The 57671-nt window shown below is 36.0% G+C and carries 62 protein-coding genes and 1 riboswitch (1 of these 63 only partly in view); of the genes, 17 read left to right on the top strand and 45 right to left on the bottom strand.

What is annotated here, in order from left to right; translation table 11 throughout:
• Positions 1-40: 40 nt before the first annotated feature.
• The 8 genes from BCR22_RS10615 to BCR22_RS10580 form a co-directional block, all read right to left on the bottom strand.
• Complete coding sequence (locus BCR22_RS10615; protein ID WP_069654872.1) at positions 41-649, bottom strand: ECF transporter S component; 609 nt, start codon at positions 647-649, stop codon at positions 41-43.
• A 501-nt stretch (positions 650-1150) separates the two neighbouring features.
• Positions 1151-1275: riboswitch (FMN riboswitch) on the bottom strand.
• Between the two features lie 147 nt (positions 1276-1422).
• Positions 1423-2139, bottom strand: a complete 717-nt coding sequence (locus BCR22_RS10610; protein ID WP_069654871.1) for a pseudouridine synthase — start codon at positions 2137-2139, stop codon at positions 1423-1425.
• A complete protein-coding gene (gene scpB, locus BCR22_RS10605) occupies positions 2140-2757 on the bottom strand; it encodes an SMC-Scp complex subunit ScpB (protein ID WP_069654870.1) in 618 nt (205 codons plus the stop codon). It abuts the gene before it with no gap.
• Positions 2754-3533 (bottom strand): segregation/condensation protein A, encoded by a 780-nt coding sequence (locus BCR22_RS10600; protein ID WP_069654869.1) that lies wholly within the window; start codon positions 3531-3533, stop codon positions 2754-2756. Before BCR22_RS10600 ends, scpB begins: the two co-directional genes overlap by 4 nt.
• A 44-nt stretch (positions 3534-3577) precedes the next feature.
• Entirely contained in the window at positions 3578-3940 is a 363-nt protein-coding gene (locus BCR22_RS10595) for a GNAT family N-acetyltransferase (RefSeq protein WP_069654868.1), read from the bottom strand.
• Between the two features lie 24 nt (positions 3941-3964).
• The gene (gene xerD / locus BCR22_RS10590; protein WP_069654867.1) at positions 3965-4855 is read right to left on the bottom strand and encodes a site-specific tyrosine recombinase XerD; all 891 of its coding nucleotides are present in this window, start codon (positions 4853-4855) and stop codon (positions 3965-3967) included.
• A gap of 160 nt (positions 4856-5015) precedes the next feature.
• A complete protein-coding gene (locus BCR22_RS10585; RefSeq protein WP_069654866.1) occupies positions 5016-5948 on the bottom strand; it encodes an alpha/beta hydrolase in 933 nt (310 codons plus the stop codon).
• A 261-nt stretch (positions 5949-6209) separates the two neighbouring features.
• Entirely contained in the window at positions 6210-7301 is a 1092-nt protein-coding gene (locus BCR22_RS10580) for a DUF871 domain-containing protein (RefSeq protein ID WP_069654865.1), read from the bottom strand.
• 177 nt (positions 7302-7478) lie between these two features.
• On the opposite strand from BCR22_RS10580, the gene BCR22_RS10575 reads away from it, so the two are divergent.
• Together BCR22_RS10575 and BCR22_RS10570 are read left to right on the top strand one after the other, a co-directional pair.
• The gene (locus BCR22_RS10575) at positions 7479-8237 is read left to right on the top strand and encodes a peptidylprolyl isomerase (protein WP_069654864.1); all 759 of its coding nucleotides are present in this window, start codon (positions 7479-7481) and stop codon (positions 8235-8237) included.
• A gap of 207 nt (positions 8238-8444) precedes the next feature.
• The gene (locus tag BCR22_RS10570; protein ID WP_069654863.1) at positions 8445-8660 is read left to right on the top strand and encodes a hypothetical protein; all 216 of its coding nucleotides are present in this window, start codon (positions 8445-8447) and stop codon (positions 8658-8660) included.
• A 95-nt stretch (positions 8661-8755) separates the two neighbouring features.
• Here the strand turns inward: BCR22_RS10570 and BCR22_RS10565 are convergent, their stop codons facing one another.
• The gene (locus BCR22_RS10565; RefSeq protein ID WP_069654862.1) at positions 8756-9130 is read right to left on the bottom strand and encodes a YxeA family protein; all 375 of its coding nucleotides are present in this window, start codon (positions 9128-9130) and stop codon (positions 8756-8758) included.
• 124 nt (positions 9131-9254) lie between these two features.
• Complete coding sequence (locus BCR22_RS10560; protein ID WP_069654861.1) at positions 9255-9803, bottom strand: TetR/AcrR family transcriptional regulator; 549 nt, start codon at positions 9801-9803, stop codon at positions 9255-9257.
• 296 nt (positions 9804-10099) lie between these two features.
• Between BCR22_RS10560 and BCR22_RS10555 the strand changes: the two genes are divergently transcribed.
• Both BCR22_RS10555 and BCR22_RS10550 read left to right on the top strand, forming a co-directional pair.
• A complete protein-coding gene (locus BCR22_RS10555) occupies positions 10100-11428 on the top strand; it encodes a DUF1576 domain-containing protein (RefSeq protein WP_069654860.1) in 1329 nt (442 codons plus the stop codon).
• Positions 11406-11744 (top strand): hypothetical protein, encoded by a 339-nt coding sequence (locus BCR22_RS10550; protein ID WP_069654859.1) that lies wholly within the window; start codon positions 11406-11408, stop codon positions 11742-11744. The genes BCR22_RS10555 and BCR22_RS10550 overlap by 23 nt, the downstream gene beginning before the upstream one ends.
• Before the next feature lie 46 nt (positions 11745-11790).
• Here the strand turns inward: BCR22_RS10550 and BCR22_RS10545 are convergent, their stop codons facing one another.
• Entirely contained in the window at positions 11791-12036 is a 246-nt protein-coding gene (locus BCR22_RS10545; protein ID WP_069654858.1) for a KH domain-containing protein, read from the bottom strand.
• 11 nt (positions 12037-12047) lie between these two features.
• Entirely contained in the window at positions 12048-12323 is a 276-nt protein-coding gene (gene rpsP, locus BCR22_RS10540) for a 30S ribosomal protein S16 (protein ID WP_010761445.1), read from the bottom strand.
• Positions 12324-12573: 250 nt separating this feature from the next.
• Between rpsP and BCR22_RS10535 the strand changes: the two genes are divergently transcribed.
• Entirely contained in the window at positions 12574-13125 is a 552-nt protein-coding gene (locus tag BCR22_RS10535; protein WP_069654857.1) for an NADPH-dependent FMN reductase, read from the top strand.
• A gap of 57 nt (positions 13126-13182) precedes the next feature.
• Here the strand turns inward: BCR22_RS10535 and ffh are convergent, their stop codons facing one another.
• The 3 genes from ffh to BCR22_RS10520 all read right to left on the bottom strand — a co-directional run bounded on the left by ffh (position 13183) and on the right by BCR22_RS10520 (position 15636).
• Entirely contained in the window at positions 13183-14601 is a 1419-nt protein-coding gene (gene ffh, locus BCR22_RS10530; protein ID WP_069654856.1) for a signal recognition particle protein, read from the bottom strand.
• A gap of 4 nt (positions 14602-14605) precedes the next feature.
• On the bottom strand, positions 14606-14944 hold the full coding sequence (locus BCR22_RS10525) for a putative DNA-binding protein (RefSeq protein ID WP_069654855.1): 339 nt from the start codon (positions 14942-14944) through the stop codon (positions 14606-14608).
• A 224-nt stretch (positions 14945-15168) separates the two neighbouring features.
• Positions 15169-15636, bottom strand: a complete 468-nt coding sequence (locus BCR22_RS10520) for a 2-thiouracil desulfurase family protein (RefSeq protein ID WP_069654854.1) — start codon at positions 15634-15636, stop codon at positions 15169-15171.
• A gap of 145 nt (positions 15637-15781) precedes the next feature.
• Between BCR22_RS10520 and BCR22_RS10515 the strand changes: the two genes are divergently transcribed.
• On the top strand, positions 15782-16495 hold the full coding sequence (locus tag BCR22_RS10515) for a response regulator transcription factor (RefSeq protein WP_069654853.1): 714 nt from the start codon (positions 15782-15784) through the stop codon (positions 16493-16495).
• Positions 16492-18249 (top strand): sensor histidine kinase, encoded by a 1758-nt coding sequence (locus BCR22_RS10510; protein WP_069654852.1) that lies wholly within the window; start codon positions 16492-16494, stop codon positions 18247-18249. Before BCR22_RS10515 ends, BCR22_RS10510 begins: the two co-directional genes overlap by 4 nt.
• Before the next feature lie 64 nt (positions 18250-18313).
• Here BCR22_RS10510 and BCR22_RS10505 read toward each other — a convergent pair whose 3' ends face one another.
• Both BCR22_RS10505 and BCR22_RS10500 read right to left on the bottom strand, forming a co-directional pair.
• Complete coding sequence (locus BCR22_RS10505; RefSeq protein WP_069654851.1) at positions 18314-19222, bottom strand: phosphate ABC transporter substrate-binding protein PstS family protein; 909 nt, start codon at positions 19220-19222, stop codon at positions 18314-18316.
• A gap of 169 nt (positions 19223-19391) precedes the next feature.
• Positions 19392-20558, bottom strand: a complete 1167-nt coding sequence (locus BCR22_RS10500; protein ID WP_069654850.1) for a pyridoxal phosphate-dependent aminotransferase — start codon at positions 20556-20558, stop codon at positions 19392-19394.
• A 227-nt stretch (positions 20559-20785) separates the two neighbouring features.
• On the opposite strand from BCR22_RS10500, the gene hisC reads away from it, so the two are divergent.
• On the top strand, positions 20786-21844 hold the full coding sequence (gene hisC / locus BCR22_RS10495; RefSeq protein ID WP_069654849.1) for a histidinol-phosphate transaminase: 1059 nt from the start codon (positions 20786-20788) through the stop codon (positions 21842-21844).
• A 115-nt stretch (positions 21845-21959) separates the two neighbouring features.
• Here the strand turns inward: hisC and BCR22_RS10490 are convergent, their stop codons facing one another.
• The 16 genes from BCR22_RS10490 to BCR22_RS10415 all read right to left on the bottom strand — a co-directional run bounded on the left by BCR22_RS10490 (position 21960) and on the right by BCR22_RS10415 (position 38175).
• Complete coding sequence (locus BCR22_RS10490; RefSeq protein ID WP_069654848.1) at positions 21960-22850, bottom strand: LysR family transcriptional regulator; 891 nt, start codon at positions 22848-22850, stop codon at positions 21960-21962.
• A gap of 14 nt (positions 22851-22864) precedes the next feature.
• Positions 22865-23566, bottom strand: coding sequence for a carbonic anhydrase family protein (locus BCR22_RS10485; RefSeq protein WP_069654847.1), 702 nt, complete (start codon positions 23564-23566; stop codon positions 22865-22867).
• A 182-nt stretch (positions 23567-23748) separates the two neighbouring features.
• A complete protein-coding gene (gene pyrE / locus BCR22_RS10480) occupies positions 23749-24384 on the bottom strand; it encodes an orotate phosphoribosyltransferase (RefSeq protein WP_069654846.1) in 636 nt (211 codons plus the stop codon).
• Positions 24384-25100, bottom strand: a complete 717-nt coding sequence (gene pyrF / locus BCR22_RS10475) for an orotidine-5'-phosphate decarboxylase (protein ID WP_069654845.1) — start codon at positions 25098-25100, stop codon at positions 24384-24386. The genes pyrE and pyrF overlap by 1 nt, the downstream gene beginning before the upstream one ends.
• Positions 25097-26026, bottom strand: coding sequence for a dihydroorotate dehydrogenase (locus BCR22_RS10470; RefSeq protein WP_069654844.1), 930 nt, complete (start codon positions 26024-26026; stop codon positions 25097-25099). Before BCR22_RS10470 ends, pyrF begins: the two co-directional genes overlap by 4 nt.
• Positions 26023-26805, bottom strand: coding sequence for a dihydroorotate dehydrogenase electron transfer subunit (locus BCR22_RS10465; protein ID WP_069654843.1), 783 nt, complete (start codon positions 26803-26805; stop codon positions 26023-26025). Before BCR22_RS10465 ends, BCR22_RS10470 begins: the two co-directional genes overlap by 4 nt.
• 82 nt (positions 26806-26887) lie before the next feature.
• Positions 26888-30067 carry a carbamoyl-phosphate synthase large subunit gene (carB, locus tag BCR22_RS10460; RefSeq protein ID WP_069654842.1) on the bottom strand — a complete coding sequence of 1060 codons (3180 nt, stop codon included), beginning with the start codon at positions 30065-30067 and terminating at the stop codon, positions 26888-26890.
• Positions 30067-31146: a carbamoyl phosphate synthase small subunit gene (locus BCR22_RS10455; RefSeq protein WP_069654841.1), complete on the bottom strand. Its 1080-nt coding sequence runs from the start codon at positions 31144-31146 to the stop codon at positions 30067-30069. Before BCR22_RS10455 ends, carB begins: the two co-directional genes overlap by 1 nt.
• A 2-nt stretch (positions 31147-31148) precedes the next feature.
• Positions 31149-32432 (bottom strand): dihydroorotase, encoded by a 1284-nt coding sequence (locus tag BCR22_RS10450; protein WP_069654840.1) that lies wholly within the window; start codon positions 32430-32432, stop codon positions 31149-31151.
• 9 nt (positions 32433-32441) lie between these two features.
• Positions 32442-33368: an aspartate carbamoyltransferase catalytic subunit gene (locus BCR22_RS10445; RefSeq protein WP_069654839.1), complete on the bottom strand. Its 927-nt coding sequence runs from the start codon at positions 33366-33368 to the stop codon at positions 32442-32444.
• 38 nt (positions 33369-33406) lie between these two features.
• The gene (locus BCR22_RS10440) at positions 33407-34693 is read right to left on the bottom strand and encodes a solute carrier family 23 protein (RefSeq protein ID WP_069654838.1); all 1287 of its coding nucleotides are present in this window, start codon (positions 34691-34693) and stop codon (positions 33407-33409) included.
• 33 nt (positions 34694-34726) lie between these two features.
• The gene (gene pyrR / locus BCR22_RS10435; RefSeq protein WP_069654837.1) at positions 34727-35284 is read right to left on the bottom strand and encodes a bifunctional pyr operon transcriptional regulator/uracil phosphoribosyltransferase PyrR; all 558 of its coding nucleotides are present in this window, start codon (positions 35282-35284) and stop codon (positions 34727-34729) included.
• A 431-nt stretch (positions 35285-35715) separates the two neighbouring features.
• Positions 35716-36621, bottom strand: coding sequence for an RluA family pseudouridine synthase (locus BCR22_RS10430; RefSeq protein WP_069654836.1), 906 nt, complete (start codon positions 36619-36621; stop codon positions 35716-35718).
• Entirely contained in the window at positions 36608-37084 is a 477-nt protein-coding gene (gene lspA / locus BCR22_RS10425; protein ID WP_069654835.1) for a signal peptidase II, read from the bottom strand. The genes BCR22_RS10430 and lspA overlap by 14 nt, the downstream gene beginning before the upstream one ends.
• 6 nt (positions 37085-37090) lie before the next feature.
• Positions 37091-37792 (bottom strand): CBS domain-containing protein, encoded by a 702-nt coding sequence (locus BCR22_RS10420; protein WP_069654834.1) that lies wholly within the window; start codon positions 37790-37792, stop codon positions 37091-37093.
• On the bottom strand, positions 37792-38175 hold the full coding sequence (locus BCR22_RS10415) for a hypothetical protein (RefSeq protein WP_069654833.1): 384 nt from the start codon (positions 38173-38175) through the stop codon (positions 37792-37794). Before BCR22_RS10415 ends, BCR22_RS10420 begins: the two co-directional genes overlap by 1 nt.
• 361 nt (positions 38176-38536) lie before the next feature.
• On the opposite strand from BCR22_RS10415, the gene BCR22_RS10410 reads away from it, so the two are divergent.
• Positions 38537-38737, top strand: a complete 201-nt coding sequence (locus tag BCR22_RS10410) for a cold-shock protein (RefSeq protein WP_025869040.1) — start codon at positions 38537-38539, stop codon at positions 38735-38737.
• Positions 38738-38772: 35 nt separating this feature from the next.
• Here BCR22_RS10410 and BCR22_RS10405 read toward each other — a convergent pair whose 3' ends face one another.
• A complete protein-coding gene (locus tag BCR22_RS10405; RefSeq protein ID WP_069654832.1) occupies positions 38773-39216 on the bottom strand; it encodes an EbsA family protein in 444 nt (147 codons plus the stop codon).
• Positions 39217-39299: 83 nt separating this feature from the next.
• On the opposite strand from BCR22_RS10405, the gene BCR22_RS10400 reads away from it, so the two are divergent.
• The gene (locus tag BCR22_RS10400; RefSeq protein WP_069654831.1) at positions 39300-39695 is read left to right on the top strand and encodes a ribonuclease HI family protein; all 396 of its coding nucleotides are present in this window, start codon (positions 39300-39302) and stop codon (positions 39693-39695) included.
• 22 nt (positions 39696-39717) lie between these two features.
• On the opposite strand, the gene ybaK is transcribed toward BCR22_RS10400, so the two are convergent.
• The 5 genes from ybaK to BCR22_RS10375 all read right to left on the bottom strand — a co-directional run bounded on the left by ybaK (position 39718) and on the right by BCR22_RS10375 (position 45249).
• Positions 39718-40206 (bottom strand): Cys-tRNA(Pro) deacylase, encoded by a 489-nt coding sequence (gene ybaK / locus BCR22_RS10395; RefSeq protein WP_069654830.1) that lies wholly within the window; start codon positions 40204-40206, stop codon positions 39718-39720.
• A gap of 100 nt (positions 40207-40306) precedes the next feature.
• Complete coding sequence (aroD, locus tag BCR22_RS10390) at positions 40307-41062, bottom strand: type I 3-dehydroquinate dehydratase (protein ID WP_069654829.1); 756 nt, start codon at positions 41060-41062, stop codon at positions 40307-40309.
• 14 nt (positions 41063-41076) lie between these two features.
• Positions 41077-42279 (bottom strand): MFS transporter, encoded by a 1203-nt coding sequence (locus BCR22_RS10385; RefSeq protein WP_069654828.1) that lies wholly within the window; start codon positions 42277-42279, stop codon positions 41077-41079.
• Between the two features lie 16 nt (positions 42280-42295).
• A complete protein-coding gene (locus tag BCR22_RS10380; RefSeq protein ID WP_069654827.1) occupies positions 42296-43174 on the bottom strand; it encodes a shikimate dehydrogenase in 879 nt (292 codons plus the stop codon).
• 17 nt (positions 43175-43191) lie between these two features.
• A complete protein-coding gene (locus BCR22_RS10375; protein WP_069654826.1) occupies positions 43192-45249 on the bottom strand; it encodes an oxidoreductase in 2058 nt (685 codons plus the stop codon).
• A gap of 312 nt (positions 45250-45561) precedes the next feature.
• On the opposite strand from BCR22_RS10375, the gene BCR22_RS10370 reads away from it, so the two are divergent.
• Positions 45562-46458: a LysR family transcriptional regulator gene (locus BCR22_RS10370; protein ID WP_069654825.1), complete on the top strand. Its 897-nt coding sequence runs from the start codon at positions 45562-45564 to the stop codon at positions 46456-46458.
• Positions 46459-46539: 81 nt separating this feature from the next.
• On the opposite strand, the gene BCR22_RS10365 is transcribed toward BCR22_RS10370, so the two are convergent.
• A complete protein-coding gene (locus BCR22_RS10365) occupies positions 46540-47712 on the bottom strand; it encodes a class I SAM-dependent rRNA methyltransferase (RefSeq protein WP_069654824.1) in 1173 nt (390 codons plus the stop codon).
• A 306-nt stretch (positions 47713-48018) separates the two neighbouring features.
• On the opposite strand from BCR22_RS10365, the gene BCR22_RS10360 reads away from it, so the two are divergent.
• The 3 genes from BCR22_RS10360 (at position 48019) to BCR22_RS10350 (ending at position 51491) form a co-directional block, all read left to right on the top strand.
• Positions 48019-50127, top strand: coding sequence for an LTA synthase family protein (locus BCR22_RS10360; protein ID WP_069654921.1), 2109 nt, complete (start codon positions 48019-48021; stop codon positions 50125-50127).
• 97 nt (positions 50128-50224) lie between these two features.
• Positions 50225-50935, top strand: coding sequence for a hypothetical protein (locus tag BCR22_RS10355; RefSeq protein WP_069654823.1), 711 nt, complete (start codon positions 50225-50227; stop codon positions 50933-50935).
• A gap of 4 nt (positions 50936-50939) precedes the next feature.
• On the top strand, positions 50940-51491 hold the full coding sequence (locus tag BCR22_RS10350) for a P-loop NTPase family protein (RefSeq protein ID WP_069654822.1): 552 nt from the start codon (positions 50940-50942) through the stop codon (positions 51489-51491).
• A 39-nt stretch (positions 51492-51530) separates the two neighbouring features.
• Here BCR22_RS10350 and BCR22_RS10345 read toward each other — a convergent pair whose 3' ends face one another.
• Positions 51531-53000, bottom strand: coding sequence for a sensor histidine kinase (locus BCR22_RS10345; RefSeq protein WP_069654821.1), 1470 nt, complete (start codon positions 52998-53000; stop codon positions 51531-51533).
• Positions 53001-53720, bottom strand: a complete 720-nt coding sequence (locus BCR22_RS10340; RefSeq protein WP_069654820.1) for a response regulator transcription factor — start codon at positions 53718-53720, stop codon at positions 53001-53003.
• A gap of 150 nt (positions 53721-53870) precedes the next feature.
• On the opposite strand from BCR22_RS10340, the gene BCR22_RS10335 reads away from it, so the two are divergent.
• Positions 53871-54644, top strand: a complete 774-nt coding sequence (locus BCR22_RS10335; protein ID WP_069654819.1) for a Cof-type HAD-IIB family hydrolase — start codon at positions 53871-53873, stop codon at positions 54642-54644.
• 39 nt (positions 54645-54683) lie between these two features.
• Here BCR22_RS10335 and BCR22_RS10330 read toward each other — a convergent pair whose 3' ends face one another.
• Positions 54684-54872: a hypothetical protein gene (locus BCR22_RS10330; protein WP_069654818.1), complete on the bottom strand. Its 189-nt coding sequence runs from the start codon at positions 54870-54872 to the stop codon at positions 54684-54686.
• 240 nt (positions 54873-55112) lie between these two features.
• On the opposite strand from BCR22_RS10330, the gene BCR22_RS10325 reads away from it, so the two are divergent.
• Positions 55113-55874: a threonine/serine exporter family protein gene (locus BCR22_RS10325; protein ID WP_069654817.1), complete on the top strand. Its 762-nt coding sequence runs from the start codon at positions 55113-55115 to the stop codon at positions 55872-55874.
• A 12-nt stretch (positions 55875-55886) separates the two neighbouring features.
• Complete coding sequence (locus BCR22_RS10320) at positions 55887-56354, top strand: threonine/serine exporter family protein (RefSeq protein WP_069654816.1); 468 nt, start codon at positions 55887-55889, stop codon at positions 56352-56354.
• A 10-nt stretch (positions 56355-56364) separates the two neighbouring features.
• Here BCR22_RS10320 and BCR22_RS10315 read toward each other — a convergent pair whose 3' ends face one another.
• Positions 56365-57150 carry an ABC transporter ATP-binding protein gene (locus BCR22_RS10315; protein WP_069654815.1) on the bottom strand — a complete coding sequence of 262 codons (786 nt, stop codon included), beginning with the start codon at positions 57148-57150 and terminating at the stop codon, positions 56365-56367.
• On the bottom strand, positions 57147-57671 hold the 3' portion of the coding sequence (locus tag BCR22_RS10310) for an ABC transporter permease (protein WP_069654814.1). Its footprint extends 363 nt past the window's final position; 525 of the gene's 888 nt are visible here — the last part of the coding sequence; its start codon lies off the right edge, out of view; it ends in the stop codon at positions 57147-57149. Before BCR22_RS10310 ends, BCR22_RS10315 begins: the two co-directional genes overlap by 4 nt.

Genomic DNA, 57671 nt, shown 5'->3' with positions numbered 1-57671 from the left:
CACGTCGTCCCACTCTATGTTTAGAGATTCTATCAATCGTTTATTTCGTTAATGTTTTTTTATCACTCAACTGATATTGTTTTCTAGACAGCCATGGCAAAAGTTTTGCATGAAGGACCAAGAAAACGGCACTCACGATTGCACCTTTTATCAAATTGAATGGAATAATGCCAATCGTAACATATTTTGCTAAAGACATTCCTAAGAATTGCCCAGCTGATACGCCAAATAATTGTAAATAAATTGGTGTGATGACAAAGTAATTCGCAACACCCATAAAAACAGTGAGCGCAATAATTCCTGTAGAAACACCTAAAATTTTGTTTGAACGTTTGTCGCTTCCTCGCTTGAAAAAATAATACATCGGCAAAGTGAAGACAGTGGTTGCAAAAAAGCTGGCGGCATCTCCCACTAAGTTTTGTGGCGATGCTCCTGTCGTAAATAGATGCAATACTGATCTTATGAAAGCAGTACTTATTCCAGCTAGTGGGCCGAACAAAAACATACTGATCATAACGGGAATATCGCTAAAGTCAATCTTTAAAAAAACTAATGACGGTATAATTGGAAACGCCACATATTGTAAAACCACACCGATTGCTGCTAACATTGCTACACTTACCATTTTTTGTACCTTGTTGTTTCGCATATGAAATCCTCCTGTTTAAGGACCCATCTTCAAACGAACTTTTCTAAACTGACTTTTTCATCGATTACTCTTGATTTGTTGTGTGGTGGTGCTTGGCTGAACAACAGAGTTTGCATCACTATATACTGCTAGGTTATTTCCTAATTTATTGAAAATTTCTTAGCAGTTGTTGAGTGTACAGCAGTATTTCGTTTTAAAAGAGACTCACTCATATTTCATTTTGGTTAAATATAGTGTTTTACAATGAAGGTGACTTCTCTTATTTCACTCGAAAAACACTATTCACCCTCTACTCTGTTGTCCCACGATTCTTCATGGTTTACAACAATAAAACTGAATCGAAGTGTCGTGTTTCAGCATGAAGGAAACGTATCTCACCAAGTACTATTTACATCTACGTCTGGCAAAGCCAGTCGCAGTGTTTTACAGCAAAAAACTCTATTTTCCAACAGGGAAAATAGAGTAGAGTTATCTTATCTGAAAAATGCCAATTCAAATAAGCCCTATCTTCTTTATCCAGACTTTACTGTCGGTATTGGAATTTCACCAATTCAGCCACCTCAAATGAAGTAGGTCGTGGACTATAACCACCGGTCGGGAATTTCACCCTGCCCCTGAAGACGAACCTTTATTAATTTTTTTGTACAAGTACAGTATACAACCTTTTAAAAAAAAAGCAATATATTTGTTCACAAGGTCACATATACAGCAATTGACCCATTATAAATATGAGTTAAAACTAAATTTAGTTTCAACTCATATTCCTAATAAGATTACTTTGATTGATTCATTAAGATACTGATTTCTTTTTTATTTAAGTTACGGTATTCACCTGGACGTAGTCCTTTTAAGGTCAAGTCACCGTATTTTTCTCTTTTTAATTTTTGAACTGGGTAACCAACTGCTTGCAGCATTTTTTTCACTTGGTGATTACGACCTTCATGAATCGTCAATTCAACAATACTTGTGTTCGTTTTAAGATCAACAGATATGATCTCAAAAGCAGCAGGTGCAGTCTTATAGCCTTCGATTTTCATTCCCTTAGTCAACGGAAGCAAATCATGTTTTTTAGCTAATCCTTTTACTTTTGCTACATACACCTTATCGATTTCATGCCTTGGGTGAGTCAATCTTTGAGAAAATTCACCGTCATTTGTTAAAAGCAGCAATCCAGATGTATCATAATCCAATCTTCCAACAGGATAAATTCGTTCTTTGATGTGAGCAAAAAAGTCCGTCACAACTTTTCTGCCTTTGTCATCAGAAACAGCTGAAATAACACCTTTTGGTTTATAAAAAAGATAATAACCATATTCTTCTTTGTAAATCGGTACATCATCTACTTCGACTTTGTCATTTTTCCCTACTTGTGTTCCTAATTCTCGAATAATTTTTCCATTTACTTTTACTCGTCCATTGACGATATATTCTTCTGCTTTTCTGCGTGATGCAATGCCTGCATGCGCAATAACCTTTTGAAGTCTTTCCATTTAGTTTTCTTCCTCCGATTCATTTGTGTCCGTTGGTAATTCTTCTTCATTTAACTCTTTGTAACGGTCGAAAAAGAGGTCTAAAGGTAACTCTTCAGCGATTTCTTCTTCCATTTGATGAATGTCTGGCAGCTCTTCTAAGGATCTTAAACCAAAATAATCCATAAAATAAGCCGTAGTTCCATACAAAATAGCGCGACCGGGCCCGTCTACCCGTCCTTTTTCTTCGATCAATTGACGGGCAACTAGTTTTTGCATTGAACCTGCCGACTGAACACCTCTAATTTCATCTATTTCAACTCTTGAAATTGGTTGTTTATAAGCAACGATCGATAATGTTTCGAGCGCTGCTTGAGACAACGAGTTGGAGATAGGGGATTGCGCATATTTTTTTAATAATGGTGCAAAGACTTTTTTAGTTGAAAGTATGAAGTGATTGCCAACTTCTAAAATATTTAGAGCTGCTTGTTTATCTGATTCATAGCGTTCTTTTAAAGTGGTCAAGGCTTCGTATGTTTTGGCGGTAGATAATTCCAATAAATAAGATAATTCTTCTAATCCAATACCTTCTTCACCAACAACAAATAGAATCGCTTCGATTTGACTTACTGTTGTCACGCCGTTTCCTCCGTATTTGTTTCAATCTCTTCGGATGTATTATAAAGTAAAATAGTACTATAATTATCCTCTTGTTCTACATGAACAATTCCTTTTTTCATTAATTCCAACAAAGCCATAAAAGTCGTAACGACTTCTTGTTTAGAATATGAAGTGAAAAAAGAGTCAAACTGTATCGGTGTTTTCCGATCGATCTGACGCATTTTTTGAGTGATTGTTGCAATCTTTTCCTCAATCGAAACATCATCCCCTGCAACCGTCGTTTCAACTGGCTGACGACTTTTTTTCTTTTCTAGCATTGCATGAAAAGCTAGAAAAAGATCGATCGTATTCAATTGATTCGGTTCTAATAAAGGATTGTCTTCTTTGTATTCATCGATATCCATTGGTTCTTTTGTATAATAAAGGCTTCTTTCGGATTCTTTTTCATGCAAAAGACCTGCGGCATATTTAAATTTCCGATATTCAAGTAATTGCGCAACCAACGCGTCTCGAGGATCTTCCCCATCAAGAATCTCATCGTCTTCTGCCATTTCCAACTCTTGTTTAGGTAAAAGCATCTTACTTTTGATTGCCATCAATGTCGCTGCCATCACTAAATATTCGCCAGCAATCTCTAATTCCAAAGTTTTCATTGTATGGATATAGTTCATATACTGTTCTGTTACAGCAGCGATTGGAATATCGTAAATATCAATTTCTAATTTTTGAATCAGATGCAGTAGAAGATCGAGCGGACCTTCAAATACATCTAATTTAACATTAATTTCCTGCAAGGTTATCCAACTTTCTTTTTCAACGCTTTAGTTTACCATAAAATTCAGGCGTTGTGTTCTTTCCACTTAGATAAATATGAAGATGTAGCTAATGTTCCGTAAATTTTTGTATCAGGATACAGCTCAGTTAGTTCATTTAACAAAATGAAGCCAAGATTTTCACCTCTAAAAGAAGGATTGATCGATATATCATGTAAAATCATCCCATCAGCTGTTTCTAACTCTATCCCAATAATTCCTTGAATATTTTGTTCTCCGACTGGTGTCCAAAAAAGTAAATAAAAGTGATCGTCAGTTTCATATGTATCTATTTCTTTTAGTAACGAGTGATACTCTGTTAATTTTTGATGGAAACTTAAAAGACCCATTGCAATTTTTCTTTGCTCTTTTCGATAATACGTTAACATGATCTCACCTTCTTTTTTTATTCGTTAAGCCCTTGGGAAGTGCTGCTTATAAACATCCGCCATTCGCTGTTTCGTGATATGAGTATAGATTTGAGTCGTAGAAATATCTGCATGACCTAAGAGTTCTTGTACAATTCTTAAATCAGCCCCGTTTTCTAATAAGTGTGTCGCAAAACTATGACGAAGCGTATGTGGCGTAATCGTTTTATTAATTCCAGCTTCCTGTACAATTTGTTTCAAGTTTTTCCAAACTCCTTGTCTTGACAAGGAGTTCCCGTGATGATTTACAAATAGATGTGTTTCATTTTGATTTTTTTTTATTAAGATTGGCCTAGCTTCTTCTAAATATTTTTCGATCCATTGAATCGCATAATCTCCTAAAGGTATAATCCGTTCTTTATCTCCTTTACCAATCGTCTGTAGTAAGCCGATCGACAAATGTAAATCGCCTATTTTCAAATCAACTAATTCACTTACTCGTAACCCAGTTGCGTACATGACTTCTAAGATCGTTCGGTTTCTTATCCCTAGAGGCTTGGTTGTATCAGGCGTTTCGATTAAAGTCGTCACTTCTTCAATCGACAGTGTGCTCGGAAGCTTTTGCGCTTTTTTAGGCGAATCGATATGCTGCATTGGATCATGATCTGTATAGCGTTCTTGTCTTAAAAATTGATGAAACCCTCTCAGAGTTGAAATCATTCGAATAATGGTAGCAGACGCATTATTTTCATTATGTAAGGTTTGTAAATATTCCATAATTATGTAACGATCAATTACTTGCCAAGTCTCTACCTTTTGCTCTTTTAGAAAAGCAAAATATTTATGTAAGTCACGTTCATAGCTTTTTCTTGTGTTAAGAGATAGCCCACGTTCGATTTGTAAGTTATGCAGATAGTCAATAATTTGTTCTTCCATCTATTTTACCTCATTTCTTTTTATTATCATATCAAAGAATTCTAGTAGATGTATAGTTAAAGTAGCAAGAATCACAATTAATAAGCAGTCATTCTAAATAATGACTACTTTTTGCTTTAAAAAATCGTCACCAGCTGTTCATACTGGATGACGATTTTCATTAATCTACATATTTTTTTAAAAAGCGTTCAACGTTTTCTTTGTAAGCTTTAGGGTCAGCAGAATAGGATTTAGCGTGTTCTGCACCTTTGACAACAAATTTTTCCTTTGGTGCATCTGTGGCTTTGTATACTTCATCTAGCATTTCAAAAGGCACAAATTTGTCTGCATCGCCGTGTATAAACAACATCGGTACTTTATTTTTCTTCAGTTGTGCAATCGAGCTTGCTTCACCAAAGAAATAACCAGCACGAATTTTCGTGATCAAACTTGTAACAGGTACCAACGGAAATGATGGTAAATGAAACATATCTTTTAATTGATACGCTAATTCTTCATTTACTGTGGAATAACCACAGTCTTCAACGATTGCTTTAACATTTTCTGGTAACTTTTCACCACTGGTCATCATGACTGTAGCGCCACCCATACTAATCCCGTATAAGGTGATTTGAGCATCTTTACCATTTTCAGCTAATAATTTATCAATCCATTGTAAATAATCTTTTCGCTCTGGCCAACCAAAACCTATATAGTCGCCTTCACTTTCACCATGTCCTCTAGCATCTGGCACCAAAACATTATAGCCCCAATCATGGTACATTTTAGCAAAATTAGCCATCGTCTCTGCACTGCCCATGTAGCCGTGTGCCATAATAACATTTTTATCTGTTTTTCCTTCAGCCGGCAAATAGATTGCCTTTAACTTTAAACCATCTTTGGATGTTACATCCCAATAAGAACGATTACGTTTGTCTTTAAACCATTTTTCTTGAGGTGTTTTCACCTCGGTATCGGTTCCTGGTGTATCTCCAGCTAGAAAATCTTTTTTTGATGGAACAACGGCATAATTATAGAAATACATCCCTGCTCCTGTTAATACGATTACCAACAAAATTACTACAGCTATCAAAAATTTTACAATTCGATTCATCCTAATACTCCCCGTTTAAACGTATCACTCACAAAAACATGTGATTCTTAGACAAAGAATAAATAATACGATTTTTTAAATTCTTAAATAGTATAATGTTTTATTCCAATTTTCGCAATATTAATCATATACAAAAATATATTTTTCAGTTGAAAAAACTTTCAATATTATCCTGACTGGTAGAGTTTAACGAAAAAAGCTCTTTTAAGAAAAAATAAGATCAAATGAAAGTATTTTACTTCCAGTTTGATCTTATTACTATTAGTTATGTTCAATCAGTTTAAAACTAGACCACGGTTTCAAGAAGTCTAATAGGAATAATTCGTCGTCTGAAATGCGCCCAACGACATTCACTCGTCCATCGTTCTTCATTTCTTTCAGAGCAATCTGTGTTTCTCCTTTGTATTGATCATACCCCTCATTGTCGATCAACACGTCACCTTTCGTCATATTTCTTGTGTTGTGAGCTGGAAATTCACGGTCTTTAAAGTGAATACGCGTCATTGTTGAACGTAAAATATATTCTGAACGATCTCCACGATAACTGTGAAGGCTTGTGAATAAGACTTCTCTTTCATCATCAGTGATATCTTTTTCTACGTCTACTTTTATAGAAGGATATTCTGCATTAAATGCATCCGCCATTGCCTTTAGTTCCGCTTCTGAAGCATAAGCATTCCCCACTAAGATATCATCGATCAACCCCGTCAATACGAGATGTTTCACTTGGGTAGCAATTTCTAAATCACGATGGTCTTCTAACGAACACAATCCATCTTGTGTAGGCCAAGGACCAAAAGTAGCGTCATGTGAATTTACAAAAGCCATTGTATTTAAATTATATTTTCTAAATTTTTCTGAACAAAAAACAAAATGATCATAGCCTAAACCAGAGTAACGATGCGGATAAAAATTGTGAGATCCTAATAAGTTGTCTGTGTTTGGTGAATAACTCATAATATTATCTACGTAGTTTGTTCCTGAACTCATATTGATTTCTATTTTGATTCCATATGGATTTCTTGTCATACGTGCTTCTTCCGCTCCAGTAAATCCAACATCTAAACGCACACCATAAGCACCCATCTCATCAAAAAATGATAAGTCATCATACGAAATTTCTAATTGTTCAAATAAGGCAGGATTAATGTCGACCATAACTTCCATCCCAAGACTATTTGCATAATCAACCACTTTTTTAAACTCTGCTAGTACTTTTTCTTTGTCTTCTGTGATTTGAAGTAAACTTGTAAAAACACGTTTGAATCCGTATTTATTTGCTAGGTCTAGATACGCTTTATCCTTTTCAAAAGTTGATCGTTCTGGATAAATAGAAATACCTAATTTTCCCATTATCACTACCTCCTATGATTTGTATTGATTATAATGTATCCATTTTCATTATAGCAGAATAAGAAAAAGTGGTCTACACCTTTTAAGAATCTTAAAAATATTCCATTTTGACTAGCGGTTCTATAACGGATTTGTTATTATGAGATATAACGATTTTTGAAAGGAAGACTTAACTTTATGAAAACAAAAAAAATCATTGCTGCTACAGCTTTATTAACTGCTTTAGCATTGTTTGTAGCATGTGGTCCTAAAAATGAGAAAAAAACAGCAGATTCTTCTGCTACATCTTCAACAGAGACGAAATCATCTGAATCAGTAGATTTAAATTCACTAGAGCTACCTCAGTTATCTGATAAAGTCAGTGAAGATGAAGATTTAGTCGAAATGGTCACAACAGAAGGAACAATTGAAATCAAACTATTTCCTAAACAAGCACCAAAAACAGTCGAAAACTTTATGACACATGCAAAAGATGGGTATTATAATAATGTTACATTCCATCGCGTTATCAAAGATTTCATGATCCAAGGCGGAGATCCTAAGGGTGATGGTACTGGCGGTGAAAGTATCTGGGGTAAGTCGTTTGATGATGAAATCTCTAACCAATTATACAATCTGCGTGGCGCCTTATCGATGGCAAATGCTGGTACAGATGAAAAAGGCAATGGCACAAACGGTAGCCAATTCTTTATTGTTCAGAATGCTGAGGATAAGTCAGATGGCTTGCTAAAAGATGATTACCCAGAAAAAATTATCGATGCTTACAAAAAAGGTGGTACACCTTACCTAGATGGCAAACATACTGTTTTTGGTCAAGTGACTAAAGGAATGGATGTTGTTGATAAAATCGCTTCTGCTGAAACTGGAGAACAAGATAAACCTAAAAAAGACATTCGAATCGAAAAGATCAATATCTTGCAAGAAGCAAAAAAATAAATAGTTGAAGGAATGGTGATTCATCGCCATTCTTTTTTCTTTCAGATGCAAACAAATTAGTTATGTATGATGTAAAGATTTTTTACCTTTCTCGCTCTATTACACTAATATTTGATGAAAATATTTCTTTCTATATCCTCATGTATCAACGAATTACTATCTAATTTAGAAATAAAGTGGTATTGTTAACAAAAGAGGTGAAAACGAATGACGTTTAATCCACAAATCGAAACGCTCATACTTGAGGCTTCCTATCGGAAATCTCCTCATTTTGTAGCAAACGTGATCAATTTCCAGCAATATAACCAAGAAGACGTAAAAGACACTGCACAAAAATTAATTGAGGATGGACAAATTCATGCAACAATCCATTTCTATCATAATGATTTATGTACAATTGACTTTATACCTCAGGCTATTTGAATAACTTGATCAAAGAAACTGCCAGAAATCATCTGACCAAAAAGAGAACCTTACTGTTCCTCTTTTTGGTCAGATGATAATACTCTGGTAGTTTTTTATTTGTGCAGTTGCTTTAGTGCTTTTTCTGGAATATCCTGCTCTGAAACTTCTTCATAAGTCTCTATGTGTGCGCCTTTATTATAAATTTTCAAATAGCGATCTGTTTGTAATTCATGATCTGCTGTAAATATTATCTCTTTTGATTTTCCTTCTTTATCAAAAGATTGTTGTTTATATGTCGTAATGCCGTAACTATTAATACTGTCAGCCTTTTTTGTTTTCACATAAACTTCCCCTTCTGGAACTAACGGGTTTAATTGGTCAATCGTGCCAGAAAGTTCATCTGAATGATTTTGCGTATATAGTTTAGCTCCAAAAAGAGCTACTCCTCCAAGTATTGCTATTACAATGATTGTTTTGATTATTTTCACGATACTTCCTCCAACTTTCACTTGATAAAGTTAGTTTAGCATCAGAATAACAAAAAACAATCAGTCGAATAGACGAAATCAATCTAGTCCTTTTGACTGAGATAGTTCTCGGTCTCTGAATGGTTTAGCTTATTCCACTATTTTTTTCGATAGTTGTAAACAATGCAATCAATTGTCCTTCTGTTTGATTTACTATTCCAGAACCACTTAAAGAAGCGATGCCAGCTGCAACGATCCATATATTCTTATGTAACGTTTCAAGCTGTTCATTTGAAACTGTACGATAGTTGTCATCATTAAGAAGATATTTTTGAAATGAACTGAAAAATAATTTCTGTAATTCTTTCCCATATGAATGAGGTTCCACAAATAAAGAGATATATAATTTTTTGTTTGTTTTTGCTAGATCAATATAATTTAAGGCAAAATTCGCACAATTATTTGACGTTTTTATTTTAGAAAAGAATTCATTTTCTAAAAATACATGGATTGTTTTTAGTAATGTTAATTTTAACTCTTCCATATTTTTAAATTCAAGATAAATAGGTTGTGTTGAAATCTCCATGTGTTTTGCAACATTTCTCGCTGTGATAAATGAAAATCCTTTTTCTAGTAATAAATCTTGTGCAGCAGCTAAGATATGTTCTTTTTTATAAATTTTTTTCCTAACCAACAATAGTCCCTCCTTAATTTTTAAAGCAAAATAAACATGTGAAACGACTTAACCTGTGACAGAAAAGAGTGTAATATCTCACTTTTAAGCTTGATGATAATTTTTAAATTATCTAACTATTTATCTTATTAATATTACAATTTTATTTTACACTCTTTTGGCGGCTGATTTTATCAATATTTATGAATATGTCAGAAAAACATGATAATTTACTCGACTTTACTGAAATGGTATTGACCGATGAAGCTTTTACAAGCTATAGTTATGTTATTAAATAGATAATGGAGGTATTTTTTATGGCTAACAATAATGGCCAGACACTTTTTTTACACACTGATAAAAATCGTTCAGAAATGATCGATAAGAATAGAAACTATTATTTTCTGATTGGCTATTGCTTGATTTTAATTTTGATTGGCGTATTTAGTGAACCTCTTTCGTTTTTGTGGTCTGGTATGCTTCGAATCTTAACTTCACCTAGCAACTTATTAACTGATTATATTGAACTTGGAACATTTGGCAGCGCGTTTGTTAATAGTGGTTTGCTTACACTAATTAGTGTTTTACTTGCTAAAAAAGAAAATATTCCCATCAATGGTCCTATGATCGCTGCTTTGTTTACAGTATCTGGATGCTCATTTTTCGGAAAAAATATGTATAATTCGATTCCGATCATCGTTGGCGGGCTTTTTTATGCAAACATTGTAAAGAAACCTTTTTCACAGTTTATCGTTGTCAGCTTATTTGGGAGTGCCCTATCTCCTATTATTAGTTACCTCACTTTTGGGATCTCGTTACCTTTGATGTTTTCCATTCCGTTAGGATGTTCAGTGGGTATATTTATTGGGTTGATTTTACCACCTCTAGCCTCGCATATTCTGACCTTCCATAAAGGATTTTCGTTATATAATGTTGGTTTTACTTCTGGACTTATTGCTATGTTATTTACTGGTATTTTAAGGATGTTCGGCTGGAAGATTGAAGGGAAAAACTTAGTTTCAACTGATTATCATACTAAACTTCTTTTTTTTCTGCTGTTTTTATTTTTCATCATGTTTTTGCTTGGGTTTATTGTCAATCATTTTTCGCTGAAGGGATTAAAAGATATCAGCAAAACATCCGGGAAATTGATCACTGATTTTATTTCTATCTCAGGTGTAGGTGCTACTATGATGAATATGGCCCTGATGGGTTTGTTGCTTGTTGGTTATACTCAAATCAGTCATTCAACACTTAATGGACCGATTGTTGGCGCTATTTTATCTGCAGTTGGTTTTAGTGCGTTCGGTAATCATCTTCTCAATAGTCTCCCTTTGTTAGTTAGCGTCTTTTTGACCGCTCAAGTGTCTTCTGTTTTCGAGGTAAACCAAACAACAGTCGTGCTTGCGGGTATTTTCGGTACTGGGTTAGCACCAATTGCTGGATATTATGGCATCACGTTTGGCTTGATCGCCGGATTTTTACATATGTCGTTGGTCACAAATGTCAGTTATCTTCACGGTGGACTAAATCTTTATAATAATGGATTTTCTACTGGTTTTGTGGCAGCGGTCATGGTACCATTACTTGATAATATTTTACAGATCAGAAAGGTGAAACAACATGCAAGAAAGAGACAAAGCTAAGAGAATCATAGATGAATTATTGACTTACTTCTTTTCGAATGACATTGAAGAAATCCGTATTAGTGTTAACTTTACGTCTGAAGGTTTTTCTATTGCTATACAAGGAAATACTGAAGAAGAACCAGAAAATGTCCTGCATTTATTGGATTTATTAAACACACCAAGAGATCTAAGCATTGAGAGTTATTATGATGAATTACTTGGTATCACTCACCATGAAGAAGAAGATTATCACCTACTGGGTCTGATGATTGATGAAGCTGAAATCATTTTTGATGCACCAATTTTTGAGATTAAAGTATTTAGAAAAAAATAATTATTCAACAAAAAAAGCACCCAAAAATTTGGGTGCTTTTTTTGTGCTATTTGCCATCTACGATATTTAAACGAACTTTTTTAGGTCCTTCTACACGTACACTGTAAACAATTGTACGAATTGCTTTAGCAACACGTCCTTGCTTGCCAATGATACGCCCAATATCTTCAGGCGATACAGTCAAATTGTACTCTATAAAATCATCTGATTCTGCTATTTCCAAGTTGACCAGCTCAGGTTGACTGACTAATGGGCGAACGATAGTTAAGACTAACTCTTTCACATCTGTCATCATCTGTCACCTTATTTCTTTTCAAGTTTAGCTTCGTGGTGTTTTTTCATAACGCCTTCTTTTGAAAGGATGTTACGAACTGTATCTGAAGGCTGAGCGCCTTTAGACAACCAGTCTAAAACTAAATCTTCTTTTAAAACTACTTCTGCAGGATCTTTTAAAGGATTGTATGTTCCAACAGTTTCGATGAAACGTCCATCACGTGGAGAACGAGAATCTGCAACTACAATACGGTAAAAAGGACTCTTCTTAGAACCCATGCGTTTTAAGCGAATTTTAACTGACATTTTATATATTACACCTCCATTAACTTAATCACAAATGTTAGTTTACCAGATTTTCAGCAAGCTGTAAAGAGTTTTTTCTTGACACCTTTAAAAAAGCTTTAAACCGCTTATTATTGACACTCTTAGTAGCTAGTAATGAATAATGATTGCATACAACGTGTTGATGATTAAATAGTGATTTCTTGCAAAACTACCTTTTTCGAATTAAAATAAAATAAACAATGTTATTCAATGAATGGAGGACTATTTTATGAAGAAAAAAATTGGTTTTTTTGTCGGAAGTTTGAGAAAAGATTCTTATAGTAAAATAATTGCACATGCACTTTCAAGTTTGTTCCCAAAAGAATATGAACCTGTTTTTGTCGATTTGCATGAATTAGAAATGTATAATCAAGATTTTGATGATGAACGTACGCCTCCTGCTGCTTGGACGAAATTTAGAGAAGAAGTAAAGTCATTGTCTGGTCTTGTTTTCATCATACCCGAATACAATCGCTCTGTTCCAGGCGTTTTAAAAAATGCTTTAGATGTTGGTTCACGTCCTTACGGCCAAAGTGTTTGGGATGGTAAACCTGGTTTAGTTGTTAGTGTTTCCCCAGGTGCATTAAGTGCTTTCGGTGCAAATCATCATTTACGTCAATCACTTGTTTTCCTAAATGTCCCTACATTGCAACAGCCAGAAGCTTATATCGGCAATGTGGTAAATCTAATTAATGAAGATGGAACTATTGCTGAAAATACTATGAGTTTTTTCAAAACGATTGTTGATGCTTATCTTGTTTTTTTAGAGAAGAATAGTTAAACTAGCGATTTAGCTAAAAGAACTGACTCAGGTCGTCAACCTGAGTCAGCTCTTTTTTTATTTTTTCTTCTTTTTCTTCTTCTTGTTTTTTTTCACCATGCGATTCATGGCCATTTTACCTAGTTTGCCCTTGATACCACCACCAAGCATTTGATCCATGCCTGGAATATCCATATTTCCTTTGGACATTTGTTGCATCATTTTTTTGGATTCTTTGAATTGTTTGATCATCCGATTGACTTCAACGACATTATTTCCTGAACCAGCTGCAATTCTGCGACGACGGCTCGGATTCAATAGGTCTGGATTCTCACGTTCGGCTGGCGTCATAGAAAGCACCATTGCTTTTTTACGAGCCACATCTTTGGGATCGACTTTGACATTTTCTAACCCAGGCATATTATTCATACCTGGAATCATTTTTAGTAAGTCCTCGATTGGACCCATACCCATTACTTGATCGAGCTGTTCGATAAAATCATTAAAGTCAAAGCTGTTTTCTTTCATTTTTGTGGCTAATTCTTCAGCTTTTTTCTCATCATAATCTTGTTGGGCTTTTTCAATCAGTGTCAGCATATCTCCCATACCTAAAATACGGCTAGACATACGATCTGGATGGAAAATTTCTAAATCAGTTAGTTTTTCACCAGAACCGATAAATTTGATCGGTGCGCCAGTGACAGAACGAATAGAAAGTGCCGCACCTCCGCGTGTGTCTCCATCAAGTTTGGTGATTACTACACCCGTTATTCCCAATTGTTGATTAAAGCTATCCGCAACATTCACTGCATCTTGCCCGGTCATTGCATCAACAACAAGCAAAATGTCATCTGGTTGCGCTACTTCTTTGATTTGTTTTAGCTCATCCATCAATGCTTCATCGACGTGCAGACGACCTGCCGTATCAATCAAAACATAATCATTTTTCTTTTCTTTAGCTAATGCCATCCCTTGACGAACGATTTCAACAGGACTTGTCTCAGTCCCCATATCGAAAACTGGTACGTCTAATTGTTGACCTAATACTTTTAATTGGTCGATCGCCGCTGGACGATAAACGTCAGCTGCAATCATTAATGGCCGTGCATTTTCAGTCTTAATCAAATGATTCGCTAATTTACCGCCAAAAGTGGTTTTACCAGCCCCTTGTAACCCAACCATCATGATAACAGTCGGAATACGCTCTGACTTATTTAAGCCAACTGTCTCAGTTCCTAATGTCGCGGTTAATTCTTCATCGACGATTTTAACGATTTGTTGGGCTGGCGACAAACTTTCAAGAACTTCCACACCAACTGCTCGGTCACGAACTCTTTTTGTAAAGTCTTTGACAACTTGTAAATTGACATCGGCTTCTAAGAGAGCCAAACGAATCTCTCTCATCATTTCTTTTACGTCAGCTTCAGATACTTTTCCTTTACGACGTAATTTGCTCATTGCCTGTTGCAGGCGGTCTGTTAAACTTTCAAAAGCCATAATCTCATTCCTCTACTTCTTGTATTTGTTCTATATACTGTATGATTGCTGTGTCTTTCGGATAGGTTTCGTTCACGTAACGTTTAAGTGTCTCAAGTAATTCCCCACGTACGATATAGTCAGAAAATAAATGAAGCTTTTTTTCATATTCTTCTAAAATCTTTTCTGTCCGTTTTATATTGTCGTAAACGGCTTGACGGCTAATATCATATTCTTCAGCAATCTCGCCTAATGAGAAATCATCCGCATAATACATCTCCATATAATTCATTTGTTTTTCTGTCAACAAAGTGGAGTAAAATTCAAACAACGCATTCATTCGATTGGTCTTTTCAATTTCCATAGTTGTTGCTCCTATCTTCAATCCCTTTTAGATTACCGATTTAAGGGTGATTAGTCAATAGTTCTTCTTTGATTTTCGAGTTTTTTTTAAGAATCGCTCAATCGTCCCAAATAACGGTGATAATTGCACAAAGGTCTTTTAATAAAAATGCGTTCTTCCATTATTTTTTACTACTAAACAGTTAAAATAATTTTAGAACATTATTTTTAGGTAGTCACAGGAACTTATTTGACACGATCAATCGCGGTTTCCCATTCGTTTTCTGAAACAACAATCAGCCCTCTATCAATAAAATAGGCGGTTGCAACGCCAGAACCATTACGATGATTGCCAGAAAATGTCCCATCATAAATGCTTTTACTTCCACAAGACGGACTATTTTCTTTTAAAATAATCGTGGTGATTTTCTGTTCAACTAACTTTTGATAGGCTGTGATGGCTCCTTGTTTGAATAGAGCAGTCACATCTTCCCCAGTATTCGTAAGGACTTTCGCATCACCATTCCATACTTCAAATCCGTCCCCACCTCTGATTTCAGCAGGTTCTCGAGGAATTGGTAAACCACCTAATACTTCTGGACAAACAAGTACGGCTTGACCGTTCTCTACTAATTTTTTCAAGGCAGTAATTTCTTTGGCTTGACCATCATAGCGACAGCAAACCCCTCCAAGACATGCGCTAATTCCTATCATTTGCTTCCCTCATTTCAATCTTTACTATTATACCATTTCTTTAGCTTTGAAAGTAGTTTTAGAAACATTCCATAAAGTTTTTGATAGCTCGGAATCTATGATAAAATAACCTTGTGTTTATTTCGTATTTAAAGGAGCTCAATAGATGAAGAAAATACTCGTTGTTGACGATGAGCCGTCGATCGTAACGCTGTTAACATTTAACTTAGAAAAAGACGGCTATGAAGTAATATCAGCAGAAGATGGAGCAGTCGGTTATGAGTTAGCCTTGTCCAATCAATTTGATTTTATCATTCTAGATGTTATGCTGCCGAACATGGATGGCTTAGAAATCACAAAATCACTACGTAGGGAAAAAATTGACACGCCCATTTTGATCTTGACCGCTAAAGATGATCAAGTTGATAAAATCATCGGATTGGAGATTGGTGCCGATGATTATTTAACAAAACCTTTCAGTCCTAGAGAAGTTTTGGCAAGAATGAAAGCAATCTTCCGTCGTCTAAAACCCACAGCAAATAAAACAGAAGAATTTAATGAAACGACTAAAGCCCCGTTGGTATTAGGTGAAATTAGTATCGATGAGCAAAATTATGAAGTGAGTGTTCGCGGCAAGAAAATCGAGTTAACACCGAAAGAATTTGAATTGCTTGTCTACTTCGTCAAGCGTAAAGATCGTGTCATTGATCGTGATACGTTGTTAGACCGCATTTGGAATTATGATTTTGCAGGTCAAAGTCGCATTGTAGATGTTCATGTCAGTCATCTAAGAGATAAAATTGAAATTGACCCAAAACGCCCTGCTTATTTAGTCACAGTTAGAGGATTTGGCTATCGCTTTCAGGAGCCTAAAAAATGAAAAAACGTCAGCGAATTGAATATTGGATAGTTGGAATTATGATGCTGGCCTTATTTGTGGGCAGTATTCTTTTGACAAACTACTTTTTCAAAAGGGAATTATTGTCCCAACAGGAAGAATATTTGCAAAAAAAAGGCACGTTGATTCTTGATCAACTTTCCCCAGATTTATTTTTAACGCAACAGTTTTCAGAACAAGAAAAAACGTTGATTAAACACTATTCAACTGATAAAAACGAACGTTTGACCCTCATGAATGCTAAAGGCGAGATTTTTTTCGACAGTATCGATTCGGCACTTCACCAATCAAGAAGTAGCCGACCTGAAATCAAAGCAGTTTTGTCTGGCGCTGATTTTGGTTCTGCTTTAAGAAAAAGTACTACGTTAAAGCAACAATTGCTTTATCTTGCTTTACCAGTTAAAAAAAATGGCGAACTAATCGGAATTATTCGTATGTCAGAAGAAACAGCACAGTTTTCAAATAGCATACAATCATTTCGACGTTATATTCTAATTACGTTAGGCCTTTTATTTTTTGTTATTACCGCATTTGTCTTTTTATTACTTCGCCAGAAAAATGAACCGTTGGTGACGGTTTTACCCGTTTTGAAAAAAATTGTAAAATACCCAGACGAAGCTCGTTCAATTATCCAAGATTCTCCGGAATGGAATGAACTGTATCAAACTGTTAACCTCTTGAGCCAACAAATGAGTCAAACGTATCTAGCTTATACATCAACTGACGAACAATTCCACGCATTATTAGATGAGCTGATGATTGGCGTCTTCATTATTGATATTGATGGGAAGCTTCAATTGATCAACCCTAAAATGACTGAAATTTTAATGATTGATGAAAATGATTCTGGTAAAGATTACTTTGACGTCATTAAAGAACCTGCCCTAATCCACTTGATTCATCAAGTTATCACAGAAAAAAGTTCAATACACCAAGAAATCAAACTAACTGACACATTGAATGAAACGATTTTAGACATGACTTTACGTTTTATAGAAGAAGATGGAAATGATTACCAAGTTCTTGGAATAGCGTATGATTTAACCCGTGTTAGGCAATTGGAAAAAATCCAGAAAGATTTTGTTAGTAATGTGTCTCATGAGTTAAAAACACCTGTCACTTCTTTGCTAGGTTTTACAGAAACCTTATTAGATGGAGCAAAAGATGATCCTGAAACCTTAACGCAATTTTTAGAAATCATGCAAAAAGACGCATTGCGTTTGCAACAATTGATTCAGGAAATTTTACAACTTTCTCGTGATGGCAGAACTATTTCATACGATGATCAAGATGTTACCGTACACCCTTTCATCACAGAAATTCTGCGTTCCTACCGGAAAGTTATCACAGAAAAGAATTTATCAATTGAAATTCTTGGGGATGAAACCATTACCTATACAACAAAGTATGAACTTTTTTATCCAATCGTTAAAAATTTGATTGAAAATGCCATTCAATATTCTCAATCTAATGGAACGATCACAATTGATTTTGGTTTCGCTGAAACATTTTATTTTGTGGTCAAGGATTCGGGAATCGGGATTAGCTTAAAAGACCAAGAACGAATTTTTGAACGCTTTTACCGTGTAGATAAAGCAAGAAGTCGACATTCTGGCGGAACTGGTTTAGGCTTATCAATCGTGCATAATTATTCCGAATTATTAGGCGGAACCGTTACGATCGATAGTCATTTAGGCTTAGGCTCAACTTTTATAGTAAAACTACCTAAAAACTGATTTTATCAAAAAGAGGCAGACGTTTTCACATCCTGCCTCTTTTTGATTCTTTAAGGAGAAAAAATTATTTAGTAGTGATGGTTCCTGTTACATCTCTTTCCACTTTCATCATGGTCATCGGTAAGTAGCCCAATTCTTTCACTACACCTTCTTGAACATCATCTGTTAGCATGAAATCTAAAAATGCTTTTACATCCTCATCTGGTTGGCCTTTTGTATACATATGTTCGTAAGACCAAATTTTCCAAGAATTATCTGCAACATTTTCTTCTGTAGGTTTTACATTATCAATGCTTAATGCCTCTGTTGATTCGTCCATATATGAGAAGGCAAGATAACTGATTGCCCCAGGTGTTTGAGACACAATTTGACGAACCGTACCTGAAGAGTCTTGTTCTTGAGATTGAACAGCTTTTGCACCATCCAGACCCCATTTTTCAAACGTTGCCCGCGTACCACTACCACTTGGACGATTGATAACAGCAATTTCTTGGTCTTTGCCGCCTAAATCTTTCCAATTTTTAGTTTTCCCAGAAAATATATCAATTAATTCTTGTTTACTAATATTCTTAACACCTACATCTTTGTTAACAACTGGTCCCATTCCGACAACAGCAACACGATGGTCAACGAGTTTTGAAGCATCTACTCCCGATTTTTCTTCGGCAAAAACATCAGAGTTTCCAATTGTTACAGCTCCGTCAGCAACTTGAGAAAGTCCAGTTCCGCTCCCTCCCCCCTGAACAGAGATTGTATAATTAGCATGCTCAGAAACAAATTGCTCTTTTGCTGCATCTACTAATGGTTGTAAGGCAGTTGAGCCAACTGCTACAATTTTAACCGGTTGATTACTATTACTTCCGCTGTCTTTAGCTTTATTACTACTCTCATCAGTTGCAGCTCCTTGATTGCCACAACCTGCGATTAAAAGTCCTACACTTAAAACAATTGTTGATAATAAACGTTTCTTCATTTTTACACGCCCTTTTCAATTAGTTACAAGATTAGTTTAACAGTAGAGTATTAATTCTGTTTCAACGTTCTGTAAATAATGAGTAAAGGAATGTAAAGGTTATGTTTGCCTCATTTTTATAGCGTTCAAATTGGGATTAGATTAAATGATCACTCGAAAATAAATGCAATCACTTCGATTGGATATACTTGCCAATTCGCTTCATTGCTTCTTTTAAGGTAGCTAAATCAGCAGCATAGCTGATTCGTACATACCCTTCAGCCTCTTGACCAAAAGCAATCCCTGGAATGATGGCGATTGCTTGTTGCTGAGCTAAATCTACACAGAATTTCATCGAATCTTGTAGATATCCTGCAGGAATTTTAGCAAAAATATAGAAGGCACCATTTGGTCTGGCAACTTCAAATCCAAAAGAGGTCATTTGCTCATAAACGAAATCTCGGCGTTCACGGTATTCTTCTTTCATCACTGCAGCATCATTCATTCCTTCAATCAATGCTCTGACAGCAGCTTTTTGAGATATAGTCGAAGCCGCTGTGACTAAATATTGGTGGACTTTGATGATTTGCGCAATCAAAATTTTCGGTCCAAAAATAAATCCGATTCGCCACCCCGTCATCGCATGTGATTTTGATAGTCCATTAATTAAAATGGTTTGGTCTGGAATAAATTCAGCAATCGATACATGTTGATCTTCATAAGTTAATTCACTATATATTTCGTCACTGATCACAAAAATTGGATAGTTTTTCAATACATCAGCGATGGCTTTGACTTCTTCACGAGTATACGTTACACCAGTCGGATTGCTTGGGTAATTTAGAATAATTGCTTTGACTTTATCTCCATGTTCTTTCATTGCACCTTCGATCATTTCAGGAGTCAATACAAAATCATTCGGTGTTGTATCGATATAAATTGGTTCTGCTTGTGCTAACGTGATTACGGGTTCATAGCCTGGATAGATTGGCGCTGGCATCAAGACTTTATCCCCGGGTTCCAAAATGGATAATAAACTTGCTGAAATAGCCTCTGTTGCTCCTACAGTGACTAAAACTTCAGACGCTGGTTGATAGCTGACACCATATTTTTCTTTCATAAAAAAAGTAGCTGCTTCACGAACATCCATCAACCCAGACATACCTGAATAATGCGAAAAATTTTTGTCAATCGCATCATGTGCTGCTGTTTTTACGTGTCCTGGGGTATTAAAATCCGGCTCACCTAACGTTAGCTTTATGATGCCCTCAATATCTGTTACTTGTTCGTCAAATTGTCTGATCGTTGAAACAGCAATTTTATAAACTTGCTTGTTAAATCTTTTCGTTAAATCCATGAAACCATCTCCTCATACCGTAATGGTTCGACCTTCAAATCAAATTTACATCAGTCGAAACGTTCGTGTGTTAATTGTACTTTCTTAATGGAATTATCATAGCATAATTTACCGTAAAATGAAATTTGTATTTCAAAACTCCGTATTTTCTTTTCAAATTCACAGATTAAACTTGCGAAACTAATGTTGCTTCTTTATAGTTAAAGAAAATGAAAGGAGCGAATTAAATGAAAGGTATCAGAAATATCACACCGTACGTTCCAGGAGAACAACCAAATTATCCAGATATGATCAAATTGAACACCAATGAAAATCCCTATCCGCCCTCACCCACTGTTGCTACAGTCTTGAAACATTTTGATGCTGAGCAACTAAAACGATACAGTTCCGTTGATAATCTCGCTTTAAAAACAGTATTAGGGGGTAAACACGGGTTATCTCCTGATCATTTTTTAATCGGTAATGGCTCTGATGAAGTGTTAGCTTTTTGTTTTCTTGCATTTTTTAGTAGTTCAGATCCTATTTTATTTCCAGATATCACTTACGGTTTTTATAAAGTTTGGGCTGAATTGTTTAAGATTCCATTTAAAGAATTACCGCTGAATAATGCTTTTGAAGTAAATTGCAACGATTATATACAATTAAACGGTGGCATAATCATCGCTAATCCCAATGCACCTACTGGGTTATTCAAACCATTGTCAGAAATTGAGAAGTTGTTACAAAAGAATCAAGACGTTATTGTGATCATTGATGAAGCCTATATTGATTTTGCGGATCAATCAGCTGTTTCACTTTTAGATAAATACCCCAATCTAATTATTATTAGAACGTTCTCTAAATCACGTTCTTTGGCTGGTTTAAGAATTGGTTATGCAATCGGTAATCCAGAGTATGTCAAAATTGTGGAAAGCATTAAATCTTCTTTTAATCCTTATTCTGTTGATATGTTGGCTGAAAATATAGCGGTTGCCGCTGTTTATGATGAGGAATATTATTTAGGAATAACGGCTGAAATTTGTAAAACCAGAGATTGGTTTTCTAAAAAAATTGAAGAAATAGGATTTCACTCTTTAGAGTCAAAAACCAATTTTCTCTTGCTCACACATCCAGAGTTGGTTATTGAAGAGCTTTATCATTATTTGGAAACGAAAGATGTTTTTGTTCGATATTTTCCAAAAATCGAACGATTGAGCAATTACTTACGAATTTCAATTGGAACGCAAGAAGATATGGAAATAGTGTATCAACTAATGGCCGATTATATATGGAAGAAAACAACATAATGGTGTATTAATCAACTGTTCATTTAAACTAAAAAATCACCCTTATTTAATAGGATGATTTTTTAGTTTAAATTGTATACGTCAGTTCAATTAAGACTCTAAAGTGATTTTCTTTTTAAAACAGCTGTTTTAATTCTTTTATAAAAAATTGTCCAATCGAACTAATTGCTTTATTTTTTTGGTATAAAACACAAATCTTGTTGTTGGTACTTTCTGCCAATGGAACTAATCGGATTTCTTTTTTGGTAAATCCAGTCACTACACCAGATCCAGATGCATAAGCATCAGTCTCTACTAGTAAATTCATTAAGGTTCCACGATCATTCGTATAAATCACCGTTTCTTGTTCCTGATTCTCAATCAAATCTTCTGAAAAATAGGCAAAATTGCTTCCTTCTTGTGTAAATCGAACTTGAGGATAGCAGCATAATTGGTCCAACTCGATTTCTTTTTGTTTTGCTAACGGATGGTTTTTGCCAAGAAAAATATGTGTTTTGAAGCTGCCTACGACATCAAATGTTAAATTTGCTTGCTCTAGATATCGCTCAATCCCCGTTTGATTTTGACTATTTAAATAAATAATACCAAGTTCACTATGATAACTTTTTACATCTTCGATTACTTTCAAGGTTGTTGTCTCGAATACACGAAAATTTTTATATTGGTCTTTGAATTGCTGAATGACTCTCCCCATTACTTCTCCTAAGAAATCATAATGCTGAGATGAGATCGAAAAACGTTCACTTTTGGTCACTTCTTGATAGCGATTTTCAATGATTTCCATTTGTGTCAAAATTTTTTCCGCATGTTCTAAAAAGGTCAACCCTTCATCTGTCAAAGAAGCTCCTTTGTTGGTACGGATAAATAGAGTTACTCCAATTTCTTCTTCTAATTCACGAATCCCATTCGAAAGACTAGGTTGTGTGATAAATAATTTTTTTGCCGCTTCTCGGAAACTACCGTTATTCGCAACAGCTACAACATATTTCATTTGTTGAATATTCATAGATGTTCTCCGCCTTATTCAGAAAAATAGATTTTACGTCCATTCAATGCTTGGACTGGACGATTATTAAACGGTAGCATACCTTCGCAGATTCGTTCAAAGAAATCTTGATCCATTTTTTGGATAGAATCGAAAACAAACCAATGAACAGGCCCTTTTGTTGGAGGTGTTGTTAGCGATCCTAAATAATGGAAATGCGACTTTTGTTCCGGTAAAAAAATAGAAGGATCAAACCATTGTTGATGGGTTTCAGAGTTCCATTTAAGTGTCGTTTGTTTTTTTGAGAACCTATTTTCATCTTCAGTGATCGTAAATAAACAACCTACAACCAAATTATCACCAGAGTTATTCATATGAACTAGATGAAATTCCAACGGTGCATGTTCACCATCAAAGGTATGCTCACTCGGTGTGTGAAAATGAATATCGGTCAAATAATATTTTTCATCTTCAAAAATCACGTAACTTTCTGTATTCGGTGGAACAAAGTGAAAGGTATTTTTAAATTCTTTTTCTGTAAATTCTTCTGTTTTATAACAAAAATCGATGGCTCTACTAGCTGACGCCCCGTTGGTTACGTTTTTGGATAAATCAACTGGCGATTGATAAGGATATTTAGCACCTGTTGAAAACCAATCGCAAAGTGTATGCCAATGCTCCGGTCCAACATCGCCTTTGTATCCCCATTCTACGTCCATATTTCGAATTTTTTTCATCAAACCCCACCTTCAGATTTTATCATTTGACTAACTGTATCCTAAAAAATATGAACAGTCAATTTTCAATAGCTGTTTTGCTATTTTTGTACTCAAAGTATATCATATTTGATGAATAATTCGGTCAAGAAAAAGCATAACCTTTGAATACGTAATCAAAAATCATGCTTCTTATATTATTCCTATTTATTTAACCAATTTTCCGGATCTTGTTTCCACTCTTTTAATAATGCTACATCGTTTTTTTCAATATAGTCTGATTCTAACGCCGCATCGATCAAAGTTGAATAATTTGTTAGTGTTATTAAATCCATTTTTCGATGAGCAAAATTTTCTTTTCCTTTTGGTAATTCATACGTAAAGATAGCCGCCACACCTAAAACATCTGCCCCTTCACGTTCCGCCGCATCTGCCGCTTCTAAGACACTTCCGCCAGTTGAAATCAAATCTTCAATCACAACCATTTTTTGTCCTTTAAAAATTCGGCCTTCAATTTGATTGCCTTTCCCATGCTCTTTCGCTTTACTTCGAACATAAACCATAGGTAAATCTAAGATGTCTGCTACCCAAGCAGCATGAGGAATCCCAGCTGTTGCAGTGCCAGCAATAACCTGGACATCAGGGTATTCTTTTTTGATTTTTTCTGCTAATCCTTTGGCAATATCTTTACGAACAATCGGATAGCTCATTGTAATCCGATTATCACAATAAATTGGGCTTTTGATTCCACTTGCCCATGTAAATGGTTCATTCGGACTTAAAAATACTGCTTCAATTTCTAATAAATCTTTCGCAATTTTTTTGGCTAATTCTGTCATTATCTTGCTCCATTCCACTCATTTTTTATTGATTGATAGGCTTCATATGGATTTTCAGCTTGTGTAATTGGTCGACCAACTACAATATAAGTTGAACCAATTTTTTTTGCCGCGATTGGTGTCACTACGCGCTGTTGATCTCCAACTTCACTGCCGCTTGGACGTATACCTGGTGTTAAGCAAACAAACGTTTCACTTGTCGCCTGATGAATGTCTTGTGCTTCTAATGCAGAACAAACCACACCGTCTAGTCCAGCTTTTTCCGTACATTTTGCATAATGCAACACGCTGTCTTTCAGAGGTACTTCGATCAATTGGTCTTCTTGCATTTCTTTTTCACTCGTTGAGGTGAGCTGGGTTACAGCAATCAAGATTGGCACTTTCGCTCCAGCTTTCGTCCCTTTTTTTAGTCCTGCTTTAGCGGCTTCCATCATCTTGACACCACCAGCAGCATGAACGTTTGTGATATCAACACCCAGTTTTGCTAAACCAATCATTGATTTCTCAACGGTGTTAGGGATATCGTGTAACTTTAAATCAAGAAAAACAGAATGACCTAGCCCTTTCAACCAGCGGACGATTTCAGGTCCTTCTTGATAAAACAGTTCCATCCCTATCTTAACGAATAACGATTCTTCTTTGGGGAAATTGTCTAAAAACGCTTCTACTTCTGCTTTTGATGGGAAATCTAGTGCGATAATCGGTCGTTGACTCATCGATTTTTCCCCTCTCTAACTTCTTTTATTAGTTGTTCCAATGATTCGATGCCAAGTTCTGCCATTCTACTAGGTAAAGCATCAATCAATTTCGGACAGATATATGGATCGGTAAAATTAGCAGTTCCAACGGCTACCGCACTTGCTCCAGCCATAAACATCTCTAAGACATCATCCACTGTTTGGACTCCGCCCATGCCGATAATTGGTAAACTAGAAATTTGTGAAACCTGATGAATCAAACGAATGGCTACAGGTTTGATTGCTGGTCCCGATAATCCTCCTGTTTGATTCGCTAAAATCGGACGACGGGTCTTTAGATCGATCCGCATGCCTAAAAGTGTATTGATCATCGAAAAACCATCTGCACCTCCAGCTTCTATTGCTTTAGCTACAGGCACAATATCTGTCACGTTCGGGGAAAGTTTTACGTAAATCGGAACTTTTGCTACTTTTTTGACAGCTTGAGTTAGTTGAAATGCCACTTCTGGATCAGTTCCAAAGGCAATCCCACCGTGTTTTACATTTGGACATGAAATATTTAGTTCTATTGCTTTGACATTTGGTGCGTCACCGATTTTAGTACACACTTCAACATAGTCTTCTTCACAAGCTCCCGCAACATTGGCAATGATTGGTATATCATACGCTTCTAATGCCGGCAGTTTCGTATTCATGACTACATCTAAACCAGGATTTTGTAGGCCTATCGCATTTAACATTCCGCTAGGTGTTTCAGCTACTCTTGGCGTAGCATTTCCAAAACGTGCTTGTGGCGTTGTCGCTTTGATCATGATGGAGCCAAGTTTGCCTAGATCATAGTATTTAGCATATTCTTCACCAAACCCAAAACAACCACTAGCAGGAATGATTGGATTTTTAAGTTCTAACCCAGGAATACTGATTGCTAACGAATTATTCATCATAAAACCACCTCGCTAGCTCTAAAAATCGGCCCTTCATCACAAACTTTGACGCTTTTTGTCCCTGTTTCATCATCTGGCACGTGACAAACACAGGCATAACAAGCTCCCATACCACAGGCCATTCGTTGCTCTAAAGAGAGAAAAACATTTGGATTATCGGAAAAAACTTGTGCCACCATTTTTAACATGCCATTGGCACCACAAGCATAAACAGCATCTGGTTGCTCTTTTTCAACTGCATCTAACAACAAATTACCAACATTTCCTTGAACACCGAACGAACCGTCGTCAGTCGCAAAACGTGAATCACCTAGAGCGATAAATTCATCCTGAAAGTAAGCAACCTCTTTAGAGGCATAACCAAGAAAATGTACAACGTCAACCCCTCTTTGCTTCAATTGTTTTGACAGCTCATACATCGGTGGAATACCGATCCCACCACCAATTACATAGGCTTTTTGACCTACCGTTAAACAGTCAACATCGAAGCCATTTCCCAAAGGACCCATCACATCTAGAGAATCGCCTGATGTGAGTTCAGAAAAAATTTTAGTCCCATCCCCTTCAGTTCTGTAGATGATTGTACAAGTTTTCGCTTTTTTATCAATTTGGTTGAGGCTGATTGGTCTTCTTAAAAGCATATCTGCTCTAGGGACTTTTATATGGATAAACTGCCCAGGTTTTTCCATTTCATTGACTAAATCACCCGTCAATGTCATTTGGAAAATTCTAGGTGCTAATTGTTTTTGAGAGAGGATGGTCATTATTTCCTGTTTCATTTATGATACTCCTTTACAACTTTTTATTGTACTAGAATAGGTTAGGATGTGACTCACAACGTGATGACCCAACCTCAAGAAATTAGATTGATTTAGTTGAAAATGCTCGTGATTCTAAGACTTTTAAAATGGCTTCTGCCGTATCAAGAGAGGTGAAAAGTGGAACCCCGTGTTCTACCGCTTCTCGACGAATCAAAAATCCATCTTGATTTAGATCGGAGCGATTTTTATCCATCGTATTAACAACTACTTGTGCTTCACCATTACGAATCAAGTCAAGAACTGTCTCTCCCCCTTGATTTATTTTAAGAACCGTTTTCACTAGTAGGCCATATTCCGCAAAAAATTCTGCCGTCCCTTTGGTTGCAATCAAGCTATAACCAATCTCATTGAAACGCTTTGCTAATGCCAATGATTCTTCTTTCGTTTCATCCGCTATAGTAAATAATACAGCTCCAAAACTTGGCAAGTGAAGTCCAGAAGCCTCAAAAGCTTTATATAATGCTTTTTCTAAACTGTAATCTGATCCCATCACTTCGCCCGTTGATTTCATTTCAGGTCCTAAGTACGTGTCTACTTTTTGAAGTTTCGTAAAAGAAAATACGGGCGCTTTAATGTGTACTTGTTGGCTTTCAGGATATAAACCATCTTTATAGCCTAAATCTGTTAGTTTTTCACCAAGAATTACTTTTGTTGCAACTTGAGCCATCGGAATTCCAGTAATTTTGCTTAAGAATGGCGCTGTTCGACTAGCTCGAGGGTTGACTTCAATTACGTAAACTTTTTCTTCATGAATAACGAATTGACTATTCATCATACCGACACAATTTAGTCCAATTGCTAATTTTCTTGTGTAATCAGAAATTGTTTGTTGAATTTCTTTGGATAAAGTTTGCGGAGGATAGACTGCCATAGAATCACCGGAATGAACTCCTGCGCGCTCTATATGTTCCATTATTCCTGGAATCAACACTGTTTGACCATCACAAATTGCATCAACTTCGCATTCTTTACCTATTAAATAACTATCGACTAATACTGGATGTTCCGGAGAAGCTTTTACAGCATTGCTCATGTAATCTTCTAAATCAGTTTGATTCTCAACAATCTCCATCGCCCGACCACCAAGAACATAACTTGGGCGAACTAAAACAGGATAACCAATTTTATTGGCCACTGCCACCGCCTCTGCAGCACTGGTCGCAGTATCACCAGGCGGTTGCGGAATATCTAGTTCTTGTAATGCTTGTTCAAACAAATCACGATTTTCAGCTCGATCTAGATCATCTATTGATGTTCCAAGAATCTTCACCCCTTGTCTTACTAGAGGTTCCGCTAGGTTGATTGCGGTTTGGCCGCCGAACTGAACAATAACACCCATTGGTTGCTCTAGTTCGATTACATTCATCACATCTTCTAGTGTTAATGGCTCAAAATAAAGTTTATCTGAAATTGAGAAATCTGTTGAAACAGTTTCAGGATTACTATTCATAATAATTGCTTCAAAGCCTGCTTCCTGAATCGCTTTTACAGAGTGAACCGTTGCATAGTCAAACTCTACTCCTTGACCAATTCTGATAGGACCTGAACCCAGAACTAATACAGAAGGTTTTTCAGAGGGAATACTTTCATTTTCAGATTCATAAGTGCTGTAAAAGTAAGGCGTTTGAGATTCAAACTCTGCAGCACAAGTATCGACCATTTTATAAATAGGGAGAATCTTTTGTTCATGACGAAACTTCCTAACGGTCTGTTCTGTGACTTCCCATAATTCAGCAATTTTTCGATCGGTAAAACCATTTTGTTTTGCTTCTTTCAAACGTTCGACATCGTTGATATTCTCTTGCAATGCCGTTTCTAATTCAAAAATGTGCAGCAGTTTATCTAAGAAGAATAAATCAATCTTGGTAAGCATGGCCAGATCCTCAATCGTAAATCCTCTTCGAATAGCTTCTGATAGGTAGAATAATCGGTCATCTTGAGCTTTCACAATTTTTTCAGTCAATAGCTCATCGCTAACGTTTTCGATTTCTGTTAATTCGTTATGGTATGCGCCGATTTCAAGCGATCGAACCGCTTTTAATAACGACTCTTCGATGTTTCGTCCTATCGCCATCACTTCTCCAGTCGCCTTCATTTGTGTTCCTAAGCGCCGTTCCCCTTTTTCAAATTTGTCAAAGGGCCAACGAGGAATCTTTGCGACAACGTAATCCAACGCTGGTTCAAATTCAGCATAAGTTGTTTCTGTAACTGGATTTTTCATTTCATCTAAAGTTAAGCCTACAGCGATTTTCGCAGCTAGTTTCGCAATTGGGTACCCGGTTGCTTTACTAGCTAAGGCTGAGGACCGAGAAACACGAGGATTTACTTCAATCACATAATAGTTGAAACTGTGAGGGTCTAACGCTAATTGAACATTGCAGCCTCCTTCTATTTTCAAAGCTCTAATGATTTTAAGGGATGCATCACGGAGCATTTGATATTCATAATCAGATAAGGTTTGGCTTGGTGCAAAAACGATTGAGTCTCCTGTATGGATTCCAACTGGATCGAAGTTTTCCATGTTACACACAACAATCGCATTATCCGCTGAATCGCGCATTACTTCATATTCAATTTCCTTAAAACCGGCGATACTTTTTTCAATCAAGCATTGTGTTGCAGGAGATAATTTCAGACCATTTTCAGCAATGATCCGCAATTCTTCTTCGTTATCACACATTCCACCGCCAGTTCCACCTAAAGTGAATGCAGGACGTACGATAATTGGATAGCCAATTGTATTAGCAAATGCTACTGCTTGTTCAACAGTATTGACAATTTCACTTTCAGGAATAGGTTGATTTAACTCTTCCATCAGTTGCTTAAATAGATCGCGGTCTTCGGCTTGGTCGATTGCCTCTAATTTTGTTCCTAATAATTCCACTTTCAGTTCGTCTAAAATACCAGAAGCCGCTAGTTCCATTGCCATATTCAGACCCGTTTGTCCACCTAAAGTAGGCAATAATGCATCTGGACGTTCTTTTCTCAAAATTCGTGAGACAAATTCTAATGTGATAGGTTCGATATAAACGTGATCCGCAATTTCTTTGTCCGTCATAATGGTCGCTGGATTTGAATTGACCAAAACGACTTCGTATCCTTCTTCTTTTAAAGCAAGACATGCCTGTGTGCCGGCATAATCAAATTCTGCGGCTTGGCCGATAATAATTGGCCCCGAACCAATAACCATGATTTTTTTGATATCTGATCTTTTTGGCATTAGTCTTGCTCCTTCCATGCATCCATTAATTCCATAAATTCGTCAAATAAATGAAGCCCGTCATGAGGTCCTGGAGCCGCATCTGGATGATATTGCACTGTGAAGGCTGGGTATTGGCGATGTCTGACTCCTTCAACAGAACCATCATTTACTTCAACGTGAGTAATGAATAATTTTTCAGGATCAACGGTTGTTTCATCTACTGCATAACCGTGATTTTGAGAAGTAAAGTCGATTCTTCCTGTTGCAATTTCTTTAACTGGATGGTTTAATCCTCGATGACCAAATTTCATCTTGTAGGTATCGGCTCCGTTCGCTAAGGCAAACAGCTGATGACCTAGACAAATGCCAAAAATCGGTACTTTCCCTTGAATCGCTTGAATCATCTCAAGTGCTTCTGGTACATCTTTTGGATCTCCAGGCCCATTTGTCAGCATGACACCATCTGGTGAAAGCTCTAAAATTGTTTCAGCAGTGGTATTATACGGTAAAACAGTTAAGTTGCACTGACGTTTGGATAACTCACGTAATATACTATGTTTTAACCCAAAATCAACCACGACAACATTTCGACCGATACCTGGACTTGGATATGGTTTTGTTGTAGATACTTGAGCGACTTGATTCTTTGGTAAAACCGTTGCCTTTAACTGATCAAATTCATGTGTCAAGTCGTCATCTGCATCAACAAAAGCAGCTTTCATTGTCCCGACTAAGCGAAGTTTTCGTGTTAGAGCGCGAGTATCAATTCCAGAAATCCCAGGAATTCCTTTTCTTTTTAAAAATTCATCCAATGTCATTTGAGCACGCCAATTTGAAGCAAGTCTTGCATGTTCTTTAACGACTACTCCTTTACATGTTGGCGAAATCGATTCATAATCATCACGATTAACACCATAATTTCCAACCATCGGATAGGTAAATGTAATAATTTGACCATTGAAACTTTGATCAGTGATTGTTTCTTGATAGCCTGTCATGCTTGTTGTAAATACAACTTCGCCAACAACATTAACAGCTGCACCAAACGCTTTTCCTTCAAAAACAGTTCCGTCTTCTAGTATCAATAGTCGTTTCAAATTTATGCATCTCCCTTAGACCAAGCTGATTGTCCATCAACAAAGGTCATTAATGTGTTCCCTTTTACTTTCCAGCCAACAAATGGAGTATTGATTCCCATTGACTCAAAATCTTTATCATCAATTGCTTCTTCCAACTCTAAATCGAAAACGGCAATGTCTGCTTGAGCACCTATTGTGAGTGTCCCTGCGTCTATACCGAAAATTTCAGCAGGCTTGGTTGCCATCCAGTTGATCACTTGTTCTAAGGTAAATTTTCCTGTTTCAACAAAGTGGGTATAAATTAATTGAAATGCAGTCTCACTTCCAACGATTCCAAATGGTGCTTTTAGAAACGTTTGATTTTTTTCTTCTAAGCCATGGGGTGCGTGGTCTGTTGCAATGCAGTCAATCGTGCCATCCAATAATCCTTCGATTAAAACATCTCGATCTGAGATTGCTCTAAGTGGCGGATTCATTTTCCAAAAACCATTGTCTTCTGGGATATCTTCATCGACTAAAATCAAATGGTGCGGAGCAACTTCTGCTGTTACGTGAATTCCAGCTCGCTTTGCATCGCGGATTACCCGAACACTTTCTTGTGTAGAGACGTGACAGACATGGTAGTGAACTCCTGTTTCTCCTGCTAAAACGACGTCTCGAGCAATCTGTGAAGCTTCAGTAGAGCTTAAAATCCCAGGTAACCCCAGTTTTTTTGAGATTTCGCCTTCGTGCATTACCCCACCAAAAAGAAGTGATTCATCTTCTGTATGAGCCACGATCGCCATATCGTTCGCTGCCGCTTCTTTCATTGCAAGATACATTGTCCCAGCTGTTTGTACCCCTACGCCATCATTTGTAAATGCAAAAGCTCCAACTTCTTTTAACGCTTTTTGATCAGTCAATATTTCGCTGCGTAATTCTTCTGTAATGGGTGCATACTGTAGAACTTTTACTACCGCATTTTCTTCAATGATTTTGTATACATCTTTTAATTTTTCCGCAGTATCAGGGACAGGATTTAAGTTAGGCATCGCACAAACGGTTGTATATCCACCTCTTGCAGCTGATTTACTACCTGTTTCGATTGTTTCTTTGTACGTAAAGCCCGGCTCTCTTAGATGCACATGTACATCCACTAATCCAGGTGTCATCAACTGTCCTTTAGCATCATAAACTTTTTCAAAGGTACTTTCTTCAAAAGATGTTCCGATTGCTTTGATCTTGCCATCTTCGATCCAAATTTCTGCTGGTATCAATTGATTGTCTTTCTTTACGATTCTGCCATTTTTGATAAGTGTTTTCATTTTGTTCACCTATGCCTTTCCGTGTAATACTGCCTCTAAAATTGCCATTCTCATATAAACGCCGTTACTCATCTGCTGGATGATTCTGGATTGAATTCCTTCAACTAAAGAATCTGCAAGCTCTACGTCACGATTGACAGGCGCTGGATGCATGATAACCGCATGTTTTTGTAATTGTTTTGCTCGTTCAACCGTTAAACCGTATTGCTGATGATACTCCTCTTTCGAAAACAGTTCCGATCCATCATGACGCTCATGTTGTACTCTAAGTAGCATCATAACATCTACTGTTTCGATCACTTCATCTAATGGCATATAATGTCCATACGCTTCAAATTGCTTATCGTACCACTCTTCTGGCCCTGAGAAAAAGATTGTTGCTCCTAATCGTTTTAGCATCTGCATGTTGGATTTTGCAACTCGGGAATGAGTGATATCGCCCACGATTACGATTTTTAATCCTTCAAAGTGTTTAAATTCTTCATAAATTGTCATTAAATCTAGTAGACATTGAGTAGGATGCTGTCCACTACCATCTCCACCATTGATAATGGAACACTGGATTGTTTTACTTTGGATCAGTTCATCGTAATAATTTTCTTCCCCGTGACGAATGACTGCCACATCCACTCCGATTGCCGACATAGTCAGCACTGTATCATAAAGCGTCTCACCTTTTTTTACCGAGCTCATACTTTCTTCGAACTCGATGACTTCGATGCCTAATTTTTTCTCTGCAACATCGAAGCTCTTGTGCGTCCGTGTACTATTTTCAAAGAATAAATTTGTCGCAAAATATTGTTTTTTCTCCGGTTGCCAAGTCGCTCCTTGTTTAAACTCTTGCGCACGGTGAATCAAGCCCATTACTTCCTGATCACTTAATGCTTCTACTGTTAAAAGATGTTTTAAACTGATACGTTCAGATGTGATGATCATTCGTTTTCCTCCTTATTAACAAAGCTGAAAGAGCTTGGTTAGACAGATTTTTCTTCGCTACGTGCTGTTTCAGGTAAAATCAAGTTCAAAATAATGCCTAAAACTGTTGCTAAAGCCATTGATGATAACTCAAAAGTATCCAATTTAAAGACTAAACCTCCGATACCGATAACTAGAATCACTGAGGCAATCAGTAAATTCTTTTTCTTATCAAAATTAATTTGATTATCAATCAAGATTTTCAACCCACTAGCAGCAATAACTCCGAATAAAACAAAGCTGATTCCTGAAATGACTGGACCGGGGATACTTAAAATGATTGCACTTAATTTCCCTACAAAACCAAGCCCAACAGCGAAGACTGCGGCACCTGCAATAACGAACACACTGTGTACTCGCGTAATGGCTAACACTCCGATGTTTTCTCCATAACTTGTGACTGGAGGTCCGCCAACTAAACCAGCAACGATTTGAGCAGCACCATCACCCATCAAGGTTTTTGATAAACCTGGATCTTGGAAAAAATTCCGTTTAGTCAGTTTGTTTAAAACCATTAAATGTCCGATATGCTCTGTCATCGTAACAAAGGCGATGGGTGCCATTGTTGTGATTGCGTTTAAATGTAGTTTTGGTTGATATTGAACAAAAGGGACTTCAAAATTGGGCATAGCAACCCATGCTGCATTTTTAATTGGTTCGACATCTACGATACCGAACAATAACGCAACGAGGTAGCCACTTACGATGCCAAGTAAAATGGGAATCAACCCCAGAAATCCTTTGAAAAACATGTTATAGAAAATTGTTAAACCAAGTGTGATCAATGCGACTGCGATGAATTTAAAATCATATTCGCCTTTGTTAAACATCGCATTATTTGCAGCATTCGAGGCAAGCCCTAATCCGATGACCATCACGACTGGACCGACTACAATTGGTGGTAAAATTTTGTCCAGCCAAGCTGATCCGATTTTACTGATTATAATAGAAACGATTAGGTACACTAATCCTGTTGTGATAGCCCCTTGTGCGATTGCTGGGTAGCCATCGCTTTTCATCAGCATCTGCATAGCTGCGATAAACGCAAAGCTACTTCCTAAATAAGCAGGAATTTTTCCTTTTGTTACGAATAAATAGACTATTGTTCCAAGTCCTGAACTTACTAACGCAATTCCCGGATCGATTCCTACTAATATTGGCACTAAAACTGTTGCACCAAACATTGTGAATAAATGCTGTAAACTTAAACCGACCCAATGTGTTGCCTTTGGTCTATCATGAATATCTAAAACTGCTTCATCATTACGAAATTCTTTTTCTGTCATCTTAACCTACCCTATCTTTGCTATTGTATTTGACTACTCTTCTGTGCTTGCGATCAGAATTCGATCTGCGCCATCTTTTTCTTCTACTTCAACAATGATTTCTTCTGCCATTGAAGTTGGTATATTTTTCCCAACATAATCTGCTCGAATTGGAAGTTCTCTATGCCCTCTATCCACTAGGACTGCCAATGAAATCTTTCTTGGTCGACCAAGATCCATCACTGCATCCATCGCTGCTCGAATCGTCCGACCAGTAAAGAGTACATCATCGATCAAAATCACTTCTTTCCCTTCTAATGAAACTGGAATATCAGACGAGTGTAGTTCTGGTTCTTCTAATGAACGTTCTTTCATAGATTGTCCGTCCATATCGTCGCGATACAAGGTAATATCCAATTCACCTACTGGAACTTCAGTGTGCTCCAATTGCTTCAAGCGTTCAGCTATTCTTTGAGCGATATAAATACCACGTGTTTTGATGCCCACCAATACGATATCTTGGATTCCTTTGTTTCTTTCGATAATTTCATAAGTGATTCTTGTTAACGCTCGTTTCATCGTTACTGCATCAACGACTTCTTTTCCTTGCATTTTTTCTCCTCCTAAAAATATAGTTTTTACCGATGCCTTATGAGCTTCCTGTTTCAGTGTAAAGGCGTTACACTTGCTCTTTTTCATGTGTGTCTGTTTTTCCTAATTTTAAGTAGTTGAGGATATTTGGGAATGCAGTACTTATGGTAGCTTCGCTCACTTCGTTCGCCAAGTACTGTTCGTCATCTGTTCTGCAAAGCAGTCGCAATGATTCACAGCAATTCACACCAAACAAAAAATCCTCCCACCCGCGTTCGGATAGGAGGATTGAATTATCTATACAAAGATACCATTCAATTCACACAGATTTTTTCTAAGCGCACCTAGAAAATTGTTCTGCATGTCTCCTTCTTAGCCTCACGGGACTACTCTTAAAGGATTACTTATTTAATTTTCTTTCTAAAACAGTGTACCTTTTCTTTTAAAATAAATCAATCATTATTTCTTAATTGGTCTAAAGTTTTTTCGAAAAGTTCAGGTAAAGGTGCTTCAAAGACCATCATTTGGCCAGTTGTAGGATGTTTGAACCCTAATACTTCAGCATGTAAAAATTGTCCATTGCCTTTTAACGTTTTTCTTGGACCGTATAATGGATCACCAGCCACTGGATAGCCGATGTATTTCATATGCACACGAATTTGATGTGTGCGTCCAGTTTCTAATTGTAGTTGAAGTAACGTAAAACCTTCAAACCGTTCTAAGACTTCAAAATGTGTCACCGCAGGTTTTCCGCCTTCTATAACAGCTTGCATCTTCCGATCATTTTTTGAACGACCGATTGGGGCATTGATTTCACCTTTATCATGTGATATTTCACCATGAACCAAGGCAATATATTTTCTAAGTGACGTTTTATCCTTTAGTTGTTCTGCTAAAGCAATATGTGCTTTATCATTTTTGGCAACCATCAATAAGCCTGAGGTGTCTTTATCGATACGGTGAACAATACCAGGACGAATGATTCCATTGATTGAAGACAAGTCCTTTATGTGGTATAACAAAGCATTTACAAGCGTCCCATTCTGATGTCCTGCCGATGGGTGAACGACCATCCCTTGTGGTTTATTAACGACTAATACATCATCATCTTCATACACGATTTCAATTGGAATATTTTCTGCAACAACATCAAGTTCTTCTGGTTCAGGCACATTGATACTGATCTCGTCGTTTTCTTTTACTTTGTAATTTGAGCGAGTAATATCACCATTGACGGTTATATTTTGGTCTTTTAACCACTGCTGAATTTGCGAACGGGAGTGATTTTTCAATAAATCACTTAGAACTTTATCGATCCGTCCTTTTTCTTGTTTTATTTTTACATTAATTTGTTCCATTTTTTCCATCCTTCGCTGCTTTTTCGTCTAAAACCAAATAAATAAAAATACATATCACGCCAACTACTAGCGCAGAGTCAGCAACATTGAATATAGGAAAGCTAATAAATTCTGTTTGGAACATATCAACAACAAAACCTAGACGAATGCGATCGATAAAATTACCGATAGCGCCCGCTAAGACTAAACTCAAACCGACTGTAAACCATTTACTTCCATTAATATTTTTTACTAAGATATACAACACTACGGCTACCACAATTACCGTAACAATATAGAAAAACCACATTTTCCCTTCTAAAAGGCTCCAAGCGGCACCTGTATTTCGAAGGTAAGTAAACGATAATACCCCTGGGATAAACTCTTTTGTTTCGCCCAATGGAATATTGGCTACCGTTAAATATTTGACCCACTGATCTAAACCGACCAATACTGCACTGATAATTAAATAAACTGCTAACAACGGCTTTCATTCCTTCTCTAAATTATTATATAGGTCTCTTGGACGGATAATACCAAGCAAACTGCCATTTGGATTGCCATCTTTAGTAATCAAGATGGCTTCTAATCTGATTTGACTCACAAACATTTCTTCAACTTGAAACACCGTTGTTTCTTTACTGACAAATTGGTAATTGTTCTCTTTATAATTACTTACCAAAAGTTCAGAAGCGTTTCTTCCTTCTAATTGGATATCTCCTTTTGAACTTTCGATCGCTAACCAAATTCCTAATCCTCGAACAGTTATCAACCCTTTAAATATCCCACTGTCATAGATTGGAAATTGCGAATACTGTTTACGAGCTACTATTGATAAAATTTCTTTAACCGAAATAGTTAAATCGAATCCAGTTACCTTTTTTGCAAAACGTGGTAAAACTTTTTCAGGACTAAGCAGAGATTTCTCAATTTCCAGCATGCGATTAACTGCCCATTCATTCGGTTCGGCTATTACAAAATCAGTTGAAATCTGTTCATGAACAATCGCATTTCGCAGTTGAGCCATCTGCAATAAATCATCTTGAAAAAGCGGGACTTGACTGTCTTTTTTTCTTGATAGTCTGCGAACCATTTCGCTGAAGCCCATATTTGTTGGATTATTTAATTGTTCACGAAACCACTTTTCAATGCGGTTAAAACTGCTTAAAAACTCTTCAGCTCTATCGCCCATCATATTTTCTCCTTGATTACATATGCTTTATTTAATATTGACAATACAAAAATAAAATACACCACAAGTAACAGTATGATTCCAACGATGTTTAAATGTAGCACTGGAACCAATAACATGCCAGTGAAGAGTATAACATAAATTGAGATCAGTGTTGGGTTCATCGTAACTTCTAACTCTACTGTCTGACCTAAATCTCGCACCGTTATGGGGGTACTTTTCATAAAGAAAAAAGCAGCCTGAATTGTGCATTCCATTTCATTTGTTTCAACTTGTTTTGTTTCGTTATGGCTTAAATAAAACCATTTTATGTCATTTCTTCTTATCTCGATTGGACTGCCCATCCCATAAAATCCGGTATTTCTAGTACAACGAATATTCATGTTGATTCCTCCTCGAGCTTTAGTTTAAAGTATATAACAAAAATCCGCGTACTGGAAGAAGGAAGTTGATTTTATGAGAATTAAATAGAAAGGCTTTGCAACCAAACCAATTGATTTACTGCTTTTATTATAAAAATCAATTCAACATTTTGAACAGTTTTTACATGTGTTTTCCCATAATCCGTCGACTTTCCCGAACATTATTCAAATAAAACAAGCTCTTCGATGTGTTATCTCACAATATACTGTATCTTTTAAACCATTTCCGTCACAAAGATGACTTTTTTGCAAAAGATTGACGGCTTCCTTTTTTCACTTTATAATGATGAAAGACTTTAGAAAATAAAGGAGCGTGATTTGAATGGAAAAAGGGTTCGTCAAGTGGTTCGATAATAGAAAAGGTTATGGTTTTATTGGTTACAATGAAGACGAGGAAATCTTTGTTCATTTCACAGCAATCGAAGAAGATGGCTTTAAGTCTTTAGAAGAAAATCAAGCTGTTGAATTTGAAGTAATGGAAGGTACACGTGGCTTGCAAGCCGCTCATGTGAAGAAAATATAGAAAAAACAGCACTCTGCTAAGCAGAATGCTGTTTTTTAATAGTGTTTACTAATAGTTAAATCTGGATCCTCAATAATTTGTGCCTTAAACAACGTTTGGTTCTTGATAGCTTCTATAAAAGTTGTCTTATTTTTTTTTGTCATAATAAACATCTGTGTCTCTTCTTTAAACCCAGGAGCTTTTATTTCAATACATTTAGATCCCACTCGAATTATTTCAATTGCTGATAATGTTATTTTTTTACGTCTTACTGGTAAGATTGCATGAATGATCAAGTACTCGTCTTCTACAATAAAATAACGATTATGCCCCAGTAATACAAAGAAAAAGAAAATACCTAACACAACGTTACTAATCAAATAAGGACGAGTGTGTTCCAATGTCAAAATCAAACTTAAAAATAAAATGCCAAATGTACAGGACCAATAAATTATCGCTGATGATAATTCTGGTTGCCAATGATAGACTCTTTTCTTCATGTAGCGACCCCTTAATAGAAATTCAGTATGTTATAATAGTACCACATTTCAACTTTTAACAAAAAGAAAATAAGGAGACTTTTATGTTACGAATATATGTCGATGCTGCAACAAAAGGAAATCCAGGTCCTAGTGGTGGCGGTATCGTTATTGTAGGTGATGCACTACACGAGCAAATCCACACCTTTCTTGGAGAGTGTTCCAACCATGAAGCTGAATTTAAAGTTTTTATTAACGCTCTACAATTGATCATCGAAAAAAGGCAAAACAATCAAACTGTGTTGATCCATTCCGATAGTAAAATCGTTGTACAAACGATTGAAAAAAAACATGCTAAAAACCCATTATTCCAACCTTATCTACATACTTTTCAAGAATTGGAAAGTCAGTTCCCGCTATTATTGGTAAAATGGCTACCTGAAAGCCAAAATAAAGGTGCAGATACTCTAGCAAAACAGGCGCTACAAAAATACTCGTAAAATTTTAGAAAAACACATTATTTTACGTAGTTAAATCAGCCATTCTTCCATTTGTTACTTGAAGAATCGACAATGGAGACAACTCTATCTGCAACCCTCTTTTACCAGCCGATATTATAATCGTGTCAAAGTGATTAGCTTCTTCAGCCAGATAAGTTGGAAACAGTTTTTTCATTCCAATTGGAGAACAGCCACCTCTAATATAGCCGGTTGTTTCTTCTAAATCTTTTAAATGTAACATATCTACTTTTTTATTGCCGCTTGCAGTTGCTAATTTTTTTAAATCTAATTCTTTATTACCTGGAATTACAGCTACAACAGGCCCCGTTTTATTTCCTATAGTGACCAATGTTTTAAAGATTTTTCCATCTTCTATTCCTATTTTTTTGGCAACACTATCCGCACTTAAATGGTCTTCACTCCATTCAAACTCATATTCGTTGTATGTAAGTTTATGTTGTTCGACAATTCTCATTGCATTTGTCTTTTGTATTTTCTTTTTCTTAGCCATCTTTGTTCACCTCAAGATTAAGTTTATCAAAGAAATCCATGGATGCAAGAAAAAAAGACTAGTTAGAAATGAGCACTCTCGTTTCCAACTAGTCTTTTGATTATAATGCTAACGTTTTTAGCACTTCACGAAGTTCTTCCACTGGAACTTGACCTGGAGCGGATGCCTTTTTAGCGGCTCCAAAAGTCATTGCGGAACCAAAAGTCTCTCCACACATCCGACTAACCATTCCTAATTGTCCCATAGACATGGTAACGATTGGTCGATCCGCATGTACCGACTTCATTTCGTTTGTAGCTGCCAAAAGAGTCAATACATCATCTGACGATTGTGGCATTACAGCGATTTTACAGATATCAGCATTTTTTTCTTGCATGCGACATAATCTTGAAACGATTTCTTCTTTAGTAGGTGTCTTATCAAAATCATGATTACACATCACGATTTTAATGTTTTTTTCGTGCGCTGCTTTGATCGTTTCTTGAACATATGTTTCATCCATAAACAATTCAACATCCAATAAATCAATAATACCATTTTCAATAACTGTTTTGTACAAACCAAAATATTGTTCATCTGAAAATGCAATTTCTCCGCCTTCTTGTTTTGTTCGGAACGTGAAAAGTACGGGTTTATCTGTTAAGATTTCTGCGATTTTTTTTGACATATTAGCAGCTGCTTGAAAATCAGCTACTTGATCAAAAAAATCAACACGCCACTCGACTAAATCGCAATCGATTGTTACTAAATGTTTGGCTTCTTCAATTAGTTCTACTTCATTTTTACCTACTAGAGGAACGATGATTTTAGGACTCCCACTTCCGAGAGTCACGTTTTTAACTCTAACTGTACTCATATTTTTGTATCCTCCTATTTAGATGTATCGACCGTTTGGCGATAACGAATAAAAATAATTACGGCTAAAACAAAACCAATTCCTGCAATGATTGTATCGAATAACATGATACCCCGAACATTGGTTTTAGCAATTTGAGCTGCTGCTACTGGAATAACAAATGAAGCAATACTTCCAAATGTATAATAAATCCCTGTGATTGTTCCTTTACCAGCTGGGAACATTTCACCCATAACAGTCAACCCTAATTGTAACACGCCACCTGCGGCAAAGAAACCGACTAGGGCTGCACCAATCATACAAACGAGTGGTGTTGGGAATAACCACATAATAGCAATCGTCAAAAATGAAACGAATGTATAAATCACAACTAAATAAACTGAACGAACTTTAGAAGCCATAATTGCAGTAAAAGCTACACATAATAATGAGCCAATAGAATAATAAGAAACTAACACGCCCGCATCTGTTTGTGCCATACCAGCGACTTGTTCACCATAGGTTCCAATAAATTGACTAATGAGATAGAACGTTGCCTGTGCAATAAAACCATAGATTACAAAAGCAACCCCTTCAATAGCCATCTTAGGTTTTGACTTAAATTTAACGGTTGGTGCTTGCTCAACGGCTTCTTCCGTTTCTTCCGCTAGTTTTGCATCTGCATCTGGAAATGGTTGTTTCCATAAGAAAATGGCATTCACACCAAGTAAAATGGCAGCAATCATAAATGACCAACCAAACCATAAGTGATTTGAAGCTAAAAATTTAATGATCAATGGAAGAGCAAATTGTCCACCTTGAATAAAGGCTTTCAACAGTACAGTTGCAGTCCCAGCTGTTTTAGGAAATGATTCCATCAAAGCAGGATATGTTCCAGAATCTAGGAATGAATTAGAAATTCCGGCAACTACTGCAAAAAACATCGCCAATTCAACACTTGGACTATATAATATTCCAAAGAAATAAGCTGCATAGGTAATCATTCCTAAATAAATAAATGGTTTACGTCCGAATTTATCCGATAAACGACCCGAAATCATGATGGCAATCAGACGTCCGATTCCTAACATTGAAATAACTTTAGCGATCCCCATCAAGTCTGTATCCCATTGGGTCATCAATGAATTTTGATTTTGTGAAATAATGATAACGCCCATACCGTGGACAATATAATTGATATATAGACCGATAGCGGTCGGTGTGTATTTGTTTTTCATCGTTTTCTCCTAACTGTTAGTCCTTAAATAGTAATTCTTTAATATAATCAACAGGCATATCTTCCCCAGTGAAATGCTTGAATGCTTCAGCGCCTTGATAAAGCATCATCCCTAAACCGTTGATGGTTTTCTTTGCACCATGTTCGCGCGCAAATTTTAATAGTTTTGTTTCTTTTGGCATATAGACAACATCAAAAACAACTAAATCTGGACGAATCACTTCTGGGTCATTAATCAAGCTCTCTTCTTGCAATGGTTTCATGCCAACACCTGTTGCATCGATATAAATAGCACTTTCACTGATTGATTGTTTGAATGACACTTGATCAGCTAAATCCGTTAAAGTAGCTTTACACTCAGTGTTTTCATTAATTTTTTTCACAGTTTCTTCAGCATTTTTGTAATGTTGATCGTTGATATTAAAAATACGTAGTTCCTTTGCGCCATCTAATGCTGCTTGGATTGCAATTGCGGTTCCAGCACCTCCAGCACCAGTCATCGTAATAATTTGATTTTCAACTTCTACGCCTTCTTCTTTTAATGCACGCATTGCGCCTGTCCCATCAGTCACGTGTCCGACTAAATGCCCTTTTCCATCTTTATTCGTCACAGTGTTTACTGCGCCGACTAATTTTGCAGCAGGTGAAAGCTCATCTAAATAAGGAATGATAGCTTGCTTATTTGGCATTGAAACATTCGAACCGCGAATGCCTAACGCACGAATCCCTTGAACGGCATCTTTTAATTCTTCATTTCCTACTTCGAAAGCCATATATGCATAGTCTAAACCTAACTTGGCAAACGCCTCATTATGCATAGTTGGTGATAAACTATGGCGTATTGGTGTTGCAATCAAACTGATCAATAGTGTGTGTCCGTCAATTCTTTCTGTCATTTTTAAGTTCCCTCACTTTATATAGTTTTTGTTGCTTGTAAACTTTTTGTTTGTTCAAATAACATCTTTTGTGTTCGAGTGTTTTCTAGCACTTCGATTGTTTTAAGGATATCACGCGCTTCTCTCGTTCCTTCCATGATTCGTCTAGCAACTTTACTATCCCCCATATTTAAAAGTACAGCGCCATTACTTCTAGCATACTGATCCAATTCACGAATCATTGGTGCTTCTGCGCGCATGCCAAGACATACGAATCCTAAATCAAATGGTAATTCCATCATTTCTCCATCTTTTTCAACTAAAAAACTATTTTCTCTAACTTCCGTCAATTTTGTTTCTACATGCACTTCTACTCCAAATTTTTCAACGATTTCCATCATTGCAAGCTTTGTAATCAAGTCAAGATCTTTTCCGATCTCCCCTTGCATTTCAACGATGCTGACTTTTTTAGCACCACGTTCAGCGTAATATTCTACAACATCTAAACCAACTGCACCGCCGCCGATTACAACAACTTCTTTTCCTTCAAATTCTTGGAATTTCGTCATATCATCTAAAATATCAAAAATAGAAAAGATCTTTCTGTTTGGATTATCTAATTGTTCTTTTAATCCATTGATTGGTGGTAATAATGGTTTTGCTCCAGTAGCATTCACGATAATGTCTGGTCCAATTGCTTGTATATCTTCTAAAGTTGCTGCATGATTTAAATGAATCGCTAAGTTATCCAATTCTTTGCAACGATTGATTTCATACGTAATAAAATCATCGATTCTTTTCTTATCTGGGAACCGAGCGATTTCATGCCCTAATCCACCTAAATAATTTTTTTGTTCAAAAAGCTCTACGCTCACACCAACTTCAGCCGCTGTTGCCGCAGCTTCAAGTCCAGTCGTACCACCACCGATAACGACCATTTTTGTTGGATGTAAAACGGGTTTCATTTTATACTCATCTTCATAATGTAGGTCTGGATTGACAGTACAACGCATCGGACGTGCTTTTGCGATCCGATGATCCGCACAACCAATATTGCAAGAGATACATTTTCTTAGTAAATCTTCTTGTCCGTTAGCCACTTTATTGACCCAATTGGGTTCAGCAATCAACCCTCGGCCCATTGCCAACAAATCCGCATCTCCTGATTCTAGAATTTCTGTCGCCCGTTTAGGACTGCGGATATTTCCAGACGTTACTGTTACTTTATCTGGAAAACGTTCTTTGACCGCTTTTGACATGTAAGCACGCCAACCATCCTCTAAATTCATTTTATCGATTTGATATTGTAAACTGTCATTCAATGCAGCAGATACGTTCAAAATATCCACTTCATCTGCAAAATAGCTTAAAATCTCGATTGTATCTTCTAATGTATTACCGCCTTCTAATAATTCATCCGCACTAAAACGAAGCGAAATTGGGAAAAATGGTCCTACAGCTTTTCTAACAGCTTCAACCACTAATTTTGTAAAACGTGCACGATTTTCAGGACTTCCGCCAAATTTATCCGTTCGTTTATTATACAATGGAGATAAGAATTGACTTAAGAGATAAGAGTGTCCTGCGTGAATTTCTACACAATCAAATCCAGCACGTTGCGCTCTTAGCGCACCATCAGCATAACGATCCACAATACCATATATTTCTTCTTCGGTCAGTGGTCGTGGTATCGGATTGCCTTTTTTAGAAGGAATGTTCGATGCCGAAACGGGTTGCTCTCCATCTAAACGTAATCCGTATGCAGAGGCTCCCGCATGATTGATTTGAACTGAAGTACAGGCACCATATGCGTGCATTTTTTCATTGAAATGCCATAAACCTGAAATGTATTGATCATTGTCCATTCTTAATTGACGAGCACCATTAGTCCCCATCGGATAATCAATGCATACGTTTTCTAGCGTGATCAATCCTGTTCCGCCTTTGGCACGTTGTTCATAGTATGAAACATGTTGCATACTGAACGTTCCGTCCATGTTAGCGAAGTTTGTTCCCATTGGTGGCATAACAACACGATTTTTTAAAGTCATTCGTTTTACAGTTAAAGGTTCAAAGATTGCTTGATAATTATTCATGGTTACCTCCTAAATTTAAATGTGAAGGGAGCTTTTTTAGCCTCGATAGAGAAATAGGGAAAAAGAAATGACGACACTTTTTATTGTCTTCGTTTTTCCTGAAAAATACTTAACTCAACCTCACATTGTTAAAAAATTCACAATTACTATGAATTTATTTTAATCCATAAAACCAATAAATTCCAATGAATGTTTTTCATGTTTTGTATAAACCAAATTTATAGATAAAGGTGGATTGTTTTTTAATGCATCTTTATCTATTTATTGATAAACTATACTTATGTATGAATGATTGATAAGGAGTTTTTATAAATGAATTTGCGACAACTAGAATTTTTTAGAATGTTAGCTGATACCCAACATATGACCCATGCAGCTAAATTATTAAATACGACTCAGCCAAATTTAAGTCACTCAATGTCCGAATTGGAAAAAGAGCTTGACGCCCAGCTATTTGAAAAAAAAGGGCGAAATATCCAACTAACAAAATATGGAAAATTTTTCTATACATATGTTTCTACTGCTTTAGAAGAATTAGCTAAAGGTGAACGTGCGTTAAAAGAATTAGTCAGTCCAGAAAAAGGGCTGATTGATTTTGGTTTTATTTATACTGCTGGTTCGTTTTTAGCACCGATGTTAATGAAAGAATTTTCAGCTTATCCTGGCAACGAGCAAATTCGTTTTAACTTATTTCAAGGTAATTCTTCTGATATGACCGATCTACTCCTGAAAGAAGATGTTGATATTGCCATTACTTCTAAGCTAAAAGAAGATGAACAACTTAATTATGAGATTTTGACAGAACAAGAAATCGTACTAGTTGTTCCTTCAGAGCATCCCTTGGCTACTTATGATCGTATTTCGTTAAAAGAAACGAGTGATTACCCATTTGTTTATTTTAATGACCGAAGCGGTTTGCGTCCTTATATTGATAAAATGCTAACAGCTGCTTCTGTTACACCAACTATTGTATGTGAAGTAGAAGAAGATCATACAATGTTAGGGTTCGTTGCTTATGATTACGGGATTGCTTTAATGCCAAAAATCCCTTCGATTTCAGCTTATGACGTTAAAACGATTGCTCTTGAAGACAATTTCTTTCCCCGTTATATCTATTTAGCAACAAAAAAAGATCATTTTCTGTCACCTGCTGCCTTACGGTTCAAAGAATTTATTGTGCCGTATGCACAAAATATGTTCTATCAGTAAAAAAAGGATGTGGGATAAAAGTAAACATTACTTTTGTTTCACACCCTAAATTCTATTATTCGCTTCTGTCACAGCCTGCTTTTATTTTTCTATCTCAATAAAAAAGACTTTTAAATAGTTGCCTTCTTCAAAATGTTTATTTGTTTTAAAATCACTCGGTAGTTGGTAGGTTTCTTTGAATTGATAGCGAACTCGTTTTTCTTCTAAAGATTGAACTATCATTTTTTTGTATTTTTCTAAAGAAATATTAGCCGCGTTTGTCGAAGCCACTAACAATCCTTCTTTTTTTAGAATATCAACAGAATCCTTTACTAAATCGCCGTAGTGTTTTGCAACTGAAAAAACTTTTTTCTTGTTTCTAGCAAAACTTGGTGGATCAAGAATAATGACGTCATAGTATAATTGTTTTCGTGCCGCGTATTTGAAATAGTCAAAGACATCCATCACCACGATTTTTTGATTTTCTACAGCCAAGTGATTCATTTCAAATTGCTCTTTTGTCTTCGGTAAGCTGCGTTTGGCTAAATCAACACTCGTTGTCGTTGCTGAGCCGCCCATCGCACTGGCAACCGAAAATGCGCCAGTATAACTGAACATGTTCAGTACTGTTTTTCCTGCAACTATCCCTTCAATTAAGCGACCACGAACTTCTTTTTGATCCAAAAATATCCCAGTCATAAGTCCATCATTCAAATAAGTAGCATATGTGACGCCATTTTCGTAAACTAAAAGTGGTTCAGGAGCATCTGAGCCGAATAATTTTTGTGATTCTGGTAACGAATGAAATGAAAAGCGAATTTTTTCATACGCCCCTTTGATTTCTGGCCAACTTTTTCTAAATGCTTGAATGATTTCTTCCTTCTTTTGATACAACGTTTCATTATACCAAGAAAATACAGCGAAATCATCGTAACGATCAATAATCAAGCCACCAAGGCCATCCCCTTCTCCGTTAAATAAGCGGTAAGCAGTAGTTGATTCATTATTTTCATAGGCTACTCTGTGATTTTTAGCTTTTACAAATAAACTTTCTAGAAAAGATGAATCCATACATCCCTGCCAGTTTACTAGCCAGCCGATGCCTTTATTTTGCTCGCCAAGATAGCCAGTTGCAATGAATTGCCCTTTGCTATCAACGAAATCTATCCACTCGGCTGAAAACGACTTAGGAACATCAAGTAAATCCTCTTTTTGAATCAGCGGATATCTGCCTTTAAACTTTTTTTCTGATTTTTTTGTTACCATTATATTCATTTCTTGTTACATCCTTTATCCTAATTTAATTTTTATGCGCAACAATTCAGTTGTTTACATCTTCATCCTTGGCTAGTATATCAAAAAATGATTCCTCTGTCGTTAGGTATACATGAATTGTTAAACTTTTTGATTCTGTTAAGAAAAGTAAAATTTTATTAACTTTCCTTCGTTCTATCCTGATTTAAATTGACATAGAATAACAGAGAGAGTAGAATTGTAGGAGTATATGAAAAGCTTTTGAAAAGATTTCAGTAGCTTTCTTTTAGATTTGACTTTGGAAAGGATACGTTTACTTTGAATATTATAAAAAAAATACATATGCCTAAATTTTTAAACACTCGATTAGGTCTTTTTGGATTTGTTGCAGTGTTGATTTGGCTAAAAAACATTTTTGCTTATACAGTTGATTTTCATTTGAGAATCGAAAATGCGTTTGAATATTTCATTCTCTTCATTAATCCAATTGCTTCTACATTTTTCTTGTTGTCAATTGCATTATTTGTTCGAAGAAAGAAAGCTTCTTATAGTACGATGATGATCATTTATTTCTTAATGTCTTTACTGTTATTTTCTAATGTTGTCTATTACAGAGAATTTACTGATTTTATCACTGTCAATACTATGCTTGGTGCTGGAAAAGTTGCGAGCGGTCTTGGCGAAAGTGCTCTGCGTTTATTTAGACCTTATGATGTGCTTTATTGGCTTGATTTTATTATCGTCGGTATTTTGTTGCTTACTAAAAAAATCAAGATGGACGAACGTCCAGTTAGAGCTCGCGTTGCTGTTTCAATTAGTATGTTATCTGCTTTATTCTTTGTAGCAAACTTAACTTTAGCTGAAACTGCTCGCCCTCAACTATTAGGACGTCAATTTTCCCGTGACTATATTGTTAAATTTTTAGGATTAAATGCCTTTACTGTTTATGATGGTGTAACAACTTACCAAACAAACCAAGTACGCGCAGAAGCTAGTGAAAATGATATGGATGCTGTTTCCGATTACGTTAAAGATCATTACGCAGCGCCGAATCCAGATACTTTTGGTATAGCCAAAGGTAAAAATGTCATTTATATTCATTTAGAAAGTTTCCAACAATTTTTGATTGATTACAAGTTAAAAGATGAAAAAGGTGTTGAACATGTTGTTACTCCTTTTATCAACAGCTTATATCATAGTAATAGCACCTATAGTTTTGATAACTTCTTCCATCAAGTTGGACAAGGAAAAACAAGTGATGCTGAGACAATGTTCGAAAATTCATTATTTGGCTTAGATCAAGGTTCTTTATTCACACAAGTCGGTGGTAAAAATACCTTTGAAGCAGCTCCTGCTATTTTAGGTCAGGAAGCGGGTTATACAAGTGCTGTTTTCCATGGGAATGCTGGTAACTTCTGGAATCGTAATGAAACATACAAACACTTAGGTTACAATTATTTCTTTGATGCTAATTACTATGATGTTAATGAAGATAACTCGTTCCAATATGGCTTGCATGACAAACCGTTTTTCCAACAATCTGCACAATACTTGGAACATTTACAACAACCATTTTATTCTAAATTTATTGCTGTTTCTAACCACTATCCTTATTCTCAATTTACAAATGACGAAGCTGGATTCCCGATTGCTACAACTTCTGATGAAACAATCAACGGTTATTTCGCTACAGCAAACTATCTTGATAAAGCAGTTGAAGAAATCTTTAACTATTTAAAAGCTTCTGGTTTGTACGAAAACTCTGTGATCGTTCTTTATGGTGATCATTATGGCGTTTCAACTTCTAGAAATCAAAACTTAGCAGAATTGCTTGGAAAGACAAAATCAACATGGAACGATTTTGATAATTCAACTATGCAACGCGTTCCTTATATGATTCACATACCAGGTCAATCAAATGGTGGAATCAATCATACGTATGGTGGTCAAATCGATGCGCTACCTACCCTATTACACTTAATGGGTATTGATACTAAAAACTATATTCAAATGGGACAAGACTTGTTCTCTAAAGAAAACGCCCAACTAGTGGCTTTTAGAAATGGGAATTATGTGTCTCCAAAATATACGATGCTTGGCTCTAGTATCTATGAAACAGCCACTGGTCGTTTAATCGAAGAACCAACGGAACAAGAAAAACAAGAAGCACATGCCTTAAAAGACAAAGCGAATTTACAACTTGAAATGTCTGATCAAACAACAAATGGGGACTTGCTTCGCTTCTATACAAATAGTGGATTAACACCAGTAAATCCAGATGATTATAATTACAAAGATCAATTAAAACAATTAGAAAAAATCGAAGAGGATAAAGGCGAAAAATCAACAAGTATTTATAGTAAAAATAATAATACTTCTACCGTTGATAAATACCACACTGAATCTTACCAAGATTATCTAAAATCTGGAAAATAATCACAAAAGCTTGAGTAAATTACTCAAGCTTTTTTATATCTTATTCATAATTTATTCATATTCTTCTTTTATACTTAGTTTAGTGAGGTGAAACTATTTGAAAAATATTCGTTACGCTTTCGCTAGCGTTTCTTACCATAAAAAACTTTCTTTTGGTATTGGTGCTTGCTCTGTTTTATTTCTATTTGTATTAACGAGTATTTTAAACCTTCGGGATATCGAAAAAAACTTTTATAATCAAGTGAGTCAACTAATCAACAATAACGACTATCATTTGAATTATCAAAAAATTATGCAGCAATACTCTTCTTTGTATATTATTCTCTTGTTTCTTTGGATCATACTGATCACAACATTACTAATCGTTTCGTTAAAATTAAAAAAACAGGATATGATAAAATGGCGTATTATGGGCTTTTCAAATCGTTTTGTCATCAAACAATCGATACTTGAAAGTCTTATTCCGATATCAGCAGGCATATTGACCACAGCGGTGTTCCTTATTGTCTGTCAGCATACATATGAATATATTTTGGTTTACGTTAGACCCCTACTTGCAAATGTTATGGGAATCAAAAGAGTGCCCTTTTTCTCTTCGCAAGTTCTAGTTGAAAGTACCCCTAATTCAGTGATGAATACTTCAGGAGATACTCATTTTTTATCAATGAGTATAGGTAGTTTGCCAATCGCAACAATTTTCAAAGCTTTTTTTAAAAATTGTTTCCTCCTTTTATCCATTACAACTGGTATTACAGTAATTTCAACTTCTTTTCTTTTCAGGAAATCGCAAAAAGCATATAGGATGTGAGTGAATGAATTTTACTTTAGCACAAAATTGGACCGAAGACAGCTTTAAAGAATTGTTCCAACAACAACATATGACGGTTGTATTAGAAGATCAGAGTAGCATTCAGGCTGATTTTTACTTTCTTATCGATAAGACATTTAGTATGAAGCAGTCGATGGCTGTTGGATTTATTCTATCTGAAAATACCTTTTTGCCTTATCTCTCAATCATGGACAACCTTTTTGTTGGTTCTTCAATAAAAGAAAGAAATAAGAAGAAAACGCTGAATGAATGGTTTGATTATGTTGGTCTGACTGAAAGTATTTTAAATAAATCAGAAGAACAGTTGACCACATTTGAACAAATCAAGCTTCAGTTAGTTCAGTTACTACTAATAGAAAAAGACATCATTATTATTGATGATATCTTCCAAGATTTATCTATAGGTCAAAGACAAGAACTATTACCATTACTACAAAAAATCGCAAAAGAAAAACAAAAAGCGATTCTTGTTTTGACGAATGATATTCAAATAGCTGAAAGTCCTTATATGGATAAAATTATTAAGACAGCTTAAAAAAACCAGTTAAACATTTTCTGTTTAACTGGTTTTTCTTTATGTTACATCTTCTATTTCAACGTCAGGAAATGAAATAGTAAAACTAGTCCCCTTCCCTTCTTGGCTTTCAACGTGGATTTTACCTTTGTGTAAACGAACTAATTGCTCAACAATCGATAAACCTAGTCCAGATTCACCATATTTTGTATTTTTTCTAGAAGGATCTACTTTGTAGTAGCGGTCCCAAATATTTTGAACTTGCTCTTCTGTCATACCGATCCCTGTATCTGAAATTGTTATGATTGTCTCTAAATATCCTTTTTGCAGGTGAACACGAATCTCACCATCCTGAGTAAATTGAATCGCATTTTGAATAATATTCACCATTATCTGAACAAAACGATCATAATCCGCATAAACATCAATTGCGTCATCAGCCTCTAAAATAAGCTTATCATTAGCCGTTTCAGCTTTTCCCTCTAATTGAGTGAGAATATCTTTTAATGTTTCAGTTGCATTGAATTTTTTAACGACAATACTAATTTGATTGGTTCTTATTTTTTCATAATCTAAGTTTTCATTTACAAGCCGAATTAAGCGAGAGGTTTCATTTTGCATCAATTTAATGGCTTTTTCTCTTTGACCTTCTGGAATCGCGTTGTATTGCAACCCTTCTAACAAGCCATTGATTGTAGTTAAAGGGGTTCTCATCTCGTGAGAAGCATCTGCCATGAATTGGCGACGACGATCTTCTTGACGATCGATTTCTTCCCTAGACTCTTTCAGTGACTCAGCCATTTTATTGAAGTCTTCCGCTAAATCATCAAATTCATCTTTATCGTGTGTAACCAGTTTAACATCAAAATTACCACTTGTGATTTCCTTCGTGGCCTTTCTCATACGATTGATTCGCTTCACTTGAAAACTAGCAAAGAAATAACTTAAAATCAAACCGACAATGCTGGAGATGATAAAACCTTTGAAGAGATTCGCTGTGATCGCATCCATACTATCAGAAACGTTCTTGGCTGGTTGCGTAATAACTAATGCCCCTATGATGACATTTTCATTTGACTGGACGTTGGTCTGACTGACCGGCATCATCACATAAGAAGAGATATGATTATTTCCATAAATATCTTTGTTGATGGTTGCATATTCTTGCTGTCCTTCCATGAGTGCTGCCCAATTTTCTTTAATGACGGAATCGTCTATTTTTTTTTCAGTGTTCAGAGGATACTGCACTTTCATATCCCTGTCATAAAAAACAAACTGAACATCTTGATTACTTAAAAAACCTTCAAATAAACTAAACGATGTATTCCAAATATCTTGATCTGTCATTCCAGGAAGTCTGTTGATTGAATCTTTTGCTTTCCAAGCGGATATTGCATAGCCTCTAAGTTGTTCATAATTATTATCTTGCAACGTTTTTTTTGTTAATTGCGTAAAAGAGGTCCCTACAATTAGGATAATTAAAATAATCACACCCCAGAACGCTAATAGCTGTTGGTATAAATATTTCATTTAAGCGACTCCAGAATCGTCAAATTTATACCCAACACCCCAAACAGTTTGAATCACTTGCGGCCCAACTTTTTCAATTTTTTGACGCAATTTTTTGATGTGTGCGTCTACCGTTCGTTCATCGCCAAAATATTGATAATCCCAAACCATTTCAAGTAACTGTTCCCGTGAAAATACTTGTCTTGGTTTTTTCGCTAAGGTATACAGTAAATCGAATTCCTTTGGCGTTAAACCATCAATCAATTTTTCATCCAGGTATGCTTCTCTGGTCTTTGTGTTCATTTTAAAGTGATCTGTCTCCACATCAAACTGGTCATTTGAACGAACAGTCCCATCTGTTGCATGTTCGCCAATCTCGGAGCGCCGGTGCAGCGCTTTGATACGTGCAATCAATGTCAATGGACTGAATGGTTTTGTCACATAGTCGTCAGCGCCCATTTCTAGCCCGATTACTTGATCGCTTTCTGAATCTCTAGCAGTCAGCATTATAATTGGAACGGTATTTGAAATTTTCCGTACTTCACGGCAAACTGCCATGCCATCCATCGTTGGCAAATTCAAATCTAGTGTGATCATGTCCCATTTTTCAGGATTTTCTAAAAAAGTATCCAATCCATCCTTGCCATCATATTTAAAGGTCGCTTCCCACCCTTCATTTAGGAAAAACATTTGCATCATTTCTGAAACTGATTCATTATCTTCTATCATTAAAACATTCATTATTTAATCGCCTCTTCCCTTTAAGATTAACGTCATTTATATTATACTCTAAAAATCATCAAGCTCCAATAACTTCTATCTTTCTTCAAAAAAGCTTTGTCTTTTGTTCAATATTTGATACTATTAAGTGTGAAAGGACGTTGAAAATTCATGAAGAATATCCAAGCAGTTGCATTTTTCGATTTAGATGGAACATTATTAAACGACAAATCACAAATTACGCCAGAAATACGATCAGCTATCAGTTCGTTAAAAGCTAATAATGTCTTGCCTCTTATCGCAACCGGAAGAACGATTGTAGAGATTGAACACATTATGCATGACAGCGGTATTGATTCCGCAATCGTTATGAATGGTCAATTTATTCAAGTTGAAGGAAAAAAAATCTATTCAGATGAGTTTACCTACGAAGAATGCCTAAAAATGTATGAACATGTCAAAAGTTTAGGTCATGAAATCTCCTTTTATAATGATCAGCACATTTGGTGTTCAGGTCACAGCGAGATTTTAACTAATGCATATGCTTTTATCCATTCAGAAGCGCCCATCATTGACCGATCGAGCTTAAAAGATAAAACCGTTAATATGATGCTTGTTTTATCTGAAGATGGTGATGAACACTATTTGAAGCATTTTCCAGAAATGACTTTTTATCGTAACGGCCCTTATTCAATCGACACTGTCAGAAAAGGTGTTTCTAAAGGATCTGGGGTTAACAATCTCTTTAAAACATTAAATTTACCCACCGTTCCCACGTTTGCTTTTGGTGATGGTATCAACGACTTAGCTTTGTTTGAAGCTTGCGACAATAAAATTGCGATGGGGAATGCTCGTAAAGAGTTAAAAGAACGTTCTAGTTTTATCACTAAGAAAAATACTGACGGCGGAATAGTTCATGCCTTGAAACACTTTGATTTGATTTAGTATTTTAATTTTTACAGTAAAAATAAAAAATCCCGCTTCCTATTTGGAAGTTGGGATTTCTTTTTTATGTCTTTTTTGATGAACACAGATAACGGTTCCTGTCACTTGAATCAGTAAGAGAAAAAGTAATAATGCACTTAATCCTATATGTCCCTGATCGAATGTCCTTTTTAGCAATACAAGTAAAATCAGACTGCTTACTGAATAAAGTGACCATTGTTTATCCATAATATCTAGACCCCTTTGGTTTGTTATCTATAAGGATAGGACTTTTGATTCGAAAAAGCAAGGAACTTTTAGGTATCTGTGAATTTTCGTACAATTTTTTAGTGTTTCTTTATAATTCTAAGGAAATTCTAAACATTATGACTTCGTTTTTCCGTTGATAACGTATTCTATCCATTTCACACAACACAAAAAAATGATACACTTACCTTACTGTAAATTTACTGTAAGGAGGTTTTGTTCATGTGTGAAAAAAATCAAACCAATATACAACTTATTTTAGATACCTGTTTAATGGCAGGTAAAATCATGACTGAAAGTGGTTCTGAAGTCTATCGTGTTGAAGATACGATGAATCGCATCGCAGAAAATGCTGGTCAAAAAGAAAGTGTAAGTTATGTTACGGCAACCGGACTTTTTATGGGGTTTCGATCTAGTAATTATACTCAATTAGAAAATGTTACTGAACGAAGTATCAATCTAGAAAATGTCGCAATTGTTAACAACCTATCACGAAAATTCGCGGATAAAGAAATATCTTTAGAAGAATTAAATCGAAAGCTTAGAAATATTAATCATGAAGCACCAACTTATTCTGTGCTGTTACAAATTTTTGCAGCAGGACTTGTCAGTTGTACCTTGATGTACATTTTTGGTGGAAATTGGCATGATTTTTTAGCTACTTTTTTCATAGGAATGATTGGATTTAGTGTTGCATATTTCACTAAGAATTGGCTAAATATCAAATTTTTAGATGATTTTTTAGCAGCCTTTATTATTGGTTTATTCGCTTATTTAGCAGTGAAATTCCACTTGGCAGAAAATATTGATAATATTATTATCGGCGCCGTGATGCCGCTTGTTCCAGGTGTTGCCATCACCAATTCCTTTAGAGACATCTTGGCTGGTCACTTATTAAGTGGAACAGCACGTGCAACCGAAGCAATATTTGTCGCTGGTTCCATCGGGATTGGTATCGCCATTGTATTTAAATTATTCATGTAAGGAGATCTGAAAATGGAAGTCGTTATTCATTGTTTGTTTAGCTATTTAAGTACGGTTACGTTTGGGATCGTTACAAATGTTCCTAGAAAAGTTTTAAATACCTGTGGTATTACGGGCGCTGTCGGTTGGATGATTTACTGGTCTACTAAAAATCTAGATGCGGGTGTGATTTTTGCGAATTTTCTTGGTGCGATCGGAATTGGTCTGTTGAGTATTTATTTTTCACGTAGAAAAAAAATGCCTATGACGATTTTTAACATCCCTAGCCTCGTACCTTTAGTTCCAGGCGGACCTGCTTATCAAGCCGTAAGAAGTATTGTTTTAGGTGATTATGTCAGCGGTGTTCATTTTATCATCAAGGTAATCATGACGGCAGGAGCAATTGCCGCTGGATTTATGGTAACGGGTATTATCGAACGTCTGTTAAAAAATAGTTTAGATAAAAAAGATCATTTAAGTAATAAAAAATTACTTAGATGATCTTTTTTGTTTAATCAATTGTTATTTCTTCCGCTTCTTCTTCGAAAAATAATAGTAAATCTTGCAATGTTAGTTTTTCTTTTTCTTCTTTGTTTAAGTCTTTGATGATTTGTCCTTTTTGCAGAACAATTAATCTATCACCGTAATGTAGCGCATCTTCCATACGGTGCGTGATCATCAAGCAAGTTAATTCACCTTCTTTGATTCGCTGATCTGTAAGTTGCATCAATTGCTTAGATGTCTTAGGATCAAGCGCTGCAGTATGCTCATCTAAAAGAAGCAACTCAGGCTTTGTCAATGTAGCCATCAACAGACTTAATGCTTGCCTTTGTCCACCTGAGAGATTACCCGTTGGCGTATCCAAATGATTTTCTAACCCATTTCCGACTTCACGACAGATTTTTGTGAAAAACGTTCGTTCATCATTCAACTTGCGTAATCTTAAGCCGCGTTTCTTTCCTCGATGAAGTGCTAAAAGTAAATTTTCAGCAACAGTCATTCTTGGTGCTGTGCCCATTTTGGGATCTTGGAAAACACGTGATAAGTATTTTGCTCGTTTTTCTTCGGAATACGCTGTAATATTTTGATCATGGACAAACAACTCCCCTTCACTCAGTGTCACTGTACCGGCAATACTATTAAATAAGGTACTTTTACCGGCTCCGTTACCACCTAAAACCGTGACGAATTCGCCTTGAGAAATTTTCAAATTCACATGATTTAAAATCATTTTAGTTTCATTTAATCCGTTATCAATCCGCTTAGTGGCATTTTTAAGTTCTAAAACTGTACTCATTTTTCACCCTCCTTTTGTGGTAAAAAGTGTAAATTTAATGCTTTTTTCAATTGCGGAATCATTAAGCATGCAGCTAAGATCACAGCTGAGAAGATTTTTAAGTATGTTGTATCAAAACCGAGTTTAATGACTAATAATATAAGTAATTGATAAATAATACTTCCAACAACAATCGCTACTAAGCGTTCTGCAAAAGTCAATTCTCCAAACAACACTTCACCGATGATAATCGATGCCAAACCAATAACGATTACACCTGTTCCTTTGTTGACATCGGCATATCCGTCATTTTGAGCGATTAGTGCGCCTGATAGAGCGATCACACCATTCGATAATGTCAATCCTAATATTTTCATAGAATCTGTTTTAATTCCGATTGAGCGTGCCATATGCTCATTATCACCGGTTGCAATATACGCTTGTCCTAAATTTGTATTAAAGAAAAAGAGTAATAAACTAATGATGATTGCTAGAAATATAACGCCTAAAAATACGATATCATAATAGTTTGGTAAATTTAA

This window comes from Enterococcus plantarum, assembly GCF_001730295.1.
GTDB classification, from domain to species: domain Bacteria; phylum Bacillota; class Bacilli; order Lactobacillales; family Enterococcaceae; genus Enterococcus_L; species Enterococcus_L plantarum.
Note: the sequence above shows the minus strand (reverse complement) of the source record. Positions and strands in the feature narration are given on the sequence as shown.

Excerpts from the sequence above, each read along its gene's own strand:
- xerD (WP_069654867.1), bottom strand. The coding sequence starts at position 4,855 with ATGGAAGAACAAATTATTGACTATCTGCATAACTTACAAATCGAACGT.
- pyrE (WP_069654846.1), bottom strand. The coding sequence starts at position 24,384 with ATGACAGAATTAGCCAAAAAAATTGCGAAAGATTTATTAGAAATTGAA.
- BCR22_RS10545 (WP_069654858.1), bottom strand. The coding sequence starts at position 12,036 with ATGACAGATGTGAAAGAGTTAGTCTTAACTATCGTTCGCCCATTAGTC.
- ffh (WP_069654856.1), bottom strand. The coding sequence starts at position 14,601 with ATGGCTTTTGAAAGTTTAACAGACCGCCTGCAACAGGCAATGAGCAAA.
- pyrF (WP_069654845.1), bottom strand. The coding sequence starts at position 25,100 with ATGAGTCAACGACCGATTATCGCACTAGATTTCCCATCAAAAGCAGAA.
- ybaK (WP_069654830.1), bottom strand. The coding sequence starts at position 40,206 with ATGGCTAAGAAAAAGAAAATACAAAAGACAAATGCAATGAGAATTGTC.
- BCR22_RS10535 (WP_069654857.1), top strand. The coding sequence starts at position 12,574 with ATGAAGAAAAAAATTGGTTTTTTTGTCGGAAGTTTGAGAAAAGATTCT.
- BCR22_RS10375 (WP_069654826.1), bottom strand. The coding sequence starts at position 45,249 with ATGAATAATTATCAAGCAATCTTTGAACCTTTAACTGTAAAACGAATG.
- BCR22_RS10400 (WP_069654831.1), top strand. The coding sequence starts at position 39,300 with ATGTTACGAATATATGTCGATGCTGCAACAAAAGGAAATCCAGGTCCT.
- BCR22_RS10470 (WP_069654844.1), bottom strand. The coding sequence starts at position 26,026 with ATGATGAATAATTCGTTAGCAATCAGTATTCCTGGGTTAGAACTTAAA.
- BCR22_RS10510 (WP_069654852.1), top strand. The coding sequence starts at position 16,492 with ATGAAAAAACGTCAGCGAATTGAATATTGGATAGTTGGAATTATGATG.
- BCR22_RS10320 (WP_069654816.1), top strand. The coding sequence starts at position 55,887 with ATGGAAGTCGTTATTCATTGTTTGTTTAGCTATTTAAGTACGGTTACG.
- BCR22_RS10465 (WP_069654843.1), bottom strand. The coding sequence starts at position 26,805 with ATGAAACAGGAAATAATGACCATCCTCTCTCAAAAACAATTAGCACCT.
- BCR22_RS10485 (WP_069654847.1), bottom strand. The coding sequence starts at position 23,566 with ATGAAAAAAATTCGAAATATGGACGTAGAATGGGGATACAAAGGCGAT.
- aroD (WP_069654829.1), bottom strand. The coding sequence starts at position 41,062 with ATGAGTACAGTTAGAGTTAAAAACGTGACTCTCGGAAGTGGGAGTCCT.
- BCR22_RS10405 (WP_069654832.1), bottom strand. The coding sequence starts at position 39,216 with ATGAAGAAAAGAGTCTATCATTGGCAACCAGAATTATCATCAGCGATA.
- BCR22_RS10525 (WP_069654855.1), bottom strand. The coding sequence starts at position 14,944 with ATGGAAATTGAAAAGACCAATCGAATGAATGCGTTGTTTGAATTTTAC.
- carB (WP_069654842.1), bottom strand. The coding sequence starts at position 30,067 with ATGCCAAAAAGATCAGATATCAAAAAAATCATGGTTATTGGTTCGGGG.
- BCR22_RS10580 (WP_069654865.1), bottom strand. The coding sequence starts at position 7,301 with ATGGGAAAATTAGGTATTTCTATTTATCCAGAACGATCAACTTTTGAA.
- BCR22_RS10430 (WP_069654836.1), bottom strand. The coding sequence starts at position 36,621 with ATGGAACAAATTAATGTAAAAATAAAACAAGAAAAAGGACGGATCGAT.
- BCR22_RS10550 (WP_069654859.1), top strand. The coding sequence starts at position 11,406 with ATGCAAGAAAGAGACAAAGCTAAGAGAATCATAGATGAATTATTGACT.
- BCR22_RS10500 (WP_069654850.1), bottom strand. The coding sequence starts at position 20,558 with ATGGATTTAACGAAAAGATTTAACAAGCAAGTTTATAAAATTGCTGTT.
- BCR22_RS10415 (WP_069654833.1), bottom strand. The coding sequence starts at position 38,175 with ATGAATATTCGTTGTACTAGAAATACCGGATTTTATGGGATGGGCAGT.
- BCR22_RS10585 (WP_069654866.1), bottom strand. The coding sequence starts at position 5,948 with ATGAATCGAATTGTAAAATTTTTGATAGCTGTAGTAATTTTGTTGGTA.
- pyrR (WP_069654837.1), bottom strand. The coding sequence starts at position 35,284 with ATGCAAGGAAAAGAAGTCGTTGATGCAGTAACGATGAAACGAGCGTTA.
- BCR22_RS10615 (WP_069654872.1), bottom strand. The coding sequence starts at position 649 with ATGCGAAACAACAAGGTACAAAAAATGGTAAGTGTAGCAATGTTAGCA.
- BCR22_RS10410 (WP_025869040.1), top strand. The coding sequence starts at position 38,537 with ATGGAAAAAGGGTTCGTCAAGTGGTTCGATAATAGAAAAGGTTATGGT.
- BCR22_RS10450 (WP_069654840.1), bottom strand. The coding sequence starts at position 32,432 with ATGAAAACACTTATCAAAAATGGCAGAATCGTAAAGAAAGACAATCAA.
- BCR22_RS10490 (WP_069654848.1), bottom strand. The coding sequence starts at position 22,850 with ATGAATATTCAACAAATGAAATATGTTGTAGCTGTTGCGAATAACGGT.
- rpsP (WP_010761445.1), bottom strand. The coding sequence starts at position 12,323 with ATGTCAGTTAAAATTCGCTTAAAACGCATGGGTTCTAAGAAGAGTCCT.
- BCR22_RS10380 (WP_069654827.1), bottom strand. The coding sequence starts at position 43,174 with ATGACAGAAAGAATTGACGGACACACACTATTGATCAGTTTGATTGCA.
- BCR22_RS10595 (WP_069654868.1), bottom strand. The coding sequence starts at position 3,940 with ATGTTAACGTATTATCGAAAAGAGCAAAGAAAAATTGCAATGGGTCTT.
- BCR22_RS10575 (WP_069654864.1), top strand. The coding sequence starts at position 7,479 with ATGAAAACAAAAAAAATCATTGCTGCTACAGCTTTATTAACTGCTTTA.
- BCR22_RS10520 (WP_069654854.1), bottom strand. The coding sequence starts at position 15,636 with ATGATAGGAATTAGCGCATGTCTTGGAGGGGTTTGCTGTCGCTATGAT.
- BCR22_RS10420 (WP_069654834.1), bottom strand. The coding sequence starts at position 37,792 with ATGGGCGATAGAGCTGAAGAGTTTTTAAGCAGTTTTAACCGCATTGAA.
- BCR22_RS10325 (WP_069654817.1), top strand. The coding sequence starts at position 55,113 with ATGTGTGAAAAAAATCAAACCAATATACAACTTATTTTAGATACCTGT.
- hisC (WP_069654849.1), top strand. The coding sequence starts at position 20,786 with ATGAAAGGTATCAGAAATATCACACCGTACGTTCCAGGAGAACAACCA.
- BCR22_RS10555 (WP_069654860.1), top strand. The coding sequence starts at position 10,100 with ATGGCTAACAATAATGGCCAGACACTTTTTTTACACACTGATAAAAAT.
- BCR22_RS10385 (WP_069654828.1), bottom strand. The coding sequence starts at position 42,279 with ATGAAAAACAAATACACACCGACCGCTATCGGTCTATATATCAATTAT.
- BCR22_RS10350 (WP_069654822.1), top strand. The coding sequence starts at position 50,940 with ATGAATTTTACTTTAGCACAAAATTGGACCGAAGACAGCTTTAAAGAA.
- BCR22_RS10315 (WP_069654815.1), bottom strand. The coding sequence starts at position 57,150 with ATGAGTACAGTTTTAGAACTTAAAAATGCCACTAAGCGGATTGATAAC.
- BCR22_RS10440 (WP_069654838.1), bottom strand. The coding sequence starts at position 34,693 with ATGACAGAAAAAGAATTTCGTAATGATGAAGCAGTTTTAGATATTCAT.
- BCR22_RS10345 (WP_069654821.1), bottom strand. The coding sequence starts at position 53,000 with ATGAAATATTTATACCAACAGCTATTAGCGTTCTGGGGTGTGATTATT.
- BCR22_RS10515 (WP_069654853.1), top strand. The coding sequence starts at position 15,782 with ATGAAGAAAATACTCGTTGTTGACGATGAGCCGTCGATCGTAACGCTG.
- BCR22_RS10335 (WP_069654819.1), top strand. The coding sequence starts at position 53,871 with ATGAAGAATATCCAAGCAGTTGCATTTTTCGATTTAGATGGAACATTA.
- BCR22_RS10365 (WP_069654824.1), bottom strand. The coding sequence starts at position 47,712 with ATGAATATAATGGTAACAAAAAAATCAGAAAAAAAGTTTAAAGGCAGA.
- BCR22_RS10340 (WP_069654820.1), bottom strand. The coding sequence starts at position 53,720 with ATGAATGTTTTAATGATAGAAGATAATGAATCAGTTTCAGAAATGATG.
- BCR22_RS10570 (WP_069654863.1), top strand. The coding sequence starts at position 8,445 with ATGACGTTTAATCCACAAATCGAAACGCTCATACTTGAGGCTTCCTAT.
- BCR22_RS10505 (WP_069654851.1), bottom strand. The coding sequence starts at position 19,222 with ATGAAGAAACGTTTATTATCAACAATTGTTTTAAGTGTAGGACTTTTA.
- BCR22_RS10445 (WP_069654839.1), bottom strand. The coding sequence starts at position 33,368 with ATGATCATCACATCTGAACGTATCAGTTTAAAACATCTTTTAACAGTA.
- BCR22_RS10370 (WP_069654825.1), top strand. The coding sequence starts at position 45,562 with ATGAATTTGCGACAACTAGAATTTTTTAGAATGTTAGCTGATACCCAA.
- BCR22_RS10330 (WP_069654818.1), bottom strand. The coding sequence starts at position 54,872 with ATGGATAAACAATGGTCACTTTATTCAGTAAGCAGTCTGATTTTACTT.
- BCR22_RS10610 (WP_069654871.1), bottom strand. The coding sequence starts at position 2,139 with ATGGAAAGACTTCAAAAGGTTATTGCGCATGCAGGCATTGCATCACGC.